Raw genomic sequence first — 53,050 nt, forward strand, 5'->3', positions numbered from 1 at the left:
CGTAGCGCAGTCCGGTAGCGCACTAGCATGGGGTGCTAGGGGTCGAGTGTTCGAATCACTCCGTCCCGACCATATTTCCTGAGTAAAATCAGGCACTTAAGCCGATCAGCCAGATCGGCTTTTTTGTGTCTGCGCAAAACCCGCGCAAAACTGGCGCAAAACCCTTGAGATTTTCGACGCATGGAAAGGGCTAATCAATGGTGAATCTTGAGTTCAGCGAGAAGCACGACCAAAAATTCCTGAAACACTTCAATGGTCAAATGGATGACATCACCCTAATCCTCAAATGTCATTTACTGCTTGAAGAAATGCTGCGTGACTTTTGCTCGGCGATGGTGCCTCAACCACGATTTCTTGCCGATTCGCGGTTTACGTTTTCCCAGGTGCTGGACCTATCGAAAGCCCTTTATCCCAATGATATTAAAATCGGATCGCTTGCAGATTTATGGTCGGTGGCGGAAAAGGTCAATCGTGTTCGCAATATGATGGCGCACACTCTTGACCCAGATTCGAGCAAGCTGGAAGTACACAAATATGCAATCAGGAGCACCATCCGATCTCGCTTTAAGGGGTGCGAGGATTTGGAGTTTTCAGGCTGCCTAACAGCGGTCCTAGGGTCTTTTAGCCTAATACTTCAGGTTGGAGTCACTCATAAAAATGGCGAGGATTTTCGGAAAATCCCCAAAAGATAGTCACGTCCCTGCGATTTCACTTATATCTAGATCTGGAGTCGCCTCTGACCAGACGATTTCCTCGTGGTCCCGCTGGTAGTTTTTGGTCATGCCTTCGCTTGCATGCCCTGCGATCTTCTGCCCATCCTTTCCGGCTTTCTTGTACAGATGCAGCGACAGCGCTCGCACTTCGTGGAAACCCGGCATCTCCTCTTCCTTCCATCCCTTGTAGCATTCCGCTGCCTCCCGGGCGTCCTTGAAAGCTCGAGTCAAATACCTCTCCTCAACCTTTGTCCAGTGGTCTTTGTTCTGCGCTTGCTTTTGTTTAAGGCGATCTGGCTTGCGGTGCACCAGGTACGGCGATGCGATATCGTCCCGGCACCGGGTGATGACTGCCTGAAACTCTGGGGTGACCCGAAAACGAATCCACGCCGCGTCGGTGGCCTTCGCCGTTTTCTTCTGCACCACATACAGATATCCCTCCCGAACCCCATCGAACCGCATGTCGAGGATGTCCGTTCGCCGCTGGGCGGTAATGAGGGCCAGATCGATTGCGTTTTGCAGCCAGGCCGGTGCATTTTCCCGGATGGCTTTCAAGCCCTCGACGGTGTGGCGCTTGCGCTGTTTCTTCTCTATACGGTTGATCGTGCTTGCCGCCGGGTTGTCTGGGCACAAGCCCTTGGCCGCGGCGTGGTTGAAGATGTCGACGAGCAGCGCCCGGCACTGGTTCGCCGTGCGCGGGGTGAGAGCGTCCAGCATTTCCGCGACCATGCGGATCGATATCTGGTCGACCGCCTTTCCCTCGAACTGTATGCGGAATCGCCTAAAGTGCACCGCGTACAGGCCGAGCGTGCCCTTGGCCAGCTCGCGCGGCGGTAGGACATCGGCTTCGTATTTATCGAGGAAGTTGGCAAACGACTCTGATGATGCGGATAGCACGGCGCCGACCAAGTCAGCACCGCGCATAAACTCCAGATTCAATTGCTTCGCGGCATCGATAGCCTTAACGCGGTCGGTGCCGAATTGGAACCACTTGCCGTCGGTTGGCCGCCGGTAGCGATAGGTCGAGCGCCGCGCGTCAAAGTACAGGTTCTGCGGAAGGTTTTTATTCGCAGTGTTGCGCGGCCGAGGCGCCATCATGCAGCTCCTTTCAATACCATCGCCACCAGGTCGTTACCGGCAGAGCGGTTGAATGCGGTCCAGTCAACGTACCAGAGTTTCCCGATCTGCTCGCCGGGCACCACGCCGTTGCGGATATGGTTGCGGATAGCCTGGGGGCATTGAGGGGTACCATTCTCGCCCCAGCGCCGGCGCTGAAACTCGCTAATCTTGATCAGTTCTTTTTTCATTGGATGCTCCATGCCGCGCGTGGCGACAGAAGATGGGGATGGTTACGCCGCTCGCTTGCCGTCGGCACCCAAGCGGTAATAATTGCGGCAGTTGCAGCGCGGGCAGACCAGGTCTTTTGCTCCGCTGAGCCATTTGCTCGGCACCCTGGCGCGCTCGCCGTGCTGGTGTTTGTTTCGGCAGCGCGTGCACTGCACTTTCTCTTCGTCAATCATGGCGATACCTCGCTCGCCGTTCACCGGCGGGCTGGTAGGTGGAAGAGGGGTTAGCGGCGCTCGAGGATGTACTCCTGTCGAGTCATTCGCCCTGGTTGGCTAGCATGTTCAGGCGAACGCCTGATGTGCCTGGGATTTCGTGGCACCGCTCGGACGACCCAACACCCTGTCGCGTAAACCGATCTACATCGCTCATCATGCAATCTCCATCGATACCAGATCATGGGCATTCACAACCGTCATGCCGAGGCGTTCAGCGATCAGCACTTCGAGGCGTGCGCCCTTCGAAGTATGCCAACCGGGCAGTCTGGCCACGGTGTCGCACTCCATTAGAGCGGCAATGTCGCGGCGCATGCAGTCGCTCCAGGAACCGCCGTCCGGGTTGAGTTCGGCGGGGTTGGTAACGGCGTGGCCAGCGGCGCGCAGGCTGGTGGTCATAGCGTGGAAGGCGGGGAAGTTCAGATCGGGGAAGCCGGTCATTGGCCCGCTGAGATAAATTTTCTGCATTTATTAATACCTCGGTGGCGGAAGTAGTTTTTGTGAGTTATCTTTCGATGGAATTAAATTCTTAACCTGTATAGGCATATAAAATTGAGCTTTCCCTCAGCGCCAACACCACCTGGACCATTTAATAGCCTTGCTCAAGGGCTTGGACTTTCTGCAAATCCAATCGTTAAAGGGCAGTGGTTTAAAGATCAAACCATGCGTCTTGATGGTTGGCAGTTCCAGAATTGCAGATTTGACGGTTGCGTGCTTCATGTTGCAACGACTTCCATTCGCTTGGAGCGTTGCTTTATCGATGAGCATACTTCGATAGTTTTCGAAGGTATGATTCTGAACATCGTGCGGTTATTTCATGTGCGAAATAATTACATGAAAAACCAGTTTCCTTATTTCGCGCCGACGTACCATGACGATGGCACTATCTCCATTGGGGCTGCCTAATATGAGCGTGGAAGGAAAGTTTGAAACGACAGTTTCCCTTGCCCCTCAAAAAAGCCAGATATTTACAGTCGGTTGTCTAGTTTTGTCCGGCGTCAGTTTGTTAGCAAGCTGTGCCTTTTTGTGGGCTGGTAAGGCCGGATGGGAAGTGCCTCTCGCGGGATCATTTGTATTTGGGATGGCAGGGTTCGCGTGCTGGCTTCTATCCCATCGTAATTCAGATTTGTCTGGCGGTAGAGCTACTCAGCTGACCGCTGATGAAAGAAGCATGACTCTGACGTTTGACCCGCGTAATCAGCCTACAAAACAAATGCTGCTGATGTTTGCCGCACATGCTGAATCTATGGCTTTTAGAGAGTGTCTACCGCACTCCCGTGGTTTGCTCGATGATTCGGGAAATGTAATCAAAGATTCTGAAGTAGAGGCAAATCTTCAAATTGAGCAACTGAACATGGTCGTCATCGAACAAGCTGAAAAGCTAGAGCGTCTAGCTTGTGAGATAAAGTCGGGTGTCTCTAGTTTGGGAGAAAGTATCTCTGCGCCGATGTATACCGGAGAAGAACCGGTCGAAGGTGTGACTTTAGTGAGCGGAACATAAGCAGTAGGGCGCACGTTATTGCTGGCGTTAGATGTTGAAGTGGGGTATTTGTGTTCGACCCGGCATGGAGCCGGATCAAGGACGCGACGATGAAAGAACTAGTTCAGCAAAAAGACTTGCAGGCATACCTCAAAGGATTGGCGGCAGCCTCTATGCTGGTCGTTTCGATCTCAACGCCAGTATTCGAAATCGCGTCAACAGTTCAGTCGACATTTGAAATGGCCCATCTAGCCGAAACACGGCAAGAATTTTTTGGGGATGGTCCGTATATGATCCAAAGCAAGGATAGCGACGGATGGAAAGAGCGATCATGGCCTGATCCCTCTATTGCCCGCTACGCAGCAGTATTTACTATCCAAGTGAAGCTAGCCCGTAGAGCTATTTTGATTGGTGGTTACGATGCGCTGATGTCTGCGTTAAAAGATTATGAGTACTTGGAGCAATCGACTCCGAAAACTAATGGAGGGATAGGCAGATTGCTCGTGAAGCAGCCATCTGACCCGGTCGAATTGATGCGCTTACGGGATATTCTTTTGCGATACTCCATCAGATTTGTGATCGATGATGGAAGCGGTTTCATTCATCCGGGCAATCACTTTTCGGGCAATGGCCTGCATTCCGAAATTTCCGCCGATTTCCAAAAAAAGAGGCGACCGTAACTCAAGGCGCTATTCCGGTTTCTGCAAAATTCTCAAGCTGCCGCGACCACTTTTCTTTAATCACTAATTTAGGTCGCGACATAGTGATGAAGCGTTCCGATTCTTCGGCCGTCGCGGCAGCCAGATTGATCAAGAACGTCGATACCGTCTCCTGCCATTCCTCGAAGCTGTGGCGTTCGCCCAGCACCTGAAGGGCATCATCCAATGCCTTCGACACAATCAGAGTGCGCTTCTCGGCACCGATACGATCCAGCAGGGCACGCTCCTTGGCGCGCTTGTCCTTCTGAATCTCTGCGTTGCTCTTGGCCATGGCCTGCCTCTTCAATTCCGTGGGCCGGTATATCCAGCCATGTCTGTCGTCGGCGCTGGCGCACCTGGTTGTTGATGCGCCTCACGATGGTTCGGCGAATTTAAAGCCGTTCTCCTGGCCAATCAGCTTCACGCCTTTGACGTGCAAGCCCAGCGCTTTAGCGGCTTCAGCTGCAGTCTTCCCGGCGTCGGCCTGTTCTTTGACTTGGGGTGCCAGCTTGTCACGTCCTGCCCGGAGGCGGTCATGGTGGCTGGTGGTACCAATGAAGGGCGCATCAGCGCTGACGCCGCGAGGGATCTCCTGCGCCTTCTTGCCGGTGGCGAAGAAGTGATCCATCTGCTGGTTGAGATTGGCGATGATCGAGTCCCGCGGGTTGGGCATTGGTACTCCGATCATTTGTCCCACCCATCGATGTTCACTTTCGCACCGTCGGCTCGCGCTTCCAGCACCTGTGCCAGGTTGATTGCCGCCCGCCAAGTGAAGCGGAACCCTTTCACTTTGCCGGTGGCACGTTCAATGACGTGATAGGCGTTCTCGGCCTTGGTCACGACCTGAAAGCGAACAGCGCTGACCGGCGCAGTCTTGCCGATCATTGCGTAGAACTCGGCGGTGGCCGCCGTTGCGCGGATGTGCAGGGCGATGTTGCCGTCGACTCGCGCTTGCATCATTGGGTGCATTTGCATGGCTGATCCCTCGGGTTGTGGGGTGTGTATATTCGTCAGCACTCGGCCGCCTGCTGGTTGCCGTTGGGCGCAGGGGAGAGTGCTGACGGATAAAGGCAGAGAAGGGGGTACCCAGGCCCGCTACTGGCGTCGGCCTGGGGTTGATTCGTTAGCGGTGGTCCATATACGTTCGGGCGGGCTACCAGCTCAGGGCTGGCCGATGCGCGGTGACATCGACGCCACAACTGTCCGCTGCCTGTCAGGATTTTCAGCGCAGCCTTCAGGCTTGCTGCGCTACCAAGGTGAAACCGTTAATGCTGCATTGATGCAAACCCTCCGTGAGTGATACGGAAAAAGTTTTCCGGTTAAGTGCAATTTGTTTACGATTGCCGCCGGACGGGGCGGGGCGCATTGCTTGCCGGGTCATTCACACGGTTCTGGCGTTTCACCATCGATCAGCCGTACAGGGTGCTCCCTGTCGTTGGCAGGCTTTCGGGCCTGTCTGCTCGCCGGTCGCCGGTAGAGGCAATGCGGTCTGTTGTTTGTTGCGCTGACTGTTAAAGAGCAGCAGGTCTCTCGACCCTTCTCAGCTGGCCCCTGATTGGGTGCCGGCTGTGATGGGGCGAATATGTACTAATGGTTCACAATGGTCAAGTACCAAAAGTACATTTTGTTCCAAAAGTACAGAGAACGGTGAATGTCCGCCGCAGGTTGTTTTAGGTATTTACCGAAGGAGATGGCTTCGATATAGTCGGGTTTATACTGGATGCATATACAGCAATCTGAGGGCGATATGGCAAAGGCGAAGAAGCAGGCGAAAGCAACAATCCGGGAGGAAGTCAGCGGCGTCGAGCGGCTCGGGATGCGCGTCTCATCGATGATCAACCACCCGGTCGCGCAGACTCAGCGGTGGGTAACGATTCATCGTCTGGATACCGATGGGGATCGGGAGTGGGAGGAGGTGATGGGCTTGCTATCCGAGACGGACGAGATAGATATGACGTTCAACGATGATGAGTCGGTGACGCTGAAGTGGGAGGCGAGCACCGAGGAAGATCGGCCGGTAGAAGCTTTCGAGCCAGTAGAGGAGCCGGCGCCTTTCTAGCAAGCAAGAAAAAGCCCGCTGAGGGGCGGGCTTATCTGATCGAGATATTATTGCTGGGAAAGCCGGGCACTACGTGCGACCGTGATGTCATCCACTGCTAGGACGTCAGTGCGGACAATTTTCTCCTTTTGCTCAGCCGAATAATGGAAAATACGTAGGGGGCTAGAGTCGCGCAGCGAATCGAAAAGTTGATTTATTTTCTGCTGATCGAACTTCGAAAGATCCACTCTGCCTGGAAATGTATAGTCCTGACCAGGAAGCCTAAGCGTCAACGACAGATATTCGGGATGACGCTTAATCATCTCGATGTAAACATCCTCCCGTCGCTCTTGGCGCGTCTTGATTGGCGGCTCCTGAGCTCGGATCTTATCGAGCTCGTCAGCATTAAAGTGCTCGCCTTGAATATCTATGGATGAGGCATCCGGTGCCCCTATAACGATAGCTCGATAACCCTCAGCTGCTCGGTCCTTTATAGCTACCGCTTCTGGCGGGAGCTTGCTTGAGGCGAGGGCGTCAGCCAGTTTGGAAACCAGCGCGGCTTGAGTTTGAGAGGTCTTGTCTGCGCTTGCCAGCTTTGCCTTTTCCAGGTCGGAATGGTTCCAGCCGGAAAAAACCATGTAACCAGCGAAACACAGCACTGCAACAATCAGCAGCGCAGTGACTTGTCCGCCGCTCATTTTGCTCATGGGAAGGGCCGATATGATTTTGTTGAGAGCATTATCAAGCGGACCCTGGCCATCAGTGCTTCCTTCCGTGATGTGGAAAATGAGCTCGAGCTCAGCCTTTTCGGCTGCCGTCAGCTTAGCAAGTGATGATGAGCCGTACCTAATTTCCGTATAGGCTCGCATCAATTGCTCTTGGAACTCGATAAGGCCCAGCATCAGCTTCGGTGTCAACGTACCCTTATATCGATCGCCTTCCACCTTAACGTCGAATATGGGCCAGCCCCTAAAGACGGGAAGTCCCCCGCCAAAATCACGAATCTGATCTAGGGCGCTTAAGAAAGATTCCGGCCCATCAACAAATACAACGTCCCTCATGGCGATCTGCTTCCTGCGATTTTTTTAAGGTGCGGGGTGCTGCTCCCCAGCAGAATTATTTCAGCATTTAACCGGCCGGGCTGGGCAGCTCTCGATTGGCTAATAACGGGTTACAACCATAAGGCAGGGGCTAAACCAGCTGGGAATTCCACACCAGGAGCACGCGAGCCTGAATGTGAACCTCTTCTGCGCGGATCGTCTCCGGCGGGTGTCTGGTATTATCAGAAATCATTTTGACTCGATCATCGCCCATCCACTGGAGGCGCTTGATGTACAGGTGTCCATCCCAGGAAAACATGTAAATTCCGTCGCCTGCGAAATCACGAATGCTGACGTCCACGAGAAGCGGATCGCGATGCTTGATCGTTGGCGCCATTGACTGGCCCCATCCGGTGACCATCTTGAGATGGAAGTGCTCCTTAAACTCGACACCCATCTCGCGCAGATGCTGAGGGCTGACCCGGACGTCCTGGAGCATTTCCGGATAGTCGTGCGGGATCTGCCCGCCACCCATCGCAGCGCGGATGTCGTAATGCGCGATCCAGACCTCGTCACCCATCGCTCCAGGACGATAGTAATCCAGCTCAATGACACCTCCGCCGTCATCGGCCTCGGCAACTGCAAGTAACCGCCTGCGAGCATCATCAGACAATCCTTTTCCTTGTTTGGAAAGCATGTTCCGGACGATATCAGCTGCCGATTGGGAGTGGCTTTCACTATCGCCACTTTCTACTTCAGCAAGCTTTGAAATCTTGGGCTCACCACCTGCGCCATGTTGAAGCCATTCGATTTTTACACCTAGCGCATCCGCTATAGCGCTCATCTTGGCGGGCCCTGGTAAGGCCTCACCATTTAGCCACTTGCTCGAAGCCTTGGGGGTGACTTTGGCAATTTCTGCCAGGCGAGCCCCAGCGCCCCACTGGTCAATGCCGTGGGCGGAAAGCGCTTTTTTGAGGCGAGCAACGAACGCTGCGCGAATTTCTTCTATCTGAACCATTGGTTCAGCATCGCACGCCCTTGCATGTACTTTCAGTTCCGACATAATATGTACTGTAAGTTCATACATTGACTCGGAGGCCTTATGCGGCCGCTTAAGAAATCGATCAATGACGCTGGCGGCGTGCCGGTGGTTGCGCTGGCCTGCGAAAAGTCTCCTCGGGCCGTTTACAAGTGGCTTACCGCTGACTGCTTGCCGCGCACCGAATACACCGGTGAGACGCGCTATGCCGAGCGAATTGCTGCCCTAGCTGCTGCCAATGGAAAGCCGTTCGAACCGTCTTGGTTGCTCTCGGAAGCCCATCCCAAAAAAGCCGCCGCCTGACCCAGTCCCGTCACACCGACCCCGGAAGTGAACCAATGGCCTACGACAACAAAAAGCATCGCAACACCCATCAGCTGAAGTCGCGGTTGAATGACAACGCTTACGCCGACCTCGTGACCGAAGCAGTCGAGCGCCAGATTCAGCCGGGCGCACTGGTTCGCGATCTCACTCTGGCGGCTTTGCAGTTCAAGCGGGACTACGGGTACTTCCCGCTGCTTGACGACAACGAGTTGGACGGCTTTCCGGCGCTGGGTGAACTGGCTCGCGAGCTGAAGATTCAACCTGGTGCACTGGCTCGCGAACTCATTCGGTCAGCCCTGCAGGCCAAGCGGGAGCAGGACGACATGCCCCAGATCAACGACAAACAGCTCAGGGCCTGACGAGGCCATGGAGGAGGCGCCAATGCCTGCATTACCAGAAGTAGGGCAGTACACGCAGGAAGAGAAGGACGGTCTTGAGAAGTGGGCTGACGAGGTTGGTATCGGTATGGATCAGCTGGCCGACCGGATCTTGCAGATGACAGAGCTGCGCGTAATCGAGCGGCGTAGTGCTGCTCGCCTCGCAGCAGATAAAGCCACCTTGCGAGGCCGCCTCGCTGCTCACTGCGCACAAGGGGCGCAGGCAGAGAACGTGGTTTCGATTTTCCCTGGTAGGTAACGGTCCGGCCCCTAATAAGGGGCCGCAATAGGGATTGAGCAAAGCGGGGCTGGCACCTAATAAGGGGCCAAAAAGAAAATAAGGTCATGGGTTCATCCCTGATCAGTTGATGAACCAATGATCGCCTTGTTGGCATTACGCCACCACGGAAACAGAAACGAGGTTTTACGAATGGACAAGTTCTTGCGGGCCTGCCACGACGCGGTCAAGGACAATGAAGCGAAGTCGTTGAGCGCCAAGATGGGTGTTCCGCATGTGAGCCTGCTCCAGCGCGCAAACCCGGACAACGACGCTCACCACCTGACTATTGAGCATCTGTACGGGATCTTGCTGCATACCGGCGACAAGGGCCCGCTGGCGGCTCTAGCTGACGAGTTCGGTTTTGATCTGGTGGCGCGTGAGCGTCCAGCGCCGAAGCCATTGTTGACTGCGCTAGGGCACCTGTCCGCCGAGTGCGGTGATGTGGGTCGCCTGATCTTCGATGCAACCGCCGACAACCACATCAGCCAGCACGAAAAAGCCCAGGGCGATAAAGCCATCCAGGAAGCCATCGACGCGCTGCATGTTCTGCGCGAGTCGCTTAAGGCTGCCTGAATTTCAGACACAAAAAAACCGACGTACGAGGTCGGTTTTTTCAACAGCGGCAAAACTTTGTGGAGATGATTATGCACAACCTAAGCACCCCCGGCAATACCCGTCTGGTCGTGACACTTTCCGAGCAATCGGAAAACGTGTCACGACTCAACGTCACGGTTGAATCTGAAACTGGAGAACAGCTGTGAGCACCATAATCATGAGCTTGTGCTGGCCGCTTCAGGGCATGAGCGGACCACAAAAGGCTGTGCTGATTTCGTTGGCGGACAACGCTAACGACGAGGGAGTTTGCTGGCCTTCAGTTGCTCGTATTTCGGAACGTACCTGCCTTGCTGAAAGAACTGTCCAGACTGCGATCAAGTGGTTGGGCCAGGTTGGACTCTTGTCAGTTCGTGAGCGCATGGGTCGCTCGACCATGTACACCCTAACCCCGGCAGCATATGCACCCCAGCAAGAGCCGCACCCCGCAGCAGATGCACCGTCACCCCCGCAGCTGACGACACAAACCCCCGCAGCAGCCGCACCCAGAACCGTAATAGAACCATCAAGTGAACCATCACCTCTTGTCGGCGATGAACAAATCCCGAAAGTCTCGAAGGCGAAATGCCCAATCCAGGCAATCGTCGACTTGTTCAACAAAACAATTCCTGAATTCCCTCGGGTCGTGATGCTGACCAAGGATCGAATCGCCAAGATCAATGCCCGCTGGAACGAAAGCGATGTGCATAAGGATCTCGGCTTCTGGGCTGAGTATTTCGCCCTGGTCCGTTCGAGCAAGTTTCTGATGGGGGAGGTGTCCGCTTCTGGTGGCAGCCCGTTCCGTTGCAACTTCGACTGGCTGATCGCCCCGAGCAACTTCGTGAAGGTTGTCGAGGGTAATTACCATGCGTGATCCGCACAGCATCGAGGCCGAACACGGCCTGCTTGGCGCGATGATGCAGCGCCCTGAGCTGATCGACACCCTGAGCGACGACCTGTCCCCTGAATCGTTTTTCTTTCCCGAGAACGCAGAGGTGTACCGGGGGATCGTGGCGCTTCGCTCGGCTGGCAAAGCTGTCGACTTCCTCACGGTTGGCAATCACGTTGGCAATCTGCTGGACGGATCTCCTGCCTTCGCCTACTGCGCCGAAATCGTTAATGGCACTCCCAGCGTTGCCAATGCCAAGACCTACGCGGAAATCGTGCGGGAGCGGGCAATCGAGCGGGCACTGTTCGATCTGGGCGGCCAGGCGATGGATATCGCTCACAGTGATCAGGATGTGCAGGCGAAGATCGCCGCTGTCCAGGCTGCCGCCATGGCGATTGACTGCGGCTCGGGCGATGACGACATCGTCAAAGTCGGCGATGTGCTGGTCGATCAGCTGGAAGTTTGGCAGGACCGCCACGACCGCCATGCCCGCGGTGAAACTCTCATCGGAATATCGACTGGCCTGAAAGACCTTGACGAGAAATTGGGTGGCCTACAGCCAGATCATCTGTACATCGTTGCCGGGCGTCCTGCCATGGGCAAGACCACCTTGGCGATGGGGTTTGTTCTCGAGGCAGCAGTGCGCCAAAGCAAGTCGGCACTCGTCATCAGCCTGGAGATGAATAAAGGTCAGCTGCTCGACCGGGCCGTGGCATCTGAGGGTCGTATCCCGCTCACCATGGTGAAGAACGGTACGGCATGCCAGAGCCACGGCGCGGAACTCGCGGCCGCGGCCGGTGTGCTGACCCGGGCCCCGCTGTACATCGCTGACCGCGCCGGATCATCGATTGGCCGCATTCGCTCATTGGCTCGCCGCCACAAGATGCGTTATGGCCTGGACCTGCTGATGATCGATTACTTGCAGCTGCTGGAAGGCGAGGGCGGCAACCGGACCGAAGAGGTCAGCAGCATTAGTCGCGGTTGCAAGCTGCTCGCCAAGGAGCTGGGCATTCCCGTCGTGCTGCTGAGCCAACTCTCCCGCAAATGCGAAGAACGCCCCAACAAGCGGCCAATCCCCTCGGACTTGAGGGAGTCAGGCGCCATCGAGCAGGACGCCGACGTGATCTTGTTCGTGTATCGCGACGAGGTCTATCACGAAAACACCGAAGCCAAGGGCATTGCCGAAATCATCATCGGTAAGGGGCGCGACATTGAGATGGGCACGGTCCGCACGGCATTCCTTGGCCAGTACAACCGCTTTGAAAACCTTGCTGCCGGGTGGAAACCGGAGGCTGTCGAGCCACCGGCAAAGGTCACCAGCCTGGCCAACCGTTACCGTCAAAAGGAAACATTCTGATGGACTCCAAGCGACTTGCTGTTCCCGAGCCGTCCACCTACCGCTTCGCGGTGTTCTGCTGCTCTTTCAAAATGGATTTGAGCAGCACGCCAGACCATGCCTTGGCGCTGTTCGCCGACGAGGCCATGGCCAATCGGTATGGCGCGTGGATGTGGCCTACAACGTTCGAGGTGGTTGACCGTCTCGCCCAACCGGAGATGACCGATTGAGCGCTCTGATCAAGACCCTGACCGTGAAGCTGTCAGACACTGAAATTCAGCGCAACGCCAAGCTTGAGCATGTGCGTGACCTGCATGATGCGAGTCACCCGGCGTTGCACTTCCGTTATGCGAAGAACCGCGCGCGCGGGTCTTGGTACCTGCTGAATAAACGCCAGTGGCACCGCATCGGCGGCTTTCCTGATCTTTCCACCAAGCAGGTCGTCGCGGCCTTGCCAGCCGTGCGCCTGCGAGTTGCGGCTGATGGCGCTGCCAGCGTTTCAGGTTGGGTGACCGTCGGCGAACTGCTGGACTGGTTTGGCGATCGCATGGCCCGCTCCCGCGCGCTCTCTGCCAAGCGACGTTCAGCCGGCAAGTCGGCGATCAGTTGCCAGCTCAAACCACGCCTGGACGATCTGCTTATCCGCGACGTCAACGCCCAGACCCTCGACAAGCTGCTGATGTGGCCGGCACAGGAAGAATTGTCGCTGTCGTACGTCCAGCAGTTGTACCGCCTGCTCGCGGTGGCCTTCCGGCAGGCTCGCAAGTTGGACCTGATCCCGGCCAACCCGATGGCCGAGCTCAAGTTCATCCACTTCACGACGGCCCGCATCCTGCCAAAGCCCGCCCGCCTGCGCGATGTCCAGTTGCCCGAACTGGTGGCGCAGCTGACCGAGCGCTTCGAGAGCGCACCCGGTGACGCCATGCTGGCCTTGATGATGCTGTGCCACGGTACGCGGATCGGCGAAACCCGCCAGTCCCGCTGGGCCGACATTGCTCTGCCTGAGCGTGAGTGGTTCCTGCCGGCCGAGCACACCAAGAGCAAGACCGAGCTGCGGGTGCCGCTGACCGACCAAGTCTGCGCGTTGCTGCGCCGGTACCGTGACCTTCAGGCCGCCCAGGGGTATGAAGGCCCTTTCCTGTTCCCATCTCGCCGAGGCAAGGCTCTGAGCGATAACCAGGCCAGTGCAGTGTTCACCCGACTGGGGCACGGCGCTTGGACCAGTCACGACCTGCGCAAGGTGGCCCGTACTGCTTGGACTGACCTCGGCGTAGACGGCCATATCGGCGAGATGTTGTTGAACCATTCGCTGGGCAAGATCGCTTCGACCTACATCAACACCCAGGCCAAGGAGCAGCGTCGTCTGGCGCTGGTGAAGTGGCACAACTGGTTAGATGAGCGCGGGTTCAAGGCGATCCACGAGCAGACAGGCGTTAGATATGAAGATTCGCAAAACCTCGCAGACGCCTTGAATAGCGCGGCCTGCGAGTCAACTCCGCAATTTGTTAAGGGCGAGGTATCAAAACATGCAGCAAGCACTGGGGCCTGGCTTTAGCAAGGAAAGGGTCGAGCTGGAGCTTTGCCCGATGTGCAGGGGTAGAGCAGTCAAAAAAGGGGTGTTTTTCGAGCTGATCTGCACCCATTGCAACGGCTCAGGTTGGGTTGTTTCGGGTAGTAGGTTGGTGCTTTCTTCAGACGAGTTGGTAACCCAGTTGAGCTTTAAATTGCAGGAGGCTCAGCGCGAAATCACAGCACTCAAGCGTGCGCCGTATTTGTCGGGCGAGGGCGTGCAGTACCAACAGAACAACCGCCGGGGCGCCGGTGGCACGAATTACACAGGGGATTGAGCAATGACCAGAGCAAAACAGTTCAATGATCGCACCGTGGAAGATCTGCTCGAGCATTGGGGTCGCTGGGTAGTGTTGGGGTCTTGCGTGTCCTGCTGTGCTTCACGGGAAAACACCATCGCCGATCCGATGATCACCGACGATGAGGCTTTGCTCATAGATCGTCTGGTTGGTCGGCTTCGTAATCGCTACCCAGAGTGCGGCCGGGTAATTATCAAGTACTACACCTCGCGGCATGCGACTTTCAGGGATGTAGCGCGCGACTTGAAGTTCGGTGAAGAGAAGGCCCGGCAACTCTGGAAGGCGGGTGTCGCTTGGGTTGACGGTGCTCTAGAAACTCGCCGCGAAGCCGCTTGACAGCCCCGGTCCCGATCTATAGATTTCTCGTTACTTTGCGGTTTTTCCGCGAGCAAAGCCCGACCCTAGAGTTGGGCTTTTTGCTTTCTACAGTTCTTCGAGCCTCGGCATTTGCCGGGGCTTTTTCGTTTTCGGCCCCACCACACCCATCGCTCCGAGCTGGGAGTGCTGTTGGGGCCGAACCTATTACTCGCCCCGTGAGGGCATATGAGAATGAAAAATATGCCCGACAAACCTGACACCTGGCTGATGGTGATCGCGTGGCTTGGCCAGCATGCCCCAACGATTTATGCCGGTGCCTTGTCATTTGTTGTGGGTGCTCTTCGGATCATCTACGGCGGCGGCACTCGACGACAGGCTTTGCTCGAAGCATCGCTTTGCACGCTGATCACCATTGGGCTTATCCCGCTACTCGAGTACTTCGGGCTGCCTCAGAACTTTGCGACGGCTGCCGGTGTGTTCATAGGTTTCCTTGGTGTGAAGAAGATCGCTGATTTGGCTGATCGTTTCGCTGATTTCAGATTGCCCAGACGGCAGGAGTGACCATGCAACTTATCGAAAATTGGAAACAGGCCCTGAAGATGACCAGTGTGCAGGCTGGTGCCTCAGTAGTCGCGCTGGGTGTTGCTGAGCAGTTGATGCCTCAGCTTCAGACCATCCTGCCGCCGGTGGCCTATGCCGTCCTCGGTGTCATCGTGATGATCGCCCGCGTGGTCCTGCAGCCGAAGCTGGCCAAGTAAGGGCTCTTTGTTGTGACGGGGGTGACTGATGTTCAAGCTCGATATCGGCGTTGATGACGCACCGCTGACCAAGTCGGCGATGGATTTGCAGCGCCGGCATATCCCTTTTGCGTTGGTCCTGACGGCAACCCGTTTGGCTAAACGGATCAAAAAGGGCGAACTGGCCGTGATGCGGCAGCGCCTCGATCGGCCAACCCCGACCACGATGAACAGCCTGTTTGTGAAGGCTGCGACGACCAAGGGCAAGCCGGCTGAGGTGTACTTCAAGGATTCTTGGACGTCGGGCATTCCTGCAGATGCCTACCTGCAGCAGGCGGTCTTTGGTGGCTTGCGGCCGCATAAGCGCTTTGAGAAGTCCTTGATTGCGCGCGGCATCATGAAGTCGGGCCAGTACGCGCTGCCCTCAAAGGTGTTTCTCAACCAGTACGGCAACGTATCGCGGGGCCTGATGACCAAGGTGCTGTCGGGTCTGGGTGCGGCTGAAACCGTCGGTGGCTTCAATGCGAACGCCACGGACAGCAAGCGCAGTATGGCCAAAGGTAACAGGCGCTACTTTGGCGGCGTGGTTGGTGATGAGTCGGGTGTGTGGGAGCGCATGAATACGAAGTGGGGGGCGGCTGTTCAGCCGGTGTTCATCTTCAGTGATGGCGCACCCAGTTATCGCACCATCTTCCCGTTCTTCAAGATCGCGGAAAACATCGTCAAGGCCCACAAGGCGCAGGAGTTCGGCGATGCGCTGGCCCATACCATGGCCACGGCTCGGCCCTGATGCCGTTTCGTGAAAAAAGATCGAAAAAAGCCGCTTTTCGGGTGTTTTTCGCTTGACAGGTCGGGCAGGGGGTCGGGTCAAAGGTACTCCCGGCCCCCCACCCGCCTAGGGGGTAATTCGGGCCCCGCTCTTTCGCTACGTATGACCCATTTGCAGAGGTTGGTTGTTGTTATGTCTTCGAAGATCACCACGATCACGCGACAGCCGTTCTGGCTGAACAAGAAGAACATGGCCGACAGTCTCGGTATTTCGGTGCAGGCCTTTGATAAATGGGGCGTCCAGCCGGTTGCAAAGATCGGTCGTGAATCGTTCTACGACGTTCGGGCGGTGGTCGATAACCGCGTCCAGCACCAAGCCGGCAAGCAGCAACCGGGCGTCGACCTGGTCGATCCGCTCATTGGCTACAAGATCGATGTCGAGCGTCTGCGCCTGACCAAAGAGCAGGCCGACGCCCAGGCACGAAAAAACAAGGTCGGTGACAAGGAGCTGGTCCCGGTCGGATTCATGGTTTTTGCGCTGGCCAGCCTTTCTGCGCAGCTGGCCTCAACCCTCAACACCATCCACAAAAGCGTGAAGCGCAAGCATCCAGATATCAGCGTGCGCCACCTTGAGGCCGTCGAGAGCGAGATTGCCGTTACGCGTAACGCGGCTGCTGGGTTGGCTGATCGCATTCCGGAGCTTTTGGATGAGTACATCACCTCCCTGGATCAAGAGTCTGGTTGAGGCTGTCCGGCGCGGGCTCAAGAGCCTTGAAGTAGATCCGCCCATGACCGCAGTGGAATGGGCCGACGAATATTTCTACATGTCGTCTGAGTCGTCCTATGGCGAGGGCAAGTGGACCACCGAGTCGTTTCAGGTGGCGTTGCTGAACGCCATGGGTAACGACCTGGTGCACGAACTGAACCTGCCGAAGTCGGCGCGTATTGGCTACACCAAGATGTTGCTGGCGAACATCGCCTACAAGATCAAGCACAAGAAACGCAGCGTGTGCATGTGGAGCCCGACGGACGACGACGCCAAAGGCATCATGAAAAAGCACGTCGATCCGATGATCCGCGACGTGCCGGTGATCAAGGCCTTGGCGCCCTGGTACGGGAAAAAGCACAAGGACAACACCGAGGATCAAAAGACCTTCGAGAACCGCAAGGTGTTGTGGTGGCTGGGCGGTAAGGCGTCGGGCAACTACCGGGAAAAGAGCCCGGACGAAGTGGGCTACGACGAGCTGTCGAGCTTCGACGCAGACATTAACAATGAGGGCTCGCCCACCTTCCTGGGGGACAAACGCTTGGAGGGGGCGACCTTCCCGAAGTCGATTCGCGGCTCTACCCCCAAGCTTGCGGGTAGCTGTCAGATCACGCGGGCGGCCGAGGAATCGGCCTACCTGATGCGCTTTCACATCCGCTGTCCGCACTGCCGCATCGAGCAAACCCTGAAGTGGGGCGGTAAGGATGATCCGTTTGGGCTCAAGTGGTCCAAGGATGCGCTCGGCGAAGTCGACAAGGCCTGGTATCTGTGCGAGTCCGGCAATGGCTGCACCTTTGAACATTACGAGATGGTCGAGGCGTCACGCGCCGGCCGCTACATCTGCGAAAAAACCGGTGTTTGGACGCGCGACAGCATGGAGTGGTTCGGGGCGGACGACGCGCCGATCCGCACACCGCGCCGCCTAACGTTCCATATCTGGACCATTTATTCGACCTTCACCACCTGGGTGAAAATCGCCGACGAGCGAGTCAAGGCCGGTAATGACCGGGGCAAGTTAAAAACCTTCGTCAACACGACGCTTGGCGAGCCCTGGGAAGAAGACCTCACCGAGAAAGTCGACTGGGAGCAGCTGCGCGAACGTCGCGAGGTTTACGCAGCTCAGGTGCCAGCGCGTTGCGTCGCGCTGATGGGCGGTATCGACACACAGGACGATCGCTACGAATTGCGCGTGTGGGGCTTTGGCGCCGAGGAAGAATCTTGGCTGATTTACCGCCGAATCCTGACGGGTGATCCGGCCAGCACTGAGCTGTTGCGCCAAGTCGGACTGGAGCTGCACAGGCAATTCACCCGCGCCGACGGCACGAAAATGGGCGTGATGCGTTGGTGCTGGGACTCCGGCGGTCACCATTCGGAGACTGTTAAGGCTCAGAGCCGCAAGCATGGCTTGCATTGGGTGATTCCGATTTTCGGGGCCAGCACCTACGGCAAGTCGATTGCCAGCTTCCCGCGCAAGAAAGAGAAAAAGTCAAAAACCTATCTGACCGAGGTCGGCACCGACAACGCTAAAGAGGTCATTTACAACCGCCTCAAAGTTCAGCCGGACGGCAATCGTCCGGTGCCGGGGCTTATCCACTTCCCGGCCGACGACTCAATCTGTGACGACGACGAGCTTAAGCAGCTGACCAGCGAAACCAAGAAATGGATCTTGGCGAAGGGGCGGCGCGTGCTGCGCTGGGACGCCAGTAAGAAGCGTAACGAAGCGCTCGACTGCTTTGTGTATGCCCTGGCGGCGCTGCGGATCAGTCAGGAGAAATTCGGTTTGGATCTGGACCAGCTCGCCATGGAAGCCCAGTTCGTGCCCGAGTCGGGCACCTGGGAAGTGCCGGCCGCGCCGGAGCCAGAAGAATCAGAACCGCCGAATGAATCGGCGCGGCCTGAGCCCCCATCAACTCAAGCCGCCGCCGCTGGCGATTGGCATAACGTGGAAAGTAACGGATGGCTATAAACGCGCAGGAGATGCTGGATAAGTATCTGGAGGCAGAGGCCGCGATTTTGCTGGGCAAAACGACCATCTTTAACGGTCGCACCCACACAATGGCGGAGCTGCCGCAAATCCAAGCAGGACGACGCGAGTGGGAGCGCCGGGTTAACGCTCAGCAGGCCGCTGCGCGGGGCAGCCCGGGTTATGCCCTGGCTGACTTTCGTTGAACTTCCTTGATCGGTGTGTGGCGGCGGTTTCCCCCCGGGAGGGGCTGAAGCGCTTGGCCGCGCGCGACTCTATTCGGATGTATGAGGCGGCCAAGATCAGCCGCACGCACAAGGCCGAACGGCAAGCGCGCAGTGCTGACAGTTCGTTGCAGCGCGACGCCGAGTCGCTCCGTGGACAAGCCCGCAAGCTGGATGAAGATCACGACCTGGTCACCGGCATTTTTGACCGGCTGGAAGAGCGGGTAGTGGGGGGCGCGGGTATCGCGGTGGAACCATTGCCGTTGGATCACGCGGGCAACATTCACCTGGAATTTGCCTCGCAGATCAAGGACGCCTGGGCCGAGTGGTCGTTGCGGCCGGAAACCTCGGGCGAACTGACTCGGGCACAAATGGAGCGGCTGGTGTGCCGCACCTGGTTGCGCGATGGCGAGGCGTTGGCCCAGCTGCTGATGGGCAAGGTGCCGAACTTTGAACATCTGCACGCGGTGCCGTTCTCCTTGGAGCTGCTGGAGCCGGACTATCTGCCGTGGAACTACAACGACGAAGCCAATGGTATTTGCCAGGGCATCACACGCGACAGCTGGCGGCGGGTCAAAGGTTACAACCTGTTGAAGCGACACCCGGGCAGCGCCTTGGGTTTCAGCCTGTCGGTGGATACCAAGTTCGTACCGGCCGACCGGATGCTGCACATCGCGTATCGCAAGCGCCTGGGCCAGAACCGGGGCCAGCCGCTGCTGCACGCCGTGCTGACGCGCTTGGCGGACATCAAGGATTACGAGGAAAGCGAGCGGGTGGCCGCTCGGATCAGTGCCGCCCTGGCGATGTTCATCAAAAAGGGCTCGACCGATGACTACGTGGTGGCCCCGACCACGGCCGGCAAGGACGGTCAGGCCACCGGCGCCCGAAGTATTCCGATTGCCCCGGGCATGGTCTTCGATGGGCTGTTGCCCGGCGAAGACGTGGGGATGATCGAAAGCAACCGGCCGAGTCAGTTCGTGGAGAGTTTCCGCAACGGTCAGTTGCGCGCGGTGGCGGCGGGCACCCGCGTCGGTTACTCAACGGCGACCCGCAGTTACACCGGCACGTATTCAGCCCAGCGTCAGGAGCTGGTCGAGTCCCAACTGGGTTACGACCTGCTGCAGCGTGAATTCATCGACTACTGGTCGCGCAAGGTTTACCGGGCGTTTATCGAAATGGGCTTGCTCAGCGGGGTGCTGAAGCCGCCGCCCAACGTGAACATGGACTCGGTTTACAGCGCGGTTTATCAGGGGCCGGTGATGCCTTGGATCAACCCGGTGCATGAGGCCAATGCCTGGGAGTTGCTGGTCAAGGCCGGTTATGCCGATGAGGCCGAAGTGGCGCGAGCGCGTGGACGTAACCCGCAGGAACTCAAGCGGTCGCGTCAGGCGGAAATCGAAAGCAACCGGGTGAAAGGGCTGGTGTTCAGCTCCGACGCCTATCACCAGTTCTACGGGAAAGTGACCCTCAATGCAGACCTTTCAAGCACGAAAAAACAAACGTAAAGCGCCGCTGATGAAGCCGCGGGCGTCGGCTACGGCCGTGATCACGGCGGAAAACCAGCCGGTGGAAAACTGGTACTCGATGCGCGCCATGGCGCGCGGCAGTGTCGAGATTCTGCTGTATGACGAGATCGGCGGCTGGGGTATCACCGCCAAGCAATTCGCGCTGGACCTGGCGGCGTGCGGTGACGTGTCACACATCAATCTGCGCATTCATTCGCCGGGCGGTGACGTGTTCGCCGGCATGGCGATTTACAACACGCTGAAGGCCCACCCGGCCCGCCTGGACGTCTACATCGACGGCCTGGCGGCGTCGATGGCCAGCGTGATCGCGATGGCCGGTGACACGGTGTACATGCCGACCAACGCCATGATGATGATCCACAAACCCTGGGGCGCGCAGGGCGGTGATGCGGATGAAATGCGCCGTTACGCTGATTTGCTCGACAAGGTCGAAGGCACCCTGGTGCAGGCGTATGCCAGCAAGACGGGGAAAACCCCGGAAGACATTCACGCATTGCTGAAAGCTGAAACGTGGATGGATGGTCGCGAGGCGGTGGCAGCCGGTTTCGCGGATCAGTTGATTGACCCTCTGGTGGCTGCCGCTCACCTCAATTCGAAACGCATGCAGGAGTTTGAACACATGCCGGCAGCCGCCTTTAACAGCCTGATGACACCGCGTAACCAAGTGCCAGCCCCGGCGCCGGTCAATGTCTTGACGCCGGATCAGATTCGCGCGCAAATCATCGCCGAAGACGGCGAGCGTCGTACCGGCATCACCGCCGCCTTCGGTGGCTTCGCGACGGCCCATGCCGAGCTGCTGGCGACCTGCGTCAGTGACATGACCTGTACCGTGGAAAGTGCCCGGGCGAAGTTGCTGGCCAAGCTGGGCGAGGCCACGAGCCCATCGAATGTGCCGGGCCTGCATGGCCATGTCAGCAACGGCAACCTGGTCGGTGATTCGGTGCGGGCTTCGCTGGAAGCGCGGATCGGCACGGCACAAATTGAGGCCAGCAACGGCCTGAATCACATGAGCATGCGCGAGCTGGCCCGTGCCTCGCTGACCGAGCGAGGGATTATCGTGTCAACGCTCAACCCGATGCAGATGGTCGGCATGGCGTTCACTCACTCGTCCAGCGACTTCGGGCAAATTCTGTTGGATATCGCCGGCAAGTCGGTGTTGCTGGGCTGGGAAGACGCGCCGGAAACCTTCCAGCTGTGGACCAAAAAAGGCCAGTTGAGCGACTTTAAAACGTCGTCACGGGTGGGTCTGGGTGAGTTCCCGAGCTTGCGTGAAGTGCGCCCGGGCGCCGAATACAAACACATCACCTTGAGCGATCGCGGTGAGCCGATCACCCTGGCGACTTACGGTGAGCTGTTCGCGATCACTCGCCAGGCGATCATCAACGACGACCTGTCGCTGCTCAGCGATGTGCCGTACAAGATGGGTCAGGCGGCCCGCGCAACCATCGGTGACCTGGTGTATGCGGTGCTGACCACGGCGCCCAAAATGCGCGATGGCAAAGCGCTGTTTCACGCCGATCGCAAGAACTTGGCCACCGGTTCGGGAGCTGAGCTGTCGATTTCCAGCCTGATCGACGGCAAGACCGCCATGGCGTCGCAGAAAACTCAGGCGGAAGGCGGCAAGGCACGTACCTTGAACATTCGACCGGCCTACGTGCTGACCCCGGTAGCCCTGGAAGACAAGGCCAATCAGTTGATCAATTCGGCCTCGGTCCCGGGTGCGGATGTCAACTCCGGCATCATCAACCCGATCCGTGGTTTTGCCACCGTCATCGGCGAGCCGCGGCTGGATGATGCGTCGCCTACCGCGTGGTACATGGCGGCCAAGCAAGGCACCGACACGATTGAGGTCGCGTACCTGAATGGCATCGACACGCCTTATGTCGAGCAGGAAAACGGCTTCAGCGTCGACGGTGTGCGCAGCAAGGTGCGCATCGATGCCGGTGTGGCCCCGTCCGACTATCGCGGCCTGTACAAGTCCGCCGGCCAGTAATTGCCCGGTGTCCCTCGAAACCCCGCCGCGTGCGGGGTTTGTTGTTTCTGCGTTCTGGAGAATTGAACGATGGCTAAAAATTATTCGGGTGCTGGCAAATCCATTTCGATTATCTCCCCCACCGGCGGCACGACCGCCGGAGTGCCGCTGGTGATCCTGGACACGGTGATGATCCCGCTGGATACCACGGTCAAGGATCAGCTGGTCACGGTGGTGTTGGACGGTGCTTGGCGGCTGCCGGTGACGGGCGCGCTGAAAATGGGCGCCAAGGTCAGCGTGTTGGCCGGTGTGCTGGTGGCGGCCGGTACGGCCAGTTCCGTGCCCTTCGGCAAGCTGCTGACCGATGCGGTGGGCGGTTTCGCTGAAGGGTTGTTGATTCAGTAATGGCGCCCGCGTTCAGGGCACTGGCTGAGCGCATGGATCGCCTGCTGGTCGATCGCCTCGGTGATCAAGCGACCCTTGAGGATGGCACGATGATGCGCGGCGCGTTTGCGTCGCCTTTCCTTGGCGCGCAGATCGGCGCCAAGGCCAGCGGCTTTCGCCTTGGCGCAGCGGTCAACGCTGACCAGCTCGCGGAGCCGACGTTTCACGTGCGGGCGGTGGATGCCATCAAGCTGCCGCGTGGGGCGTTCGTCACCGTCGACTTGGCCGTTGAACACGGTGGCGGGCGTTATAAGGTCGTCAGGCATGAGCCGGACGGCTCGGGGATGGTTAATCTGGTATTGGGTGCAGACAATGAGCGAGACGACGATATCCAGTGAGCCCACTGCGGTGAGCGAGCTGACGGTCTTGCATGAGGCCATTGAAGTCACGTTGCGCGAGCGCATCCCGGCCTTCAGGCATGTCGAGCCCTATCCCGAGCTGAACAAGGGTATGGGCGAGCCGGCGCTGGTGTTTGCCATGACTGGCATGGCGCCTGCCCCGAACGCGGACTCTGGCACCGGCAAGACCGCCCTGAACTGTCGCTTTCAGGCGGTGATTCTGGTCGATTCAACCCGCAACCGGGCGCCGCTTCAGGCGGCCATTCTCGCCAGTCGGGTGGCCACCGTGCTGCGCGGCCAATACTGGGACGTGGACTTTGTCGAGGAACCTACTCACATCACGGTGCAGCCGGACGGCTCCACGCCGGAGCTGGTGCAGTTCTGCGTGTGGGTCGTGGAGTGGATGCAGGTGGTGCATTTCGGCGAGTTTGAGTGGCCATGGGCGGATGAGCCGCCGGGCACCCTGATGTTTGGCTTGATTCCTGATGCGTCGAGCAGTGCCGAGGAATATGTGGCACCGGAGGATCTGTAATGAGTTATGCCAACGCCGAGCACGACCGCATGCTGGCTGGCCTGGTCAAAGCCTGTTATGTGGTCGCGCTCGATCTGGCGGCCAGTCCGCCGATGTGTCGGGTGTCGGATGGCGAGTGGACCAGCGCCTGGGTGCGCTGGCACAGCCAAGCGGCCGGCAAGGCGCGGCACTGGCGAGTGCCCAGCCTGGGCGAGCAGGGCACACTGATCAGTCCCAGCGGTGACGTGTCACAAGGCGCCTTTGTGCCGGGCTTGTACGGTGATGCGGGGCCGGCGCCGGATAGCCGCGATCACGTTGAGCGCTGGCTGTTCGACGATGGCGGCTCGCTGACCTACGACTGGCAAGCCAAGCAGTACAGCATCGAGCTGCCGACCGGCACCGTGAAGATCAAGGTCGGTAGTTCGGACTTGAACGTGACGGATAACGCCGTGTTGGTGAAGTCTGGGCACATCACCCTCGACGGCCCTTCGCTGCTCAAGGGGAACGTGCAAATTGAGGGGGACGTGCTGATCACGGGCGCGTTACGCGTAACGGGCGATATCAACGGCGGCGGCGCAATCATCGACACCGCCGGCAACACGGCCAACCACCAGCACTAATCGAAACGCTTATCCAGCCCACCGCGTGTGGGCTTTTTTATGCCTGGAGAAATATATGGCTAGTAAGAACAACGCGGACGTCGCACCCGCAGCGGTACCGGTTAGCACTGTGAGCTTTCGCGACACGCTGTACACCTCGCGCACCCTGATCCTGCCGGGGCAGCGGACGCTAGCAGTGGCCAAAGGTCGCGCGATCGTCGCGGCGAATGACCTGGCCGCCTTGGATTACCTCAAGGCCCACCCTGAGTTTGAGCCGCTGGCGGAGTAAGCCCGATGATCGGAATGGATCGCCACACCGGCCAGCCCCTTTCGGGCCGGGACCATCTGCGGCAGTCCATTGCCGACATCCTGACCACGCCCCTCGGCACCCGGCGCATGCGCCCCGAATACGGCAGCAAGTTGCGGCTTTTTGTCGACCTGCCGGCCAACGCCGGCTGGAAAAGTGCCGTTCAGGCTGAAGTGGCCCGGGCGCTGGGTGCTTGGGAGCCGCGCCTGAAACTGGAGCGGGTGCGGGTCGTGTCGGTATTGAACGGACAAATCAACCTGGTGCTGACCGGTGAGTACGTGGGCAGTTCGGTGGAAATAGAGGTGTCCGCATGAGTGGTATCGACCTGTCGCAGTTGCCGGTGCCAGCGGTGATCGAGGCGCTGGATTTTGAAGCGATCTACCAAGATCTACTGGCCTACTTTCAGGGCGCGATGGGGACCGGCTGGACGGCAGTGCTGGAGTCGGACCCGATCGTCAAGGTGCTGGAGGTGTTCGCCTATCGCGAGATGATGTTGCGGGCGCGGATCAATGACGCGGCGCGCGCAGTGATGCTGGCGTACGCCGTCAAGGCTGACCTGGATCAGATTGGCGCGAACTACAACGTTCAGCGCTTGCTGATCGATGCTGGTGACAGTCAGGCGATACCGCCCAGGGCGCCGACCTATGAGCGCGATGATGACTTTCGGCGGCGTATCCAGCTGTCGCCGGAAGGCTACACCACGGCGGGCAGTGAGCAGAGCTACGTGTTCCACGGGCTGAGTGCGCACCCCGATGTCGCGGACATCAGTGTCATCAGCCCCTTGCCCGGTGCGGTCACGGTCTACGTGTTGTCGCGCGTGGGCAATGGGGAGGCGTCTGAGGAGCTGCTGGCTGCCGTGGCGGCGGCACTCAACAAAGAGCAGGTGCGGCCCATGACGGATCAGGTCACGGTGCAGTCGGCTCACATTGTGACGTACAGCATCGTCGCCGAGCTGGTGGTGCTGCCGGGCCCAGACTCGGCCGTGGTGGGTGCTGCTGCCCAAGCCGCCGCTGCGCTGTATGCCGCCAGTCAGCACCGCATGAGCCGCGATATCACCCTGTCCGGTGCCTATGCCGCGTTGCACCAGCCCGGCGTGCAGCGGGTCAACCTGGGCAGCCCGGCGGCCAACCTCACTTTGGGCGCGGGGGAGTCCGCGTACTGCACCGCGATAACCCTCACCATTGCCGGGGACACCGATGTCTAGCTTATTGCCGCTGAATGCCACTGCGCTGGAGCGCGCGGTGGCCCAAACGGGCGTGAGTGCCACTGAACTGCCGGTGATGCTGCGCGCGCTGTGGAATCCGGAAACCTGCCCGCTGAACATGTTGCCCTGGCTGGCCTGGGCCTGGTCGGTTGACGCCTGGTCGGACAGCTGGTCGGAGCGCCAAAAGCGCGACACGGTGAAGCAGGCGCTGCCGGTACAGCGGATCAAAGGCACCATCGGCGCCGTGCGCAGTGCCCTGGACGCCCTGGGCATCCCGGCCCGCGTGCAGGAATGGTTTAACCAGACGCCTCAGGGCGCGCCGTATACGTTCCGCCTGCTGCTCGACTTCGATCAGCAGCCAGTGAGTCAGAGCGGCATTCTCAAAGTGCTGGAAGTGGTCGAGGCCACCAAAAACTTGCGCAGCCATCTTGAGGCTGTGCTGCAAACCATCACCACGCGCGCCGGGCTTAACGTCGCTGTGGTCGCCTCTGTGGGCAGCGACATCACGCTGAGCAGGTATGAGGCGCCGCGCCTAATCATCAATGAGTTCGCGCTGTCACTGGACGGCCCGGTCTGACGCGCAGGAGCACTCAGTGGAACTGAAAAACTATTTCCCCCAGAACAGCGCCGGCGACTTCCTCCCAGGCGCCATGGGCTACCTGTATTTGCCTGGCACCACCACGCTTGCCAGTGGTCTGCGGGATGCCGCCGGCAATGCGCTGGGCAACCCCATCACCGCGAGCGACAAGGGCCTGCTGCAGTTTGCCGCGCCCAATGGTTTGTATGACCTGCGGGTCATAGCCCCGGGCCGCGATTACGTCTTGCGCATCCAGTGCAACGACGTGACCGAATCAATGCTGGCCGCGCAAACGGCGGCCGCCAACGCGCAAGCGGCGGCGCAGGTCGCCGAACTGGCGGCTGGCCTGGCGACGATCACCGCCATTTACGACACCTACGCCAAAGCCTATGCCGACGTCTGGACCTTGGCCGAAGGCGTGCTGGTACGCGTGCTGGCCGACGAAACCCGTGGCGGTCGGGCCAGTTGGTATCGCGCCGTTAATCCCCCAGGCGCCTCATTGTCTCTGGACTTCAAAGCCGGCGCCTATGCCCAGGCTCAAAGCCCGTTGGCCTTTGTCGCCGGCGTGGACCTGCGCCTGGTCGCCGTGCCGGCCACCGCCACCACTCTGGGCGCCCTCGGCGACTGCGCCGTGTCCGCCGAACATTTCTACTTGGCCGTGGCCAGCAACACGTGGCGGCGTGTTGCGCTGTCCACTTTTTGAAGGGTTGAATCATGATCGTACTGGCAAGCATCAGCGGCAAAACTCTGTTTGAAAGCGCGGAAATCACCCTGCCCGGGACTGGCATGGTGCAAATCTTTGTCAATGGTGTATTGGGCCCGCGCGGCCGGGTGCTTGTGCTGCGCAAGGGCGCCGATGGGGTTTTCTACGATTATCCCGAGTTGACCTTCCGCCAGCGCGCCGCAGTCGAGCTGTCCGCCGAGTTAGGTGACAAGCTCAAGATCCAGTTCTTCGATTGCCAGTCCGCCGGTATCGAGGTGCGCCAATGATCGTGCGTCCACTGGTGCGCAGCATCAGGAGGATCGTCAGGCCAATCATTTCAACGATTACCAGCGGGGCGGGCAGTTTTAAGCAAGGCGATCAGGCGGCCTCACTGGTCCTCGATTTCACCCGCAGCCTTTACGGCGTCCAGTCGGCTGACGAAACCATTGCCAACCAAATGAACCCATTGCCCAGCCTGCTGCTGGATTTTGCGGCGAACAAATACTTCGTAGGGGGTGCCTGAGATGGGGCTCGTACAAAAACAATTTGGTGAATTGATCACCTTCATGCGCGGCTCTAGTGGTGGTCGTTACAATGCCAACGGTGTGTTTGAACTGGTGCCGTTGGATCAGCCGCGCTTTGATTACGACCCGGTCACCAAGTTGATCAAAGGGCTGTTGATCGAGGAAAGCCGGACGAATTTACAAGTAGCTTCGTCTCAGTTTCACACGTGGACCCTCTTCGGTGACGCTAAGGTATACCCCAGCACTACTGTTTCGCCCGACGGGACGCTAACGGCAGCAATGGTTGAGAATACGCCAAACTCTAACAGCCAGATATCCAGAAATCCGATACTCGCTGACGGGACGTATACCAGAACCATATATCTGAAAAGTAATGGCGTTGACCCGTTTACTGTTGTCTTCGAAGGTGTGGGTGGCGGCGGTTCTGGAGGGTCCCAAACGTTCGATGTTTTGGGAAAAGCATTTGTAGGCGGGTTAGGCGCGGCCATATCGCGCAGCTTTACAGAAGTTGGTAACGGATGGATTCGGGTGTCTGTAGTCGGCGTTCAACTTTCCGGCGTTTCCACCGTTGGCGGTAAATTCTATATTGGTGCTTATGGAAACACCCCAATACAACATAGGGGGTATATGTGGGGGGCGCAGATTGAAGCGGGCTCTTTCGAGACTTCGCATAACCCAACGCCAAGTACGTTCGCTGGCCGCGCTTCGGCGGCTAGGTTATTCGACTCTAACGGCGTTCTGCAAACGGCGGCTATCAACACCGCTCGAAACAACGCGTACGGGTATGACTCGGCGGGCGTTCTTCGGCCTATCGGTTTGCTGGTTGAGGGTGCGGCGACGAACCTTCTACTCCAGTCATCGGCCTATGTTGGTGCACCGTGGCAACGGAGGGGATCTTGCACAGTTACATCCGGCGTCGGCCCAACCGCCCCTGACGGTTCGGCAGCAGGTCAATATTTGCAAGGGGTTAGTAATTCCGGCAACGATTTATTTCAACCCAATGTTCCAGTGGGGGTGGCGACCAGGTGCGAGCCTAGTATCTTCATTGCCAAGGGCACTACTACGGGAGTACTTGTACTTGGCAACGCAATGGGAGTGGGTTTAGGCCAATGGCGAGTAGATTTAGCCAAGTTGTCAACAAGTTATCAGCGAATAACAAGAAATCACCCATCCGTTACTATCGTCACTGAATTTGTCGGGGATGGCTCTGGTAATTCAGGTATTCACCTCTACAGATTTTCGGGTGATGCAACATTGGATTTCTACGCTTGGGGAGGACAGTTGGAGGTTGGCTATGACTCCACCTCCTACATCCCAACCACTACCGCTCAAGTTACCCGCGCCGCTGACGTTACTTCGTCGGTTCAAGTTACACGGGCGGCGGATGTTGCATCGGTCAATACGCTTAGCCCTTGGTTTAACGCGAGCGAGGGAACGCTGTTTGTTGAGTGGGCGACAAGTCACGACAGGGCGGAGTCGGGCATAGTCGCGATAACTAACGAAAGTGCAAATAACGCTGTATTCACCCGACAGATTGGTGGGCGAGTAGCTAGGAGTACGGTTACTTCCGACGGTCAGGTCCAAGCGGTAGGAAGTGGCCTTGGCACTGCGCCTGGTACAGTGACCAAGGGGGCTTTCGGTTTCGCTGCCAATTCGTTTGTATGGGCGGAACAGGGTTCGGTGCGATGGACTGATACGTCTGGAGTCCTCCCCGTCAACATGACGAAACTTCTACTCGGTGCGGCCTTTTCAGGCACCACGCAACTCAATGGCCATATCCGCTCCATCCGCTACTACCCCCGCCGTCTCACTGACGCAGAACTACAGGTGCTAACAGCATGAACCGAGAACATAGCGTAATTGGCCGCATCATCGACGTACCTGGCACTTACAGCGAGCAGGGCAACGAACTAACTCCACCCACTTATCAATCCGGTTGGCACGTCAACATGACTGAGTTGGTGCCTGAACTTGAACAATATCGGGTGTTCCCGGCTCAACCGTACCGCGTGTATGCAGGTGCAGAAACCGTTTTCCTGCGCTTCGCGGATGAAGGTGAGTGGCTGAACACGGCCGGCGCACTCGGCATCCTCGTGGCCGCTGAGTGAGCCGCCGCGAAAAGGATCAACCATGGCTTTTAAAACGCTGCACACCCTGTACGGCCTCACAAAACTCGCCACCGCGCAATTAACCGGCACACCGATCAACCTCACGCACATGGCGGTGGGTGACGGTAACGGCGGTCCTACTACCCCGGCGGAAACTGACACCCAATTGCAGCGTGAGCGTTATCGCGCACCGGTCAATCGGGTTTATCAGTCGCCGGACAACCCCACCCGCTTCACCGCCGAGCTGGTCCTACCGGCCGCCGTCGGAGGCTGGGTGATGCGTGAGGTCGCTATCTTTGACAGTGCCGGCGGGCTGTTTGCCGTTGGTAACCTGCCAGAAACCTACAAGCCGACGATCGAGGAGGGCGCCTTTGCCGACGCCGTGGTGCGGCTGGAGTTTGTGGTCAGCAGCGCCAGTGTGATTACCTTGCAGCTCGACCCCTATGTGGCGGTGGCGTCCCAGGCCTGGGTCATCAACAACCTTACCGCCGCGCAGATCATCCCCGGCGGTACGGTCACGCAGGTGCTGGGCAAGGCGTCTAACGCCGATGGTGATTACGTCTGGCAGGACCTCGGTTCGATAAACGTGACGGTGGATACCGTCGCCGAGAAGCAGTTGCTGGCGGCCAGTCAGACGCAAGTGGACCTGTCGCTCACCACCACCTACGGTCTGGCGGTGTACCTCGACGGTAAGCGTCTGGATATAGGCGCGGGGGTCGGTGAGTGGAAAGCCCACGCCACCATCCCCACTCGCCTGATCCTGGGCCAAAGCTACCCCGCCGGGACGCGCCTGACGCTGGTCAACAACGAACCGGCAGGCTCAGCGCCGGCGCCGCTGGAGCGTGGCCAGCACCTGGCCGATGTTATTGACAAGGCTCAAGCCCGGGCGAACCTGGATATTTTCAGCAAGGACGAAGCGCGGCAGTTGGCTCCGCCCAGTCTGATCGGCTACTTCGCGCGCACGACCGCCCCGGCCGGCTGGCTCAAGGCCAACGGCGCCGCGATTAGCCGCAGTGCCTACGCCGAACTGTATGCCGCCATCGGCACCACCCATGGCGCTGGCGATGGGTTTACCACGTTCAACTTGCCCGACCTGCGAGGCGAACATATTCGCGGCTGGGACGACGGCCGGGGTGTCGATAGCGGCCGCGTCCTGGGCAGCTGGCAAGCTGGAGCGATTCAAAGCCATGCCCACACCGGCAGCTCGGCCGATGCCGGCAGCCACGGCCACACCGGGTCGGCGCAGGCCGGCGGCAGCCACAACCACGCCGGCAGCAGTGCCGCCGCCGGTTATCACAATCACACAGCGTGGACCGATTCGCAGGGGGCACACACCCACGCCGTCAAGGAGGGTACCAATGGGCCGATCTGGCCCGGTGGCGACGTGTTGGTCTCGGGTGATGACTACACGCAGGGCATCGCTTATTACTCCAATACCCTGGCCGCCGGTGCTCACGGCCACAACGTCGGCATCGGTGCGGCTGGCGAGCACGCCCACGCCATCGGCATCGGCAACGCTGGCGAGCACGGCCACACCCTGTCGATCAACTCCGCCGGTACCCACAGTCACGGCATCACCATCGGCACCACCGGTGGTGCGGAAACCCGCGCGCGTAACCTGGCCTTTTTGGCCTGTATCAAGTTCTAAGGAGGCACCATGCAGGTTTACCAATATGACCTTGCGGGGCTGTTCGTCGGCGCGACGGTGGCCGACGAGTCCCCGCTGGAAGCGGGCGTGTTCCTTATGCCGGCGCGCTGCACCCTGTTGGAGCCGCCCCAAGGCGTGCCCGAGGGCAGTTGGCCGCGTTTCAACGGGCAGGTCTGGTGTCTGGTCAATCGGCCTGCGCCGGTGCCTCAGGCGGCACTCGACCCGGTCGCCAAGTTGACGGCGTTCCTGGCGCAGAACCCGGATGTCGCGAAGTTGGTGGAGGCGCTGAATTCCAGTCCGCCGAGCTAAGCGCAACCCCTTGCTGCACTGGGCCTCAGCCCTGAAACCCCAACTCGCCTGGTGCGAGTTTTTTTCTGTCTGGCTTTCCAATCTTCTGGAGCAATCCGCATGAGCTTTTTTCATGGTGTCACCACCACCGCCGTCGATACTGGCGCGCGCACCATTGCCTTGCCGTCGTCGTCCATCATCGGGCTGTGCGACACCTTTACCCCCGGTCCGGCGTGCGAAGCGCTGCCCAATGAGCTGAAGCTGATCACCAGTGAGCGCGAGGCCATCGCCGCCTTTGGGCCTAATTCGGCGATCACGCGGGCCTGCCAAGCCATCTACGTGCGCGCCAAGGCGGTGATCGTCGCCTGTGGCGTGGCCGTGGTGGTCGACCCCGCCGCGCAAACCTCGGCGATCATCGGCGGGGTGTTGGCCTCGGGCCAGCGCACCGGCCTGCAGGCGTTGCTCGATGGCAAGAGCAAATTCAACGCCAAGCCGCGGCTGTTGATCACGCCCAAGCACTCCGGGACCTTGGCCGTGGGCACCGCCCTGGTCGCCCTGGCTGACAAGCTGCGCGGTCTGGCCATTCTCGACGGCCCCAACACCACCGATGAAGACGCCATGGAATACGCCGAGAGCTTCGGCGCCAAGCGCGGTTTTATGGTCGATCCCGGGGTGCAGTATTGGGATACCGGCACCTCCGCCACCGTCGACGCGCCGGCCTCGGCCTGGGTCGCCGGCTTGTTCGCCTGGACCGATGCCGAGTACGGTTTTTGGGCCTCGCCGTCGAACAAGGAGTTTGTGGGTATCACCGGCACCAAGCGCCCGGTGGAGTTTCTCGACGGTGATGAAACCTGCCGAGCCAACCTGCTCAACAACGCTCTGATCGCGACCATCATTCGGGATGGCGGTTATCGCTTGTGGGGCAACCGCACGCTGTCGGCCGATCCGAAGTGGGCCTTTGTCACCCGGGTGCGAACGCTGGACATCGTGATGGACGCGATCCAGTTCGCCCACAAATGGGCCGTCGACCGCTCGATCACCAAGACCTACGTCAAGGACGTCACCGACGGCTTGGAGGCGTTCATGCGCGACCTGAAAAATCAGGGCGCGGTGGTGAACTTTGAAGTGTATGCCGACGCTGGGCTGAACACCGCCAGCCAACTGGCCCAGGGCAAGGTGTATTGGAACATCCGTTTCACCGACGTGCCGCCGGCTGAAAACCCGAATTTCCGTATTGAAGTCACTGATCAGTGGCTGACTGAAGTGCTTGACGCCTAAGGGGGCCGCTCAATGATTCCGCAAACTCTGTTCAACACCAACATGTTCGTCGATGGCATGAGCCTGGACGGCGATGTGCCGAGCCTGAGCCTGCCCAAACTCACCGTCAAAACCGAGGAGTATCGCGGTGGCGGGATGGATGCTGCGGTGGACATGGACATGGGCCTGGAAAAGCTCGAGGCCAGCTTTACCACCAACGGCATTCGCAAAGAGGTGCTGAAGTACTTCGGCGCCTTCGACCAGACCGGCTTTAACGCCTCGTTCCGAGGGGCATTCAAGGGCCAGAAGGGCGCGACCACCGGTGCGGTGGCGACCCTGCGCGGCGGTCTGCGTGAAGTCGATCCGGGCGAGTGGTCGCCGGGCGCCAAGGCCGAGTTCAAGTACGCCGTGAGCGTGACGTATTACAAGCTGGAGATCGATGGCCGGGTGATGTACGAGATCGATCCCGTCAACTCCGTGCGCGTCATTGACGGCGTGGATCAACTCGCCTCTGTGCGCACCATTTTGGGTATTTAAGGACTATGACGATGACGACTAAAGCACTGCCGAGCTGGATGGAAATCACCGAAGAAGGCGTGAGCATCAAGCTGACCAAGCCGAGCGAACTCAATCAGGTGAAGGTTGACCGCCTGCACCTGCGCTCGCCGACCGTGCGTGAACTGCGGGCGGCCACCGCGCAATCGGGTGGGGACGCCGAGAAGCGCGAAGTGATTCTGTTAGCCAGCCTGGCCGAGGTCGGGCAGGGCGATTTGGAGGGCCTGGCCGTGGTGAACTACAACCGCGTGCAGGCCGGCTATTTTCGCCTGGTCGAGGACGATGAACCTTACAAATACAACGATTAAGGCGGCAGCCAAACAGCTGGCCCGGGAATACCACTTCTCGGCCAATGAAATTGAGGCGATGCCGTTTGGTCGCATGCTGTGGTGGCTCAGGGATTGAGCCCTTCCCTCCGTTACGCGTAACAGGGCATTCCTATGGCAAACAAAATGGCGCTCGGCCTGGTGATCGGCGGGGCGGTGAGTTCGACCGTGGGCGCGGCGTTCAAGGACGTCGAAAGCCGCGTTAAGAAACTCAGCGAACAAGGCAAAAAGGCCCGGGTGCTGCAAAGCGCCATTGGCGAAACGATGCGCCTGCGCGATGAGTGGAAAAAGGCCCACGACGCCGGCGAGAAAGGCGCGTCAGCGCTGCTGGGGCGACTGGAAAAAAACCTCAATGTCCTGCGCAAAGAGGGCATCGAGGTCGGCAAGCTGGCCCGGGAATATGACCGCCTGGGTCGCGCCGGGCGCAGCGCTGAGCTGAAACTGAAGGGCCATAACCAGCTTGATCAGGGCAAGCAGCAGCTGCGCGGCGGCATAGCGCAGGCGGCGGTGGGGATGGGTTTGGCGGTGATTCCGACCAAGGTCAGCGCCGATTATCAAGCGATCATTCGCGACATTGCGATCAAGGCCGGCGTGGCCCGCTCGGCGCAAGAAGGCGAGATGTCGCGCGGCATCATCCAGACGTCGAAAGACATCGGGATGGGGCGCAACGAAGTGGCGGACGTGGTCAACCAGTTGGTCGGCGCCGGCATGGAGCTGAAGCAGGCCATGGAGTTTGCGCCGGTGGCGGCCAAGTTCGTCGTCGGCCAAGGTTCCTCCGGCGTCGACACCGCGAAGATGATCCAGGCACTGCAGAGCAACGCCAAGATCACCGATCCCAAGGTGCTGGAAAAGGCGCTGGAGGCGGTGGCCTTCCAAGGCCAGGCGGGCAGCTTCGAGGCCAGCGACATGGCGCGCTGGTTCCCGCAGTTGCTGGCGGGTATGCAGAAGCAGGGCATTACCGGCATGGACGCCGTGACGCAACTGGGTGCAATGCTCCAGGTGCAAATGAAAACCGCCGGTACCGCCGACGAGGCGGCCAACAACCTCAAGAACTGGATGGAGAAAATCGGTTCCGGCGAGGTGGTGGACGCGTACAAGAAGGCTGGCATTGATTACCAAGGCTCGATGAACACCGGCATTCAAGGAGGCATGTCGACGTTGGAGGCGAGCTTTGGCCTGGCCAAGCGGTACATCGAGGCGACGGACCCGAAAAAGGCCGCGCAGATGGCTGAGGCCACGGCCCGGATCAGCAAGGAAGCGGACCCGGAAAAAGCCAAGGCCATGCTCAACAGCCTGGAGCAGGCCCTGCGCACCGGCGATATTTTTGCCGACATGCAGGTCAAGTCGGCATTGGCCGCCTATGTGCAGAACAAGGCGCTGTATGAGCAGCTGAAAAATAAGGCCGCTGAGGCGTCGGGCATTCTCGACAAGAACCTGGGCGAGCGGCGCGACACCTCGGCGCAGAAGTGGAGTGAAACGCTGCAGGCGGGCAATGACGCCTTGCGCAGTATTGGGGATGCCATTCGCCCGGCGACCGATGCCTTGGCCGGCGGGTTGACGACCATCGCCCAAGGGATCGCCAAGGTATCGGACGAGTCGCCCAAGCTGGTGATGGGACTGACGGCACTGGCGGCTGGGGCCAGCACGGTGGTCGGTGTCCTGGGCACGCTGAAGATCGGACGCGGTCTGTCCAATCTCGCCCGGGGTGGGCTGGCGGGGCGTGGCGGCAAGGGCGGGGTGCAGGAGGTCTTTGTTACCAACGCCGGACGCGGCCTGGTCGGCGCTGGGTCGTCCCGGGGCGGCAAGGGTGGATTGGTGGCGGGATTGGTCACGGCGGGCGCCGAGGCGCTGCTGGGGCGCAAGGAGGGGGCGGCAGGTGATGGGCACGCCGGCATTGATCCGCTGGAGACGGGCCTGCAACTGCTCGATGTCATTAGCGAGGCCAAGGGCAACGGTAGTCCGCCATCCCCACCGCCGGTACCGCACACCCCATCGCCGCCGGCCGGCCGGTTGAAGACGCTGGCGACCAAGACCGGCAAGTTGGGCAAGGCCCTGCCGGGGGGCACGATATTTGAGGCTGGCCTGAAGGTCTTTGACACATACCTCTCGGCCAAAACCGACGACGAAAAGGCCGAGGGCTACGGCGGCGCGGCGGGTGGTCTGGCGGGCTCGCTGGCCGGTGCGGCGGCCGGTGCGGCGATTGGCTCTATTGTGCCGATCATTGGCACGGCAGTCGGCGGCATGGTGGGGGCGTTCCTCGGCGGCATGGGCGGTGATGCGCTCGGGGCAACATTCGGCAAGTCGCTGTTTGGCGATGCGGCGCCGGGGGATGTAGTGCGTTCAATGTCGACTAAGGAAGGCAAGCCCGAGGCCTGGAAGCCGATGATGCTCAAGCCCGAGGCCAAGGCGCCGAAGGTCGAGCAAACCTTCACGTTTCCGCTGAGCATGCCCATCACCATTGAAGGCGACGTCAAAGACCCGGCGGATTTGCTCCGGCAACTGGAGCCGATGCTGGAAGGCAAGTTCAAGGACTTCGCGCGCGACATCGGCGACGAGATGCGCCGGGCCGCTGATCGCCAGTTGTATGACAGTCCGCACGTTTAAGGAGGTGCCATGGCCTACATGGAGCAGATGCAAAGCAGCCTGAAGTTCATGGTCGCGGCCGGCGAGGCAGGGCGCAGCAGCCTGGACGGCATGATCGGCCCCATGAACGGCGCCATCGGCGATATGGGCGGCGCCGTGTCCGAACTGGAGAATTTGCCGTTCGTGGGCCAGGAGGTCGCTGCCAAATTGCAGCGGTTGATGACCGGGGTGAACGCCGCCCAGGCCAAAATTGGCTCGGTGGTCGCGGTCTACGGCGCGGCCACGCGGGCCGCGTCAGAGATTGACGGGCGGATCGGGGCGCTGCAAGAGCAGGCGGCCAAGGCGGGGGCGGCGATCAATCAACTGGCCGGCAAAGCGCTGCCGTCACTGGGCAACTTGGCTAACATTTTCCCGACCAGTGTATTGGCGACGGATGCCACGCCGGCGGTTGAGGCGGTCAAGCCGTTTCCGCACCTGCTGATCATGCAGCCGCTCAAGGCGTCCGCCGCGCCGTATTTCTTCAACCTGGACACCGCGGCCTTCGACGAGTTGCGCCGGCAGACCGCCTTTCGTTGGGCCTCGCAGGAGCGTTTGACGCGCCGGCCGGCGCAGCAGGCGGTGGGCTTGGGCGATGAAAAGATCACCCTCAAGGGCGCCATCCACCCGGGCTTTCGCGGTGGCCTGAAACAGCTCGATACGCTGCGGCGCATTGCCGCCCAGTTGCTGCCCCTGAGCTTGACCACCGGTTACGGCGATGTGCTGGGCAACTGGTGCCTGACCAACATCGAAGAAGAGCAGAGCGCCCTGTTACACGGCGGCATTCCGCGCAAGCAGTCCTTTAGCTTGGAGTTCGTCCGTTATGGCGATGATCTGCAGAACCTCTGACGGCGATCTACTCGACACCCTCTGTTATCAGCGCTACGGGCATTTAAACGGCACCGTGGAGCTGGTACTGGCGGCCAATCCCGGCTTGGCCGACGAGGTCTTACCGTTTCGTGCGGGCGTGTTGATCACCTTGCCGGACTTACCCCAGCCGGCGGAGGCGAGCGTGACCTTGTGGGATTAACCTGGAGCCTGGCATGACCCCTGTATTTCGTATTGTTGCCGATGGCAGCGACATCACCCGCCTGATCAACGACCGCCTGTTGCTGCTGCGCACCTCGGACAAGCCCGGCATGGAGTCGGACGAGTTTGAGTTGCGCATTGACGACCGTGACGGCGCCGTCACCTTGCCGGCACGCGGCGCCAGTATCGAGATCTACCTCGGCTATGCCGATGCCGCCTTAGGCCGCCTGGGTCGCTACACCGTGGACGATGTGGAGTTGTCCGGGCCACCGGACACCCTGGTGATCCGCGGCAAGGCCAGCGACATGCGTGGCAGCGGCAAGACCATCCGCAGTGGCAGTTGGGAGGCGGTCAGCCTGAGTCGTATCGTCGGTGATATTGCCGCGCGTAATGGCTGGGCAACGGTATGTCCCGTGCCGACGATCGTGCCGCGTGTGGATCAGCTGGGTGAGTCCGATTTTAACTTTGTCACCCGCCTTGCCAAGCAGTACGACTGCACGGCCAAGATCGCCGACGGCAAGTTGTTGGTGCTGCCGCGCCAGGCCGGCCTCAGTGCCAGCGGCAAAGCCTTGGGGGTGGTCACGCTGACCCGCCGCGATGTCAGCCGTTGGCAGTTTCGCCTGTCGGATCGCAGCACGCACAAGGCGGTGCGCACCCAGCACCAAGACAAGGCCACCGGCAAGCTGTCGGTTGTCCAGCTGGACAACGACGAATCGCCGGACGGCCTGCCGCCGATTCACACCGACCGCCATATCCACCCCAACAAGTCCGCCGCCGAGCAGGCCGCCAAGGCGCGTCTGGCGGCATTCAATCGTTCAACGGCCGGTGTGCGCCTGGAAATGCCCGGTCGCACTGACCTGTTCGCCGAGCGGGTGATCAATGCCCAGGGCTTCAAGGACGGACTCGACGGTGAATATTTGGTCGACTCGGTGGAACAGGTATTCACCCAGTCGGGCTGGACCACCACCGTCGAATGTAACGGCGGCAAGAGCGGCAAGGCCAAGGCCAAAGGCAAGAAGGCCACCGCGCCGCTGAAAATCGTTTCACCGCTGGACTGATCCGTTTTCCCTCACCCTCTGGCCGCCTTCGGGCGGTTTTTTTATGCCTGGAGATTGTGCAATGGCTTATTCCCCACTGACCCAGCAGCAGCTGCTGGCCATCCTCCCAAACTGCCGGCCGGTGGTCGGCGCCTGGCTGCCGGCGCTCAACCGTGCCATGGCCCGCTTCGACATCAGCACCCGGGTACGTCAGGCGGCCTTTCTGGCGCAGATCGGCCACGAGTCGGCCCAGCTAACCCAGCTGTCGGAAAGTCTGTATTACAAGGACGCCGAGCGCGTGGCGCAGCTGTTCAAGTATGGCTTTGACCTGAACCATAACGGCCGCGTCGATCCGGCCGAGGTCGAGTTTGCCAAGGGCTATTTGCGCAACTCGGAAAAGCTGGCGAACCGGGTGTATGGCGCTCGTTACGGTAACGGGCCCGAGGCGTCCGGCGATGGGTTCCGCTTTCGTGCCCGGGGCGGGATCGGCATCACCTTTCGCGACAACTACCGGCTGTGCGGCCAGGCGCTGAACCTGCCGCTGCTGGAACAACCCGAGCTGCTGCAGCAGCCGGAATACGCGGCGCTGTCGGCGGCTTGGTTCTGGTGGGATCGCGGCCTGAGCGATAAGGCCGACCTCGGGCTGTTCGACGGTATCAGCAGCGTGATCAATGGCGGCGGCAATGGCCGCGCTGAGCGTCGCGAGCTGTGGGCCAAGGCCAAGTCGGTGCTATGCGGCTGATCGAAGTGATTCCCGCCGGCTATCGCGCCCTGGCGCTGGTAATCGCCCCGGTGCTGCTGGCCGGGCTCAGTGCCGGCGGCGCCTGGCAGGTGCAGGAGTGGCGTTATGGCCAGGCGCTGGCCAAAGAGGCCCAGAAGGCCGCCGAGCAGCATAGCCAGGAACTGGCGGCGGTGGTGGGCCAGCTGGAGCAGCAGAAGGCCGATCGCGTCGCGCTTGAGGCGCGGATACAGACCAATGACGAAACCCGCTATCAGGAATTACAGCGTGAACAAGCTCATCAGAAACGCCTGCGCGATCGTATTGCTACTGGCGAATTACGGCTGTCAGTCCTTCTGGCCAGCGGCTACCCCGCTAGTGATGGTAGCCCAGTGTCAGCCGCCACCAGCGCCGGCGGCATGGTTCATGGAGCAGCGCGCGCCCGACTTGACCCAGCGCATGCTCAACGAATTATCGGAATCACCAGTGACGGCGACCAGGGATTGATAGCGTTGGCAGCATGCCAGGCCTATGTCCGAGCTATTGGCTCTCCAGTTCCCGCTTCTCCCTGAGCAGCTGCTGGTTCTGTTGAAACAGGTGCCTGCTCTGATGCGAGACTGAAGAGTCAGGGCTTATTGTCAGTTGCCCTTATTAGTTCCGGTCTGGGGTGGCACCCCGGGTTTAGAAGGCTGCTCAACCACGAGATCCATTTCTTTGGCTGCGTAGGCTAGCCAATCGTAGTACGCAATGTGAATTGCCTCGGCATTGTCAACAAAATTGTAAAAAAACTTTGCGTCTTTTCGCTCGAACATTTGCTCCCTGCCTTTGTCTTGTACCCGGATTGGCCTTGATCTCAGTTTGGCATCTTCGCCCCAGCCAGTGCCCGTCTTGAATGCTGAAGACATAAACGCGTCGTATTTTTTGAGGAAGTCAGGAGAAAAGAACGGTCTGTTTGAGGAAATCAGCCTGTCCAGTTTGCGTTTTGTGGCGATAACTTGTTCTGGTGCGATTTCCTTCCAGTGACCCACATAAAGGAAATAGCAGTACAAGTCGTTCATGAGCGGAGAGATCTCCGACCAAAGTGCAATTCTCAGCTTCGTGACTTGGACAAAGCGCTCGCGCTCCTGAGTTTCCTGGCGGACGACGGACGCTTTGCTCTCCGATTGTTCTGTTTGACGTTGATTGTCCAGCAAGGTGAAGTAGAAGATCGCCGCAGGGGTGAGGATACCTACGACAATCTTTGCGAATTCCAATGAGTTCCAGAGTGACTCCTTTGGCGCTTTCGAATCTTTCATACCAACCTCGCTCAACGACGAAGTGATTCTGGGATAGCTTTCGTAGAGGTTTTTGACTGACTGGATTTTGCCGATAGCCGTCACTCTGGCGTCATCATCACCGCCAGCGTCATCTTGATGAATTCCTCATTCCGGTCGATCGCTTCCAGGGCGCCTCGGACGTTGTCGGCTACCTCGGCAGAGCCGCGGGCTTCGACCCAGTTGGATAGCTCAAGAATGGCAGCTTCGAGGGCCAGTTGGTTCTCGTTGATTTTGAAGAGCAGGGAAGGGAGCAGGTCTGAATTCGGCAAGGCGATTCCTCTATAGATGAGAGAAAGGGTAGCAGTCGGAAAGGGATTTGTGTTCGGTCGGCAGGACGCCAGGGAAGGGTACTACTGTAGGAATATACAACGCTAAGTTATTGATTCATATAGGGTGATGTGGGGGTTTTTCACCCTCTGAAAATCACTAGTTTTCCCTTACAGTTCATGTACTTGCGTGGGTTTCGGGGTCACCTTGACATGGTGGTGCTTTAACGACCCGCCCCCGCTGACTGCGGGAGCGAGGTCGACATTCTTAAGTGAAAAAGGTCTTTTCTACGTCTGAAATAAACCCGTTGTAAAAAGTTAACCCTAACATTGCTAGCTCAGTCGGGTGCGCAGTGGTGATCGCGTTCCCCAGGTGCGAAGTAGGCGGGTTATACCAGGACCCATTATTTTTCACAGGTAGTGCTACAGGTCGCGGCGGAACATCAGTCACGATTATGGGGTCGCCGGAGTATTCGATTATCTCACCATTAGAAATGGTCAGATTTTCGATATACCCACCATTGGAATTGGCAAAATTGATGGCGCGGTAGCCATTCTCAATGCTCGCCAAATCTTGAATCGAATGGTTGTCCGCATCTCTGGCCGCTTTTAAATATCTCAGGAGCATGTCTTTTTTTCGAAGCGACTGGAATTTTCCTTGCCAGGGTTGAAATTTTGCTTGGAAGGAGACGCAGGCTCTCTCCACCTTAATCCATGCCTTTTCTATATGGCCAAGATATTCTCTCCATTCTGACTCGTATTGCGCGAATGACTGTGCTCCTATCATTGCGGTGATGGCTTGCTCGGCCGCGTTGAGGTTGGCCTTAGGGTGGTTTAAGTGGGCGTTCATTTTGCATCCTGCAGATTTTTTTTGGGTTGTTCGCTAGATTCTTGCACGCCAGCCGCAACGTGCGCAAAACCACCGCTGAAATCCCCGGTTTACCGTTTGCATAAACACAAAAAAGCGGGTGTTTTGCCACCCTTTAAATTGGTTGTATCCGTTTTAAATCAATAGGTTAGCGCCGTACAGTCCCCAGCATGGGGTGCTAGGGGTCGAGTGTTCGAATCACTCCGTCCCGACCATATAATTCAAGGGGTTGCGAGATTTTATCTCGCGACCCCTTTTTATTTTTAGGTGTTTTTACCCCTACAAAAACACTGGCTCTTGGTGGACTCTTCAGCTGATACCAAGGTCATGGCGCGAGAAGACTGCCTCGCTGTGTCCTGGTCGCTCGAGCAGAAGGGGACGACCGTTAAAGCGCCTTTTCCGGCGCCGGTTGGTCGTTGGGGTGGGCGATGATTGTTCTGAGCTCTGCGCTCATGGGGAATTTGAGATTCAAGCCTTTGGGAGGGATGGGCTGAGTAAACCATTTATCGTAGATGGCGTTGATTTCGCCCGAGACGAAAAGTGACTTGATCGAGTCATCCACGACTTTTTTGAGATCCGGATCACCCCGACGCATTGTGCAACCATAGATTTCGTTGGATTGCGGGGTGCCGGTCACCACCCAATCTTCCGGTTTCTTTGCCTTGGCCATCTCGCCCGCCAGCAATGCGTCGTCCTGCATAAACGCAATGGCGCGGCCGGACTCGAGCATTTGGTAAGACTCGCCAATGTCTTTGGCAGAGATGACGTTCATGTTCATCTTTTTCTCTGCATTCATGACCTTGAGCATCCGCTCGGCAGTGCTGCCAGCAGTGGTCACTACGTTCTTGCCATTGAGATGGTCAAAGTCTTTGTAGGTCGAATCCTTTCGGACCAACAGTCGAGTGCTGGCTTCGAAGATGCCGACTGAAAATTCGACTTGCTGCGCCCTCTCTGCGGTATTGGTTGTAGAACCGCACTCCAGATCGACAGTACCGTTTTGCACAAGCGGGATGCGCGTTTGTGACGTCACCAGGTTGTACCGTACGTTCAGCTCGGGCATCTCAAGTTCCTGCTTGATAGCGTCGACAATTTTCAATTGGATGTCATGGGAGTAGCCAACTGGTTTGCCGGAAGCGTCGGCGATGTAGGAGAACGGAATTGAAGAGTCTCGGTGCCCCAGGTTTATGGTCCCCGAGTTCTTGATTTTTCTAAGTGTACCGGTAAGTTCGGCAGCCATCGCTGGCGTGAAGGTTAACGCCGCAGTCAGCGTAACGCCCAGCATTGCAGGGAAGACTCGCATCAAAAGCTCCTCATAAAGGTGGGGCGAGTCTTTTTCTGACTCGCCCATCTTTGGCTCAGCGGACGTTTTCGCTGGGCCTGGCGACTTGCTTGTTGTTAGTGACGGTCCAGCCAGACGGTCTGTGCATTACAGAATTCGCGTACACCGAAATGCGACAGCTCACGGCCAAACCCGCTTTTCTTTACGCCGCCGAAGGTGACGCGTGGGTCGGTTGCGCAATAGCCATTGATGAACACGCCTCCGGTTTCCAGTTCGCCGGCCAGCTTCTGGGCCAGTTGGACATTGCGTGTGTAGATGGTCGAGGCGAGCCCGAATTCACTGTCATTGGCCAGTTCCAGGGCATGTGCGGCGTCCCGCGCAGTGATGATCGATGCCACGGGTCCAAACAATTCTTGTTTGAACGAGGTCATCTGGTCGGTGACATCACCGAACACCGTAAGCTCGTAGAAGTTTCCAGGCCCTTCAGCCTTTCTGCCACCCAACAACAAGGTCGCGCCTTCTTCCAGGGTATCCTGGACCTGACGATCTAGTTCATCGCGCAGATCAAAGCGGGCCATGGGTCCGATGTAAGTGTCTGTGGCCAGTGGATCGCCAATGACCAACTTGCAGGTGGACTCGACAAACTTGCGGGTAAACTCCTCGACAACGCCTTGCTCGACAATTAGGCGTTTGGCAGCCGCGCAGACTTGTCCGGTGTTTTGATAGCGGCCAATCACAGCGGCTTTGACGGCTTCGTCTAGGTCGGCGTCGTTGAGCACAATGAATGGATCTGAGCCACCCAGTTCCAACACGCACTTCTTCAAGGCTGCACCCGCCTGCGCGCCAATAGCCATGCCAGCTCGAACACTGCCAGTGAGCGTCACTGCGGCGATGCGAGGATCTGCTATCGCAGTGGAGACACCGTCGGGCGTGACATTGATGACTTCGAACACACCTTCTGCAAAGCCGGCGTGCTTGAACGCGTCTTGCAGCAAATAGGCGCATCCCATCACGTTCGGCGCATGTTTGAGGACGTAGGTATTGCCGGCAATCAACGCCGGGACGGCGCCGCGCAGCACCTGCCAGACGGGAAAGTTCCACGGCATCACGGCGAGAATCGGACCCAGTGGACGATATTCAATTCGTGCCTTTCCGCCCTCAACCTGAGTGGGTTCGGCGGTCAGCATGGCGGGGCCGTGCTCGGCGTACCACTCACAGAGTTGCGCACACTTTTCAATCTCACCGCGCGCCTGAGTGTTGGGTTTGCCCATCTCTTGAGTGATCATCTTCGCCATCGCTTCTGCGTTGTCGCGCAATGCCCTTGCCAAAGCGATCAGTGCTTGCGAACGCATTTCGACGGGTTGGCTACGCCAGGTGGAAAACCCCTTATTAGCACGTGACAGTGATGCCTCCAGTTCCGATGCGGATTCGAAGGGGTAGTGGCCGATCTGCTCACCATTGGCGGGATTGATTGAAATGGCATGGGTAAGGCTGGAAACGTTAGTCATGACACCGTCCTGTAGGATGGGAATGGATTCATAGCTTCTAAGCAACGGCGCCGGTGTTGAATCAGGTCGCGCGAGCCAAAATGGATTGCGCGCGACCAATGACCGGCGCATCGACCATTTGCCCATCCAGCACGAAAACGCCTTCACCTGAACGAGCGGCTTCGATAATGCGTTGCGCCCAGTGCAATTCTTCCTGGCTTGGTTTTAGCGCCTGATGAATGATCGCGACTTGGGTTGGATGGATACACAGCGCGCCACCAAAGCCCATGTCGCGTGCAAAATGAACAGCGCGTAGTAGCCCAGCGGTGTCCTGGATCGACGGAAATACTCCATCCAACGCTGGAGCGAGCGCTGCAACCCGGGTGGCGAGCAAAACGGCGTAGCGCGCATGGCTAAGGATTTCTTCGGCGGCAGGGCTGCCAGTAGTCAGGTTCAGGTCCAGACCCAGATCCAGACTACCGAACGACAACCGCTCAACGCCTTGAGTGCCGGCAATTTCGTTGAGTGCTGACAAGCCCTTCGCGCTCTCGATGATTGGCCAAATCGGTTTTTCGGTACCGGCAGCTGTGGTGACCTGTTTCGCGCTTTCTGCTTTGGGCTGCAGAATTCCGATAACGCCGGCGTGGCGTCGGCAAAGATCCAGATCCGCAACATGCGCCCAGTGATCCGGGGCATTCACTCGGACCAGAATCCGTGCATCCGGGGCTTCGCTCAGGAACGCGTCGAGATTATCCCTCGCCTGCTCCTTGAGGTTTTCTTGCACGGCATCTTCCAAGTCAACGATGACCCGATCCGCCCCGGTGGCAATAGCTTTTGAGATGCGCTCTGGTCGAGTGGCCGGCACAAACAGGGCGGAGCGAACAATTGATTTGCTCATGGCGTTGCTCCATTGCTGAACTCGATCTCTCCGATCTGTGCTGTGCCGTCCTGATTGCCAGCCCAGACCTGTGCCTTGCCGTTTTCGATTAGACGTCCGCCCACCTGGAAAGGCTTAGGCGAAATCAGAGGTCGTACTCCGCGGAATGCGAAACGCTCCAGGCGCGCAGTTGGATGCGCTTTGGTAAAGGCACGCAAATTCAACGTGGCGATCAATGGACCATGTACCACCAGCCCCGGATAACCTTCGGTCTCTGTCACATACGGCCAGTCATAGTGAATACGATGACCATTGAAGGTCACTGCGGAATAGCGAAACAGCAGGGTTGGAGTGGGCTCTATCCGTTCCTGCCATTGGCCTTCAGGTAGCTTTTCGGTACCGTTCAGTTTGGGCGGGGAAGGTTCACGGTAAACAATGTCCTGATCGTCTTGAAGGGCGCGTTTGCCGTCCTGGAAAAACTCATGGCGTACTGTGACGAACAATAAGGAACCCGTGCGACCGTGCTTCTCCTCGACGTTGAGGATGGTCGATACACAGGTCACTTCAGCATCCACTTTTAATGGCTGGAAAAACTCAATTCGGCTTCCCGCCCACATGCGATTGCGGTTATGGGCCGGCGGCAAAAATCCCCCAAGCGCTGGATGGCCGTCCGGCCCCAGTTCGCTGGCACCCACCGGCTCCTGAAAAAATGCCCAGTGCCACAGGGGCGGCAGCGGCTCACCGGGTTGTGGTGCCGACTCGCCCAATGTCGCGGCAATGCGTCTGACCAGAGTGAAACTGATCCGGTCCTGGCTTTCCTGACGTCGTCCAATCCAGGCGGAAAAATCGGAACTGCTGCTCATATTCTTTGCTCCAATCGGTCAGTGATCAAGCCAGGGTGGCCATTTCTGGAATCGCTTCAAAAAGATCCGCCACCAGGCCGTAATCGGCCACCTGGAAGATCGGCGCTTCTTCGTCCTTGTTGATCGCAACGATCACTTTGGAGTCTTTCATGCCGGCCAGGTGCTGGATCGCGCCGGAGATACCGACGGCGATGTACAGCTGTGGCGCAACGATCTTGCCGGTCTGACCGACCTGCATGTCGTTGGGTACGAAACCTGCGTCGACCGCGGCGCGGGAAGCACCGACGGCAGCGCCCAGCTTGTCGGCCAGGGCGTACAGGTGTTTGAAGTTGTCGCCGTTCTGCATGCCGCGACCGCCGGAAACGACGATCTTGGCAGCGGTCAGTTCCGGACGATCGGACTTGGCCAGTTCTTCGCCAACGAAGCTCGAGGTGCCAGCGTTGTGCGCAGCAGCAACCGCTTCAACGGCAGCCGAACCACCTTCAGCAGCCACCGGGTCGAAACCGGTGGCACGCACGGTGATCACCTTGATCGCAGCGTTCGATTGAACGGTAGCGATGGCGTTACCGGCGTAGATCGGGCGCTTGAACGTGTCAGCGCTTTCGACCGAGATGATCTCGGAGATCTGGTCAACGTCCAGCTGAGCGGCAACGCGCGGCAGGATGTTTTTGCCGTTGGAGGTCGCGGCAGCCAGGATGTGGCTGTAGCCAGCGCCCAGCTCGGCCATCAGCGGTGCTACGTTTTCCGGCAACTGGTGAGCGTAGGCGGCGTTGTCGGCCACCAGCACTTTAGCCACGCCAGCGATTTTCGCAGCGGCTTCAGCCACGGCGCCAGCGCCTTGACCAGCAACCAGTACGTGGATGTCGCCGCCGATTTTGGCAGCAGCCGCCACGGTGTTCAGCGTGGCCGGGGCCAGTACTTTGTTGTCGTGTTCAGCAATAACCAAGATAGTCATTTAGATTACCTTCGCTTCGTTTTTCAGTTTCTCGACCAGTTCAGCCACCGACTTGACCTTGATACCCGCGCTGCGTGCAGCCGGCGCTTCGACTTTCACGGTCTTGTTGGTGGAGGCGGTGGAAACGCCCAAAGCGTCCGCAGTCAGCACGTCGAGAGGCTTCTTCTTGGCTTTCATGATGTTGGGCAGCGACGCGTAGCGCGGCTCGTTCAAACGCAGGTCGGTGGTGACAATGGCCGGCAGTTTCAGGGAAACTGTCTGCGCGCCGCCGTCGACTTCACGGGTTACAGCAACGCTGTCGCCGCTGATTTCGACTTTCGAAGCGAACGTGCCCTGACCGTAGCCGCTCAATGCAGCGAGCATCTGGCCAGTCTGGTTGTTGTCGCTGTCGATGGCTTGTTTGCCAAGGATCACCAGCTGTGGCTGTTCCTTGTCGACAACAGCTTTCAGCAGCTTGGCAACGGCCAGGGAAGTCAGATCTTCGGCGGATTCGACGAGGATGGCGCGATCGGCACCCAGAGCCAGCGCGGTGCGCAGTTGCTCTTGAGCGGTGGACGGGCCGATGGAGACGACAACGATTTCGGTCGCAACACCCTTTTCTTTCAGGCGTACGGCTTCTTCCACGGCGATCTCGCAGAACGGGTTCATCGACATCTTCACGTTGGCGAGGTCGACGCCGGAATTGTCCGCCTTAACGCGAACCTTGACGTTGTAGTCGACCACTCGTTTCACAGCTACCAGCATTTTCATTGGGCAGTGTTCTCTCGAAAAACTTTGATCGTTGCAGGCAGGTTTTTTGTTTTCAGATGAAGGCTAAATCGCCCCGGCTGCGCGCATTTGTTCAATACGGTCTGTACCCAGCCCCAGTTCCCTGAGCACCTGTTCGGTGTGCTGACCGAGGCCCGGTACGGCATCCATACGTGGCTCGAACGCGCTGTTGCTGCCGGGAGGTATCAAGCTCGGGACGGTGCCGGCGGAGGTTTCGACTTCCCGCCATCGGTCACGTGCCTGAAGTTGCGGATGGTCCCAAACATCTTGCATGTCGTTGACCCGGGCGTTGGCAATTTGCGCATGCTCTAACCGATCAAACACGGCATCGAAATTGAGTGTGGAGAACGATTCAACGATGAGTGCCCGCAGCGCTTGACGGTTTTCGACGCGCTTGAAGTTGGCAGAGAAGCGTTCGTCTTTCGCCAGTTCAGGAGTAAGCAGTACCTTGTCGCAAAACAGCCGCCACTCTCGTTCGTTCTGCAACCCCAGCATGACTGTGGTGCCGTCACCGATAGGGAAGGGGCCATAGGGGTAGATCGTGGCGTGCGCGGCGCCGGCGCGAGGGGGAGGTGTAGCGCCGTCGTAGGCGTAGTACATCGGGTAGTTCATCCACTCGACCAGGCTTTCCAGCATCGACACATCGAGGTGGCTACCTTCGCCAGTGCGTCCACGCAACAGCAAGGCAGATAGAATTCCGGTGTAGGCGTACATGCCGGCCGCGATGTCAGCAATCGAGCAACCGGCCTTGGCCATTTCTTCCTCACCCGGTCCGCCGGTGACCGATAGGAATCCGCCTTCGCTCTGGATCAATAGGTCATAGGCTTTTTTCTTTTCATACGGGCCGCCTGCGCCATAGCCTGAAATGTCACAAACGATCAGGCGCGGAAACCGCTGATGCAAAGCCTCAAATGAAAACCCCATTCGTGCTGCTGCACCCGGCGCAAGGTTCTGCACCAGGACATCAGCAGTGCCCAGCAAACTGTCCAGCACCTCGGTGGCCGAATCCTGTTTGAGATCGAGGGTCAGGCTTTCTTTCGAGCGATTGGTCCAGACGAAGTGCGAGGCGAGACCGTTGACGCGTTGGTCGTAACCTCTGGCGAAGTCCCCCGTACCCGGGCGTTCGACTTTGATCACACGCGCACCAAGGTCGGCCAATTGTCGGGTGCAGAAGGGCGCAGCAATCGCATGCTCAAGGCTGACGACGGTAATGCCATCAAGCGGGCGGATGCCTTTGGGTTGGCTCATGATAATTATCTCTCTTGTCATGGCTCCCCAGTCGCGCCTGCTTGGGCCGACGCACTGGGCTTTACGCTGATCCTTTAAAAGGAGCGCGGCAGTTCAAGTAGGTGTTCGGCAACGTACGACAGGATCAGGTTGGTGGAGATGGGCGCCACCTGATACAGACGGGTTTCACGGAATTTACGCTCGACGTCGTATTCGCAGGCAAAGCCGAAGCCTCCGTGGGTCTGCAAGCAGGCATTAGCCGCTTCCCAGGAGGCTTTCGCCGCCAGGTACTTGGCCATGTTGGCGCTGGCCCCGGCGTTGAGGCCGCTGTCGTATTCCTCGCAGGCGCGCCAGCGCATCAGGTCGGCCGCTTCGATTTCGATGTGCGCTTCGGCGATGGGGAATTGCACGCCCTGGTTCTGCCCGATAGGACGCCCAAACACCACGCGGTCGCGAGCATAGGCACTGGCCTTTTCGATAAACCAGCGACCGTCACCGATGCATTCGGCGGCGATGAGGGTGCGTTCGGCATTCAACCCGTCGAGGATGTAGCGGAAGCCTTTGCCTTCCTCACCGATCAGGCTGTCAGCGGGGATTTCCAGGTTGTCGAAGAACAACTCGTTGGTTTCGTGATTGACCATGTTGGCGATCGGCTGCACGGTCATGCCGTTGCCGATGGCCTCGCGTAGATCGACGAGGAAGATCGACATGCCTTCGGATTTTTTCTTCACGTCGGCCAACGGCGTGGTACGCGCCAGCAAGATCATCAGGTCGGAGTGCTGGACGCGCGAGATCCACACCTTCTGCCCGTTGATCACATACTTGTCACCTTTGCGCACGGCGGTGGTCTTTATCTTTGTAGTGTCGGTACCGGTAGTGGGCTCGGTGACGCCCATCGATTGCAGGCGCAATTCACCGCTGGCCAGTTTCGGCAGGTAATAGCTTTTCTGCGCCTCGCTGCCGTGACGCAGCAGGGTGAACATGTTGTACATCTGCCCGTGAACTGTGCCGGAATTACCGCCGCAGCGGTTCACTTCTTCCAGGATTACCGAGGCCTCAGCCAGCCCAAGACCGGAGCCGCCATATTCGACAGGGATCATCGCTGCCAGCCAACCTGCGTCGGTCAGTGCCTTGACGAAGGTTTCCGGAAAGCCTTTTTCTTCGTCGACTTTGCGCCAGTACGCCGCATCGAATTCAGCGCACAGAGCGCGTACGCCCTCGCGGATGGCATTGAGCTCTTCAGAGTTACGGTCAGTCATTTTTATTCTCCTCAACGCGTCACGCACGGCATCTGCCCTGCGTGACCGGGTCCGGGCAAAGAGCAATCAGATCGGGTTGAAACCCAAGGCGGCACGAAAGCGATTCTTGACGTAGTGACCATCACGCGGCGGCAGCACCCGTGGCGGGTTTTCCGCTTTGATCTTGATCGTTGCGAGCTTGACGCCATCGCGGGTCGCAAAGCGCTCGCGCAGGTCATGTACGCCTTCCATGTTGCGGATTTCATCGGTCCAACTGAAGCCGCAAGTCTTCGCGACCTGGTCCAGGGAAATTCCAAAACCGGCGTGACTGACTTGCATGCCGGTTTCGCCAAAGTGACCGTTGTCCAGTACGGCAATTGTCAGGTTGGCGGGCTTTTGCAGTGCCACCGTGGCCAGTGCGCCGAAGCCCATGAGCAATTCGCCGTCACCGGTGACCACCACCACCGATTTGTTTGGCTGCGCATTCGCCAGGCCCAGGCCCACAGTGATTGCGCTGCCCATGGCGGCCCAGAGGTAATAATTCAGATCGTTGTCACCGGCGGCCATGACGTCATAGGACGCTGAACCCAGGCCTGTCACGACCAGCACGTCTTTGCGGTCGGCCAGCAAGGCCTTGACCACTTCGCGGCGGCACAGAGTGTGGTTTGCGCTTACTTGACCCATTTCTTTTCTCCAATCAGGCGCTGACCGAGCAGCAGGGCAGTGGACGAATCACCGTTGAAGGCCATGGTCGCGGCACCGTGCAGCAGTGGGGCGACGTCTTCTGGAACGTCTGCACGCCAGGTCATGACCTTCAACAGGTTCAGGGAGGCTTCTGTGGCCTGCCCCATCGGGTTCTGCCACGCGTTGAATTCGGCCCAGTCGCCGCGCATGGTAACCACCATCAACAGCGGGAAGCCGGCACAGACTTGAAGTGCCAGGGTGTTGATGCAGTTACCGACGCCGCTGGACTGCATCAGGAGGGCACCGCGCTCTCCGCCAAGCCATGCGCCGGCGAGATAGCCGATACCTTCTTCCTCGGTGGTGAGGACAACGGCCTTGATGTCCGGGTCTGCATACGACATACGGATCGCCGCCGAGTGACCTGCATCCGGTACGAAGACCACGTGTTTGACGTCGTGGGCCTTGAGCACGCGGAACACGTCCTCTTGCCAATCCTGTCCCACGGTGTGTTCAGCTTCTGTTGACATGCCAATCTCCCAAGCAGTGCTGCTTTTGTGTTTTCACCCATTCTGGGAGGGATGGAGGAGAAGGACGACTACCGTTTTTGTCTTTGAGATATGCCCATTTTGTATAACTGGGCGGTGAATGCGTGGCCTGCCGGGCAATGGCGATAGCCACGCATTATGGGAAGGGAAATGATTAACGTAGCGAGGTGCAGAAGGTACGGATCGCCCCGCACGCCCGGCTCAATGAAGCGTCATCCAGGGCGTAGGCGATGCGAATGTAAGGGCCAAGACCAAAAGCGCTACCATGCACTACGGCCACATCCGCTTCGTCGAGCAGTGCATGCGCGACATCTTCGTCGGTGTGCAGTACCCGGCCACCCGCTGAGGTACGCCCGATCAATCCGGCACAGGAAGCGAACGCGTAGAACGCCCCAGCTGGACTGACGCATTCAAGACCTGGGGTGTCGTTCAGCAGCGCCACCATCAAATCGCGACGACTCTGGAATGCAACGCGGCTTTCACGGATGAAATCCTTGGGACCTTCCAGCGCGGCGAGTGCGGCCTGTTGCGACACAGAGCTGGCGCCGGAGGTTTGCTGACCTTGCAGCTTTTCCATGGCGTCCAGCAGCCAGCGTGGCCCTGTGGCGAAACCGATGCGCCAGCCGGTCATGGCATAGGCCTTGGACACCCCGTTCATGGTCAGGGTGCGCGGTGCCAGTCGTGGTTCAACCTGGGCCAGGGTGTAGAACGCTTGATCGTCGAAAATCAGATGCTCGTAGATGTCATCGGCCAGAATCAGCACGTGAGGATGGGCCAACAACACCTCAGCCAGGGCGTGCAGTTCTTCCTGGCTGTACACCGCGCCGGTCGGGTTGGATGGCGAATTGAGGATCAACCAGCGGGTCTGCGGTGTGATCGCCGTGGCCAGTGCCGAGGGCGTCAGCTTGAAACCAGTGTCGGCATCGCAGGTAACGATTCTGGCTTGACCACCACACAGTTGCACCATCTCCGGGTAACTGACCCAGTACGGCGCCGGCACGATGACTTCGTCACCCTCATTGAGGGTCGCGGCCAAGGCGTTGTAAATCACCTGCTTGCCACCGTTGCAGACCAGGGTGTCTTGCCAGGTGACATCCAGGCCGTTCTCGCGGCGGAACTTGGCGGCCACCGCTTCTCGCAGTGAACGTACACCAGCGACCTGGGTGTAGCGGGTGTGGCCATGTTCAATGGCGTGAATGGCCGCTTCGCGCACATGCTTGGGCGTATCGAAATCTGGCTCGCCGGCGCATAGCGAAATAATCTTCGCACCTTGCGCCGGGCGCTCTGCCACCCGATCCATGATTCGGTAGGTCGCGGAAGGCTGTGCACTGGCCAGACGCTGGTTCAGACGCTGGATATCGGCGCTCATGCGCGGGTTC

The 53,050-nt window shown here is 58.9% G+C and carries 71 protein-coding genes and 1 tRNA gene (2 of these 72 running past the window's edge); 48 read left to right on the plus strand and 24 right to left on the minus strand.

Translation table 11 applies throughout. The features are described from left to right. Positions 1–72, plus strand: a tRNA-Pro gene (locus F8N80_RS14830); it begins 5 nt to the left of the window's first position. A 125-nt stretch (positions 73–197) separates the two neighbouring features. Next, complete coding sequence (locus F8N80_RS14835) at positions 198–692, plus strand: hypothetical protein (RefSeq protein ID WP_150784146.1); 495 nt, start codon at positions 198–200, stop codon at positions 690–692. Here the strand turns inward: F8N80_RS14835 and F8N80_RS14840 are convergent, their stop codons facing one another. The 4 genes from F8N80_RS14840 to F8N80_RS14850 form a co-directional block, all read right to left on the minus strand. Continuing rightward, a complete protein-coding gene (locus F8N80_RS14840; RefSeq protein WP_150784204.1) occupies positions 693–1,808 on the minus strand; it encodes a phage integrase Arm DNA-binding domain-containing protein in 1,116 nt (371 codons plus the stop codon). After that, on the minus strand, positions 1,808–2,020 hold the full coding sequence (locus F8N80_RS14845) for a hypothetical protein (RefSeq protein ID WP_150763158.1): 213 nt from the start codon (positions 2,018–2,020) through the stop codon (positions 1,808–1,810). Before F8N80_RS14845 ends, F8N80_RS14840 begins: the two co-directional genes overlap by 1 nt. A gap of 42 nt (positions 2,021–2,062) precedes the next feature. After that, entirely contained in the window at positions 2,063–2,233 is a 171-nt protein-coding gene (locus F8N80_RS31195) for a hypothetical protein (protein ID WP_191632930.1), read from the minus strand. 195 nt (positions 2,234–2,428) lie between these two features. Beyond that, positions 2,429–2,740: a DUF4406 domain-containing protein gene (locus F8N80_RS14850; protein WP_150784147.1), complete on the minus strand. Its 312-nt coding sequence runs from the start codon at positions 2,738–2,740 to the stop codon at positions 2,429–2,431. Between the two features lie 84 nt (positions 2,741–2,824). Between F8N80_RS14850 and F8N80_RS14855 the strand changes: the two genes are divergently transcribed. From F8N80_RS14855 to F8N80_RS14865, 3 genes are all read left to right on the plus strand, one after another. Then, entirely contained in the window at positions 2,825–3,178 is a 354-nt protein-coding gene (locus F8N80_RS14855; protein WP_150784148.1) for a hypothetical protein, read from the plus strand. A gap of 1 nt (position 3,179) precedes the next feature. Next, complete coding sequence (locus F8N80_RS14860; protein WP_150784149.1) at positions 3,180–3,773, plus strand: hypothetical protein; 594 nt, start codon at positions 3,180–3,182, stop codon at positions 3,771–3,773. Between the two features lie 89 nt (positions 3,774–3,862). Then, positions 3,863–4,432, plus strand: coding sequence for a hypothetical protein (locus F8N80_RS14865; protein WP_150784150.1), 570 nt, complete (start codon positions 3,863–3,865; stop codon positions 4,430–4,432). A gap of 1 nt (position 4,433) precedes the next feature. Here F8N80_RS14865 and F8N80_RS14870 read toward each other — a convergent pair whose 3' ends face one another. The 3 genes from F8N80_RS14870 to F8N80_RS14880 all read right to left on the minus strand — a co-directional run bounded on the left by F8N80_RS14870 (position 4,434) and on the right by F8N80_RS14880 (position 5,425). Next, positions 4,434–4,742 carry a hypothetical protein gene (locus F8N80_RS14870; RefSeq protein WP_150784151.1) on the minus strand — a complete coding sequence of 103 codons (309 nt, stop codon included), beginning with the start codon at positions 4,740–4,742 and terminating at the stop codon, positions 4,434–4,436. Positions 4,743–4,823: 81 nt separating this feature from the next. Next, on the minus strand, positions 4,824–5,123 hold the full coding sequence (locus tag F8N80_RS14875) for a hypothetical protein (protein WP_224790687.1): 300 nt from the start codon (positions 5,121–5,123) through the stop codon (positions 4,824–4,826). An 11-nt stretch (positions 5,124–5,134) separates the two neighbouring features. Further along, the gene (locus F8N80_RS14880; RefSeq protein ID WP_224790688.1) at positions 5,135–5,425 is read right to left on the minus strand and encodes a hypothetical protein; all 291 of its coding nucleotides are present in this window, start codon (positions 5,423–5,425) and stop codon (positions 5,135–5,137) included. Between the two features lie 772 nt (positions 5,426–6,197). On the opposite strand from F8N80_RS14880, the gene F8N80_RS14885 reads away from it, so the two are divergent. After that, complete coding sequence (locus tag F8N80_RS14885) at positions 6,198–6,509, plus strand: DUF1654 domain-containing protein (protein ID WP_150784153.1); 312 nt, start codon at positions 6,198–6,200, stop codon at positions 6,507–6,509. Between the two features lie 47 nt (positions 6,510–6,556). Here F8N80_RS14885 and F8N80_RS14890 read toward each other — a convergent pair whose 3' ends face one another. Next, positions 6,557–7,549, minus strand: coding sequence for a hypothetical protein (locus F8N80_RS14890; RefSeq protein WP_150784154.1), 993 nt, complete (start codon positions 7,547–7,549; stop codon positions 6,557–6,559). 130 nt (positions 7,550–7,679) lie between these two features. Further along, entirely contained in the window at positions 7,680–8,546 is an 867-nt protein-coding gene (locus F8N80_RS14895; RefSeq protein WP_150784206.1) for a LexA family transcriptional regulator, read from the minus strand. Between the two features lie 84 nt (positions 8,547–8,630). Between F8N80_RS14895 and F8N80_RS14900 the strand changes: the two genes are divergently transcribed. From F8N80_RS14900 to F8N80_RS15105, 42 genes are all read left to right on the plus strand, one after another. After that, positions 8,631–8,870 carry a helix-turn-helix domain-containing protein gene (locus F8N80_RS14900; RefSeq protein WP_150784155.1) on the plus strand — a complete coding sequence of 80 codons (240 nt, stop codon included), beginning with the start codon at positions 8,631–8,633 and terminating at the stop codon, positions 8,868–8,870. A 35-nt stretch (positions 8,871–8,905) separates the two neighbouring features. Beyond that, positions 8,906–9,250 carry a hypothetical protein gene (locus F8N80_RS14905; RefSeq protein ID WP_150784156.1) on the plus strand — a complete coding sequence of 115 codons (345 nt, stop codon included), beginning with the start codon at positions 8,906–8,908 and terminating at the stop codon, positions 9,248–9,250. Positions 9,251–9,272: 22 nt separating this feature from the next. Continuing rightward, positions 9,273–9,527, plus strand: coding sequence for a hypothetical protein (locus tag F8N80_RS14910; protein WP_150784157.1), 255 nt, complete (start codon positions 9,273–9,275; stop codon positions 9,525–9,527). Between the two features lie 171 nt (positions 9,528–9,698). Beyond that, complete coding sequence (locus tag F8N80_RS14915) at positions 9,699–10,121, plus strand: phage regulatory CII family protein (protein ID WP_150784158.1); 423 nt, start codon at positions 9,699–9,701, stop codon at positions 10,119–10,121. Between the two features lie 184 nt (positions 10,122–10,305). Next, positions 10,306–11,013, plus strand: coding sequence for a helix-turn-helix domain-containing protein (locus tag F8N80_RS14920; protein WP_224790689.1), 708 nt, complete (start codon positions 10,306–10,308; stop codon positions 11,011–11,013). Then, positions 11,006–12,385, plus strand: a complete 1,380-nt coding sequence (gene dnaB, locus F8N80_RS14925; protein ID WP_150784159.1) for a replicative DNA helicase — start codon at positions 11,006–11,008, stop codon at positions 12,383–12,385. Before F8N80_RS14920 ends, dnaB begins: the two co-directional genes overlap by 8 nt. Beyond that, complete coding sequence (locus F8N80_RS14930; protein WP_150784160.1) at positions 12,385–12,594, plus strand: hypothetical protein; 210 nt, start codon at positions 12,385–12,387, stop codon at positions 12,592–12,594. The genes dnaB and F8N80_RS14930 overlap by 1 nt, the downstream gene beginning before the upstream one ends. Next, on the plus strand, positions 12,591–13,919 hold the full coding sequence (locus tag F8N80_RS14935) for a tyrosine-type recombinase/integrase (RefSeq protein WP_150784161.1): 1,329 nt from the start codon (positions 12,591–12,593) through the stop codon (positions 13,917–13,919). Before F8N80_RS14930 ends, F8N80_RS14935 begins: the two co-directional genes overlap by 4 nt. Further along, on the plus strand, positions 13,891–14,211 hold the full coding sequence (locus tag F8N80_RS14940) for a hypothetical protein (protein WP_150784162.1): 321 nt from the start codon (positions 13,891–13,893) through the stop codon (positions 14,209–14,211). Before F8N80_RS14935 ends, F8N80_RS14940 begins: the two co-directional genes overlap by 29 nt. A gap of 3 nt (positions 14,212–14,214) precedes the next feature. After that, positions 14,215–14,568 (plus strand): antiterminator Q family protein, encoded by a 354-nt coding sequence (locus F8N80_RS14945; protein WP_150784163.1) that lies wholly within the window; start codon positions 14,215–14,217, stop codon positions 14,566–14,568. Positions 14,569–14,781: 213 nt separating this feature from the next. Then, positions 14,782–15,111, plus strand: coding sequence for a phage holin, lambda family (locus F8N80_RS14950; RefSeq protein ID WP_150784164.1), 330 nt, complete (start codon positions 14,782–14,784; stop codon positions 15,109–15,111). Positions 15,112–15,113: 2 nt separating this feature from the next. Continuing rightward, positions 15,114–15,308 carry a hypothetical protein gene (locus F8N80_RS14955; RefSeq protein ID WP_150784165.1) on the plus strand — a complete coding sequence of 65 codons (195 nt, stop codon included), beginning with the start codon at positions 15,114–15,116 and terminating at the stop codon, positions 15,306–15,308. A gap of 28 nt (positions 15,309–15,336) precedes the next feature. Continuing rightward, positions 15,337–16,077 carry a hypothetical protein gene (locus F8N80_RS14960; RefSeq protein WP_150784166.1) on the plus strand — a complete coding sequence of 247 codons (741 nt, stop codon included), beginning with the start codon at positions 15,337–15,339 and terminating at the stop codon, positions 16,075–16,077. 171 nt (positions 16,078–16,248) lie between these two features. Then, positions 16,249–16,800: a terminase small subunit gene (locus F8N80_RS14965; RefSeq protein WP_150784208.1), complete on the plus strand. Its 552-nt coding sequence runs from the start codon at positions 16,249–16,251 to the stop codon at positions 16,798–16,800. Then, a complete protein-coding gene (locus F8N80_RS14970; RefSeq protein WP_150784167.1) occupies positions 16,763–18,787 on the plus strand; it encodes a phage terminase large subunit family protein in 2,025 nt (674 codons plus the stop codon). The genes F8N80_RS14965 and F8N80_RS14970 overlap by 38 nt, the downstream gene beginning before the upstream one ends. Continuing rightward, positions 18,778–18,990, plus strand: coding sequence for a primosomal replication protein PriB/PriC domain protein (locus F8N80_RS14975; RefSeq protein WP_150784168.1), 213 nt, complete (start codon positions 18,778–18,780; stop codon positions 18,988–18,990). The genes F8N80_RS14970 and F8N80_RS14975 overlap by 10 nt, the downstream gene beginning before the upstream one ends. Beyond that, entirely contained in the window at positions 18,987–20,513 is a 1,527-nt protein-coding gene (locus F8N80_RS14980) for a phage portal protein (protein WP_150784169.1), read from the plus strand. The genes F8N80_RS14975 and F8N80_RS14980 overlap by 4 nt, the downstream gene beginning before the upstream one ends. After that, the gene (locus tag F8N80_RS14985; protein ID WP_150784170.1) at positions 20,479–22,527 is read left to right on the plus strand and encodes a ClpP-like prohead protease/major capsid protein fusion protein; all 2,049 of its coding nucleotides are present in this window, start codon (positions 20,479–20,481) and stop codon (positions 22,525–22,527) included. The genes F8N80_RS14980 and F8N80_RS14985 overlap by 35 nt, the downstream gene beginning before the upstream one ends. A 69-nt stretch (positions 22,528–22,596) precedes the next feature. Beyond that, the gene (locus F8N80_RS14990; RefSeq protein WP_150784171.1) at positions 22,597–22,911 is read left to right on the plus strand and encodes a DUF2190 family protein; all 315 of its coding nucleotides are present in this window, start codon (positions 22,597–22,599) and stop codon (positions 22,909–22,911) included. Beyond that, a complete protein-coding gene (locus F8N80_RS14995; RefSeq protein WP_150784172.1) occupies positions 22,911–23,288 on the plus strand; it encodes a head-tail joining protein in 378 nt (125 codons plus the stop codon). The genes F8N80_RS14990 and F8N80_RS14995 overlap by 1 nt, the downstream gene beginning before the upstream one ends. After that, positions 23,263–23,820 (plus strand): hypothetical protein, encoded by a 558-nt coding sequence (locus tag F8N80_RS15000; RefSeq protein WP_150784173.1) that lies wholly within the window; start codon positions 23,263–23,265, stop codon positions 23,818–23,820. The genes F8N80_RS14995 and F8N80_RS15000 overlap by 26 nt, the downstream gene beginning before the upstream one ends. Then, positions 23,820–24,419: a phage baseplate assembly protein V gene (locus F8N80_RS15005; RefSeq protein ID WP_150784174.1), complete on the plus strand. Its 600-nt coding sequence runs from the start codon at positions 23,820–23,822 to the stop codon at positions 24,417–24,419. The genes F8N80_RS15000 and F8N80_RS15005 overlap by 1 nt, the downstream gene beginning before the upstream one ends. A gap of 55 nt (positions 24,420–24,474) precedes the next feature. After that, positions 24,475–24,687 (plus strand): hypothetical protein, encoded by a 213-nt coding sequence (locus F8N80_RS15010; protein ID WP_150784175.1) that lies wholly within the window; start codon positions 24,475–24,477, stop codon positions 24,685–24,687. Between the two features lie 5 nt (positions 24,688–24,692). Further along, positions 24,693–25,019, plus strand: coding sequence for a GPW/gp25 family protein (locus F8N80_RS15015; protein ID WP_150784176.1), 327 nt, complete (start codon positions 24,693–24,695; stop codon positions 25,017–25,019). After that, entirely contained in the window at positions 25,016–25,909 is an 894-nt protein-coding gene (locus F8N80_RS15020; RefSeq protein ID WP_150784177.1) for a baseplate assembly protein, read from the plus strand. The genes F8N80_RS15015 and F8N80_RS15020 overlap by 4 nt, the downstream gene beginning before the upstream one ends. Next, positions 25,902–26,486 (plus strand): phage tail protein I, encoded by a 585-nt coding sequence (locus F8N80_RS15025; RefSeq protein ID WP_150784178.1) that lies wholly within the window; start codon positions 25,902–25,904, stop codon positions 26,484–26,486. The genes F8N80_RS15020 and F8N80_RS15025 overlap by 8 nt, the downstream gene beginning before the upstream one ends. A gap of 16 nt (positions 26,487–26,502) precedes the next feature. After that, complete coding sequence (locus tag F8N80_RS15030; protein ID WP_150784179.1) at positions 26,503–27,189, plus strand: hypothetical protein; 687 nt, start codon at positions 26,503–26,505, stop codon at positions 27,187–27,189. 11 nt (positions 27,190–27,200) lie between these two features. Further along, positions 27,201–27,476 (plus strand): hypothetical protein, encoded by a 276-nt coding sequence (locus tag F8N80_RS15035; protein ID WP_150784180.1) that lies wholly within the window; start codon positions 27,201–27,203, stop codon positions 27,474–27,476. Beyond that, positions 27,473–27,712 carry a hypothetical protein gene (locus tag F8N80_RS15040; RefSeq protein WP_150784181.1) on the plus strand — a complete coding sequence of 80 codons (240 nt, stop codon included), beginning with the start codon at positions 27,473–27,475 and terminating at the stop codon, positions 27,710–27,712. The genes F8N80_RS15035 and F8N80_RS15040 overlap by 4 nt, the downstream gene beginning before the upstream one ends. A 1-nt stretch (position 27,713) precedes the next feature. Further along, positions 27,714–29,555, plus strand: a complete 1,842-nt coding sequence (locus tag F8N80_RS15045) for a phage head spike fiber domain-containing protein (RefSeq protein ID WP_150784182.1) — start codon at positions 27,714–27,716, stop codon at positions 29,553–29,555. After that, positions 29,552–29,821: a hypothetical protein gene (locus tag F8N80_RS15050; RefSeq protein WP_150784183.1), complete on the plus strand. Its 270-nt coding sequence runs from the start codon at positions 29,552–29,554 to the stop codon at positions 29,819–29,821. The genes F8N80_RS15045 and F8N80_RS15050 overlap by 4 nt, the downstream gene beginning before the upstream one ends. A 22-nt stretch (positions 29,822–29,843) precedes the next feature. Then, on the plus strand, positions 29,844–31,469 hold the full coding sequence (locus tag F8N80_RS15055) for a phage tail-collar fiber domain-containing protein (protein ID WP_150784184.1): 1,626 nt from the start codon (positions 29,844–29,846) through the stop codon (positions 31,467–31,469). A 9-nt stretch (positions 31,470–31,478) separates the two neighbouring features. Continuing rightward, positions 31,479–31,778, plus strand: a complete 300-nt coding sequence (locus tag F8N80_RS15060) for a phage tail protein (protein ID WP_150784185.1) — start codon at positions 31,479–31,481, stop codon at positions 31,776–31,778. 99 nt (positions 31,779–31,877) lie between these two features. Next, complete coding sequence (locus F8N80_RS15065) at positions 31,878–33,035, plus strand: phage tail sheath subtilisin-like domain-containing protein (RefSeq protein WP_150784186.1); 1,158 nt, start codon at positions 31,878–31,880, stop codon at positions 33,033–33,035. Between the two features lie 12 nt (positions 33,036–33,047). Then, positions 33,048–33,551 (plus strand): phage major tail tube protein, encoded by a 504-nt coding sequence (locus F8N80_RS15070; RefSeq protein ID WP_150784187.1) that lies wholly within the window; start codon positions 33,048–33,050, stop codon positions 33,549–33,551. Positions 33,552–33,562: 11 nt separating this feature from the next. After that, entirely contained in the window at positions 33,563–33,877 is a 315-nt protein-coding gene (locus tag F8N80_RS15075; protein ID WP_224790690.1) for a phage tail assembly protein, read from the plus strand. Between the two features lie 132 nt (positions 33,878–34,009). After that, positions 34,010–36,499, plus strand: coding sequence for a phage tail tape measure protein (locus F8N80_RS15080; protein ID WP_150784188.1), 2,490 nt, complete (start codon positions 34,010–34,012; stop codon positions 36,497–36,499). 9 nt (positions 36,500–36,508) lie between these two features. Next, positions 36,509–37,363, plus strand: coding sequence for a phage tail protein (locus F8N80_RS15085; RefSeq protein ID WP_150784189.1), 855 nt, complete (start codon positions 36,509–36,511; stop codon positions 37,361–37,363). After that, a complete protein-coding gene (locus tag F8N80_RS15090; protein WP_150784190.1) occupies positions 37,338–37,544 on the plus strand; it encodes a tail protein X in 207 nt (68 codons plus the stop codon). The genes F8N80_RS15085 and F8N80_RS15090 overlap by 26 nt, the downstream gene beginning before the upstream one ends. A 13-nt stretch (positions 37,545–37,557) precedes the next feature. After that, a complete protein-coding gene (locus F8N80_RS15095; protein WP_150784191.1) occupies positions 37,558–38,601 on the plus strand; it encodes a phage late control D family protein in 1,044 nt (347 codons plus the stop codon). A 61-nt stretch (positions 38,602–38,662) separates the two neighbouring features. After that, complete coding sequence (locus tag F8N80_RS15100; protein ID WP_150784192.1) at positions 38,663–39,322, plus strand: glycoside hydrolase family 19 protein; 660 nt, start codon at positions 38,663–38,665, stop codon at positions 39,320–39,322. Further along, a complete protein-coding gene (locus F8N80_RS15105) occupies positions 39,313–39,870 on the plus strand; it encodes a lysis system i-spanin subunit Rz (protein WP_150784193.1) in 558 nt (185 codons plus the stop codon). The genes F8N80_RS15100 and F8N80_RS15105 overlap by 10 nt, the downstream gene beginning before the upstream one ends. A gap of 66 nt (positions 39,871–39,936) precedes the next feature. Here the strand turns inward: F8N80_RS15105 and F8N80_RS15110 are convergent, their stop codons facing one another. The 15 genes from F8N80_RS15110 to F8N80_RS15180 form a co-directional block, all read right to left on the minus strand. After that, positions 39,937–40,593 (minus strand): hypothetical protein, encoded by a 657-nt coding sequence (locus F8N80_RS15110; protein WP_150784194.1) that lies wholly within the window; start codon positions 40,591–40,593, stop codon positions 39,937–39,939. Between the two features lie 80 nt (positions 40,594–40,673). Then, positions 40,674–40,883: a hypothetical protein gene (locus F8N80_RS15115; protein ID WP_150784195.1), complete on the minus strand. Its 210-nt coding sequence runs from the start codon at positions 40,881–40,883 to the stop codon at positions 40,674–40,676. Positions 40,884–41,148: 265 nt separating this feature from the next. Then, a complete protein-coding gene (locus F8N80_RS15120) occupies positions 41,149–41,730 on the minus strand; it encodes a hypothetical protein (RefSeq protein ID WP_224790691.1) in 582 nt (193 codons plus the stop codon). A gap of 403 nt (positions 41,731–42,133) precedes the next feature. After that, complete coding sequence (locus tag F8N80_RS15125; RefSeq protein ID WP_150743859.1) at positions 42,134–43,048, minus strand: transporter substrate-binding domain-containing protein; 915 nt, start codon at positions 43,046–43,048, stop codon at positions 42,134–42,136. A gap of 95 nt (positions 43,049–43,143) precedes the next feature. Beyond that, complete coding sequence (locus F8N80_RS15130; protein ID WP_150743825.1) at positions 43,144–44,535, minus strand: aldehyde dehydrogenase family protein; 1,392 nt, start codon at positions 44,533–44,535, stop codon at positions 43,144–43,146. 61 nt (positions 44,536–44,596) lie between these two features. Continuing rightward, positions 44,597–45,412 carry an HpcH/HpaI aldolase/citrate lyase family protein gene (locus tag F8N80_RS15135; RefSeq protein WP_150743826.1) on the minus strand — a complete coding sequence of 272 codons (816 nt, stop codon included), beginning with the start codon at positions 45,410–45,412 and terminating at the stop codon, positions 44,597–44,599. Continuing rightward, on the minus strand, positions 45,409–46,254 hold the full coding sequence (locus tag F8N80_RS15140; protein ID WP_034099098.1) for an FAS1-like dehydratase domain-containing protein: 846 nt from the start codon (positions 46,252–46,254) through the stop codon (positions 45,409–45,411). Before F8N80_RS15140 ends, F8N80_RS15135 begins: the two co-directional genes overlap by 4 nt. 25 nt (positions 46,255–46,279) lie before the next feature. Then, positions 46,280–47,209 carry an electron transfer flavoprotein subunit alpha/FixB family protein gene (locus F8N80_RS15145; protein ID WP_150743827.1) on the minus strand — a complete coding sequence of 310 codons (930 nt, stop codon included), beginning with the start codon at positions 47,207–47,209 and terminating at the stop codon, positions 46,280–46,282. Further along, entirely contained in the window at positions 47,210–47,959 is a 750-nt protein-coding gene (locus tag F8N80_RS15150; RefSeq protein WP_150743828.1) for an electron transfer flavoprotein subunit beta/FixA family protein, read from the minus strand. A gap of 63 nt (positions 47,960–48,022) precedes the next feature. After that, complete coding sequence (locus F8N80_RS15155; RefSeq protein ID WP_191632931.1) at positions 48,023–49,225, minus strand: CaiB/BaiF CoA transferase family protein; 1,203 nt, start codon at positions 49,223–49,225, stop codon at positions 48,023–48,025. 74 nt (positions 49,226–49,299) lie between these two features. Beyond that, complete coding sequence (locus tag F8N80_RS15160; protein ID WP_046053068.1) at positions 49,300–50,463, minus strand: acyl-CoA dehydrogenase family protein; 1,164 nt, start codon at positions 50,461–50,463, stop codon at positions 49,300–49,302. A gap of 66 nt (positions 50,464–50,529) precedes the next feature. Beyond that, on the minus strand, positions 50,530–51,126 hold the full coding sequence (locus F8N80_RS15165) for a thiamine pyrophosphate-dependent enzyme (RefSeq protein WP_150743830.1): 597 nt from the start codon (positions 51,124–51,126) through the stop codon (positions 50,530–50,532). Beyond that, positions 51,114–51,653, minus strand: a complete 540-nt coding sequence (locus F8N80_RS15170) for a thiamine pyrophosphate-binding protein (RefSeq protein WP_150743831.1) — start codon at positions 51,651–51,653, stop codon at positions 51,114–51,116. The genes F8N80_RS15165 and F8N80_RS15170 overlap by 13 nt, the downstream gene beginning before the upstream one ends. 172 nt (positions 51,654–51,825) lie before the next feature. After that, complete coding sequence (locus F8N80_RS15175; protein ID WP_150784196.1) at positions 51,826–53,040, minus strand: pyridoxal phosphate-dependent aminotransferase; 1,215 nt, start codon at positions 53,038–53,040, stop codon at positions 51,826–51,828. Beyond that, positions 53,037–53,050, minus strand: the 3' end of a protein-coding gene (locus tag F8N80_RS15180) for an RraA family protein (protein WP_150784197.1). It continues 625 nt past the right edge of the window; 14 of the gene's 639 nt are visible here — the last part of the coding sequence; the start codon falls outside the window, past its right edge; the stop codon is at positions 53,037–53,039. Before F8N80_RS15180 ends, F8N80_RS15175 begins: the two co-directional genes overlap by 4 nt.

The sequence above is a fragment of the Pseudomonas fluorescens genome, assembly GCF_902497995.1.
GTDB classification, from domain to species: domain Bacteria; phylum Pseudomonadota; class Gammaproteobacteria; order Pseudomonadales; family Pseudomonadaceae; genus Aquipseudomonas; species Aquipseudomonas fluorescens_BK.

Coding starts and splice junctions, on each gene's coding strand:
- F8N80_RS14835 (WP_150784146.1), top strand. CDS start 198: ATGGTGAATCTTGAGTTCAGCGAGAAGCACGACCAAAAATTCCTGAAA.
- F8N80_RS14840 (WP_150784204.1), bottom strand. CDS start 1,808: ATGGCGCCTCGGCCGCGCAACACTGCGAATAAAAACCTTCCGCAGAAC.
- F8N80_RS14845 (WP_150763158.1), bottom strand. CDS start 2,020: ATGAAAAAAGAACTGATCAAGATTAGCGAGTTTCAGCGCCGGCGCTGG.
- F8N80_RS31195 (WP_191632930.1), bottom strand. CDS start 2,233: ATGATTGACGAAGAGAAAGTGCAGTGCACGCGCTGCCGAAACAAACAC.
- F8N80_RS14850 (WP_150784147.1), bottom strand. CDS start 2,740: ATGCAGAAAATTTATCTCAGCGGGCCAATGACCGGCTTCCCCGATCTG.
- F8N80_RS14860 (WP_150784149.1), top strand. CDS start 3,180: ATGAGCGTGGAAGGAAAGTTTGAAACGACAGTTTCCCTTGCCCCTCAA.
- F8N80_RS14865 (WP_150784150.1), top strand. CDS start 3,863: ATGAAAGAACTAGTTCAGCAAAAAGACTTGCAGGCATACCTCAAAGGA.
- F8N80_RS14870 (WP_150784151.1), bottom strand. CDS start 4,742: ATGGCCAAGAGCAACGCAGAGATTCAGAAGGACAAGCGCGCCAAGGAG.
- F8N80_RS14875 (WP_224790687.1), bottom strand. CDS start 5,123: ATGCCCAACCCGCGGGACTCGATCATCGCCAATCTCAACCAGCAGATG.
- F8N80_RS14880 (WP_224790688.1), bottom strand. CDS start 5,425: ATGCAAATGCACCCAATGATGCAAGCGCGAGTCGACGGCAACATCGCC.
- F8N80_RS14885 (WP_150784153.1), top strand. CDS start 6,198: ATGGCAAAGGCGAAGAAGCAGGCGAAAGCAACAATCCGGGAGGAAGTC.
- F8N80_RS14890 (WP_150784154.1), bottom strand. CDS start 7,549: ATGAGGGACGTTGTATTTGTTGATGGGCCGGAATCTTTCTTAAGCGCC.
- F8N80_RS14895 (WP_150784206.1), bottom strand. CDS start 8,546: ATGGTTCAGATAGAAGAAATTCGCGCAGCGTTCGTTGCTCGCCTCAAA.
- F8N80_RS14900 (WP_150784155.1), top strand. CDS start 8,631: ATGCGGCCGCTTAAGAAATCGATCAATGACGCTGGCGGCGTGCCGGTG.
- F8N80_RS14905 (WP_150784156.1), top strand. CDS start 8,906: ATGGCCTACGACAACAAAAAGCATCGCAACACCCATCAGCTGAAGTCG.
- F8N80_RS14910 (WP_150784157.1), top strand. CDS start 9,273: ATGCCTGCATTACCAGAAGTAGGGCAGTACACGCAGGAAGAGAAGGAC.
- F8N80_RS14915 (WP_150784158.1), top strand. CDS start 9,699: ATGGACAAGTTCTTGCGGGCCTGCCACGACGCGGTCAAGGACAATGAA.
- dnaB (WP_150784159.1), top strand. CDS start 11,006: ATGCGTGATCCGCACAGCATCGAGGCCGAACACGGCCTGCTTGGCGCG.
- F8N80_RS14930 (WP_150784160.1), top strand. CDS start 12,385: ATGGACTCCAAGCGACTTGCTGTTCCCGAGCCGTCCACCTACCGCTTC.
- F8N80_RS14940 (WP_150784162.1), top strand. CDS start 13,891: ATGCAGCAAGCACTGGGGCCTGGCTTTAGCAAGGAAAGGGTCGAGCTG.
- F8N80_RS14945 (WP_150784163.1), top strand. CDS start 14,215: ATGACCAGAGCAAAACAGTTCAATGATCGCACCGTGGAAGATCTGCTC.
- F8N80_RS14950 (WP_150784164.1), top strand. CDS start 14,782: ATGAAAAATATGCCCGACAAACCTGACACCTGGCTGATGGTGATCGCG.
- F8N80_RS14955 (WP_150784165.1), top strand. CDS start 15,114: ATGCAACTTATCGAAAATTGGAAACAGGCCCTGAAGATGACCAGTGTG.
- F8N80_RS14960 (WP_150784166.1), top strand. CDS start 15,337: ATGTTCAAGCTCGATATCGGCGTTGATGACGCACCGCTGACCAAGTCG.
- F8N80_RS14965 (WP_150784208.1), top strand. CDS start 16,249: ATGTCTTCGAAGATCACCACGATCACGCGACAGCCGTTCTGGCTGAAC.
- F8N80_RS14970 (WP_150784167.1), top strand. CDS start 16,763: ATGAGTACATCACCTCCCTGGATCAAGAGTCTGGTTGAGGCTGTCCGG.
- F8N80_RS14975 (WP_150784168.1), top strand. CDS start 18,778: ATGGCTATAAACGCGCAGGAGATGCTGGATAAGTATCTGGAGGCAGAG.
- F8N80_RS14985 (WP_150784170.1), top strand. CDS start 20,479: ATGCAGACCTTTCAAGCACGAAAAAACAAACGTAAAGCGCCGCTGATG.
- F8N80_RS14990 (WP_150784171.1), top strand. CDS start 22,597: ATGGCTAAAAATTATTCGGGTGCTGGCAAATCCATTTCGATTATCTCC.
- F8N80_RS14995 (WP_150784172.1), top strand. CDS start 22,911: ATGGCGCCCGCGTTCAGGGCACTGGCTGAGCGCATGGATCGCCTGCTG.
- F8N80_RS15000 (WP_150784173.1), top strand. CDS start 23,263: ATGAGCGAGACGACGATATCCAGTGAGCCCACTGCGGTGAGCGAGCTG.
- F8N80_RS15005 (WP_150784174.1), top strand. CDS start 23,820: ATGAGTTATGCCAACGCCGAGCACGACCGCATGCTGGCTGGCCTGGTC.
- F8N80_RS15010 (WP_150784175.1), top strand. CDS start 24,475: ATGGCTAGTAAGAACAACGCGGACGTCGCACCCGCAGCGGTACCGGTT.
- F8N80_RS15015 (WP_150784176.1), top strand. CDS start 24,693: ATGATCGGAATGGATCGCCACACCGGCCAGCCCCTTTCGGGCCGGGAC.
- F8N80_RS15020 (WP_150784177.1), top strand. CDS start 25,016: ATGAGTGGTATCGACCTGTCGCAGTTGCCGGTGCCAGCGGTGATCGAG.
- F8N80_RS15025 (WP_150784178.1), top strand. CDS start 25,902: ATGTCTAGCTTATTGCCGCTGAATGCCACTGCGCTGGAGCGCGCGGTG.
- F8N80_RS15035 (WP_150784180.1), top strand. CDS start 27,201: ATGATCGTACTGGCAAGCATCAGCGGCAAAACTCTGTTTGAAAGCGCG.
- F8N80_RS15040 (WP_150784181.1), top strand. CDS start 27,473: ATGATCGTGCGTCCACTGGTGCGCAGCATCAGGAGGATCGTCAGGCCA.
- F8N80_RS15045 (WP_150784182.1), top strand. CDS start 27,714: ATGGGGCTCGTACAAAAACAATTTGGTGAATTGATCACCTTCATGCGC.
- F8N80_RS15050 (WP_150784183.1), top strand. CDS start 29,552: ATGAACCGAGAACATAGCGTAATTGGCCGCATCATCGACGTACCTGGC.
- F8N80_RS15055 (WP_150784184.1), top strand. CDS start 29,844: ATGGCTTTTAAAACGCTGCACACCCTGTACGGCCTCACAAAACTCGCC.
- F8N80_RS15060 (WP_150784185.1), top strand. CDS start 31,479: ATGCAGGTTTACCAATATGACCTTGCGGGGCTGTTCGTCGGCGCGACG.
- F8N80_RS15065 (WP_150784186.1), top strand. CDS start 31,878: ATGAGCTTTTTTCATGGTGTCACCACCACCGCCGTCGATACTGGCGCG.
- F8N80_RS15070 (WP_150784187.1), top strand. CDS start 33,048: ATGATTCCGCAAACTCTGTTCAACACCAACATGTTCGTCGATGGCATG.
- F8N80_RS15075 (WP_224790690.1), top strand. CDS start 33,563: ATGACGACTAAAGCACTGCCGAGCTGGATGGAAATCACCGAAGAAGGC.
- F8N80_RS15080 (WP_150784188.1), top strand. CDS start 34,010: ATGGCAAACAAAATGGCGCTCGGCCTGGTGATCGGCGGGGCGGTGAGT.
- F8N80_RS15085 (WP_150784189.1), top strand. CDS start 36,509: ATGGCCTACATGGAGCAGATGCAAAGCAGCCTGAAGTTCATGGTCGCG.
- F8N80_RS15090 (WP_150784190.1), top strand. CDS start 37,338: ATGGCGATGATCTGCAGAACCTCTGACGGCGATCTACTCGACACCCTC.
- F8N80_RS15095 (WP_150784191.1), top strand. CDS start 37,558: ATGACCCCTGTATTTCGTATTGTTGCCGATGGCAGCGACATCACCCGC.
- F8N80_RS15100 (WP_150784192.1), top strand. CDS start 38,663: ATGGCTTATTCCCCACTGACCCAGCAGCAGCTGCTGGCCATCCTCCCA.
- F8N80_RS15105 (WP_150784193.1), top strand. CDS start 39,313: ATGCGGCTGATCGAAGTGATTCCCGCCGGCTATCGCGCCCTGGCGCTG.
- F8N80_RS15110 (WP_150784194.1), bottom strand. CDS start 40,593: ATGAAAGATTCGAAAGCGCCAAAGGAGTCACTCTGGAACTCATTGGAA.
- F8N80_RS15120 (WP_224790691.1), bottom strand. CDS start 41,730: ATGAACGCCCACTTAAACCACCCTAAGGCCAACCTCAACGCGGCCGAG.
- F8N80_RS15125 (WP_150743859.1), bottom strand. CDS start 43,048: ATGCGAGTCTTCCCTGCAATGCTGGGCGTTACGCTGACTGCGGCGTTA.
- F8N80_RS15130 (WP_150743825.1), bottom strand. CDS start 44,535: ATGACTAACGTTTCCAGCCTTACCCATGCCATTTCAATCAATCCCGCC.
- F8N80_RS15135 (WP_150743826.1), bottom strand. CDS start 45,412: ATGAGCAAATCAATTGTTCGCTCCGCCCTGTTTGTGCCGGCCACTCGA.
- F8N80_RS15140 (WP_034099098.1), bottom strand. CDS start 46,254: ATGAGCAGCAGTTCCGATTTTTCCGCCTGGATTGGACGACGTCAGGAA.
- F8N80_RS15145 (WP_150743827.1), bottom strand. CDS start 47,209: ATGACTATCTTGGTTATTGCTGAACACGACAACAAAGTACTGGCCCCG.
- F8N80_RS15150 (WP_150743828.1), bottom strand. CDS start 47,959: ATGAAAATGCTGGTAGCTGTGAAACGAGTGGTCGACTACAACGTCAAG.
- F8N80_RS15155 (WP_191632931.1), bottom strand. CDS start 49,225: ATGAGCCAACCCAAAGGCATCCGCCCGCTTGATGGCATTACCGTCGTC.
- F8N80_RS15160 (WP_046053068.1), bottom strand. CDS start 50,463: ATGACTGACCGTAACTCTGAAGAGCTCAATGCCATCCGCGAGGGCGTA.
- F8N80_RS15165 (WP_150743830.1), bottom strand. CDS start 51,126: ATGGGTCAAGTAAGCGCAAACCACACTCTGTGCCGCCGCGAAGTGGTC.
- F8N80_RS15170 (WP_150743831.1), bottom strand. CDS start 51,653: ATGTCAACAGAAGCTGAACACACCGTGGGACAGGATTGGCAAGAGGAC.
- F8N80_RS15175 (WP_150784196.1), bottom strand. CDS start 53,040: ATGAGCGCCGATATCCAGCGTCTGAACCAGCGTCTGGCCAGTGCACAG.